General features: G+C 36.9%; 61 protein-coding genes and 14 tRNA genes (1 of these 75 only partly in view). 33 read left to right on the top strand and 42 right to left on the bottom strand.

Annotated features, from left to right (window positions below; genetic code table 11):
- The 3 genes from WC906_00810 to dnaA form a co-directional block, all read right to left on the bottom strand.
- On the bottom strand, positions 1-272 hold the 5' portion of the coding sequence (locus WC906_00810; GenBank protein MFA5776965.1) for a DciA family protein. The gene continues 10 nt to the left of window position 1, outside the view; 272 of the gene's 282 nt are visible here — the first part of the coding sequence; the start codon lies at positions 270-272; the stop codon falls past the left edge of the window.
- Positions 273-300: 28 nt separating this feature from the next.
- Positions 301-1,455 (bottom strand): DNA polymerase III subunit beta, encoded by a 1,155-nt coding sequence (gene dnaN, locus WC906_00805; GenBank protein ID MFA5776964.1) that lies wholly within the window; start codon positions 1,453-1,455, stop codon positions 301-303.
- Between the two features lie 266 nt (positions 1,456-1,721).
- On the bottom strand, positions 1,722-3,110 hold the full coding sequence (dnaA, locus tag WC906_00800; protein ID MFA5776963.1) for a chromosomal replication initiator protein DnaA: 1,389 nt from the start codon (positions 3,108-3,110) through the stop codon (positions 1,722-1,724).
- 200 nt (positions 3,111-3,310) lie between these two features.
- Between dnaA and WC906_00795 the strand changes: the two genes are divergently transcribed.
- From WC906_00795 to WC906_00775, 5 genes are all read left to right on the top strand, one after another.
- Positions 3,311-3,826 carry a DUF4446 family protein gene (locus WC906_00795; GenBank protein MFA5776962.1) on the top strand — a complete coding sequence of 172 codons (516 nt, stop codon included), beginning with the start codon at positions 3,311-3,313 and terminating at the stop codon, positions 3,824-3,826.
- Positions 3,827-3,835: 9 nt separating this feature from the next.
- On the top strand, positions 3,836-5,596 hold the full coding sequence (gene infB, locus WC906_00790; GenBank protein ID MFA5776961.1) for a translation initiation factor IF-2: 1,761 nt from the start codon (positions 3,836-3,838) through the stop codon (positions 5,594-5,596).
- Positions 5,597-5,669: 73 nt separating this feature from the next.
- Complete coding sequence (rbfA, locus tag WC906_00785; GenBank protein ID MFA5776960.1) at positions 5,670-6,008, top strand: 30S ribosome-binding factor RbfA; 339 nt, start codon at positions 5,670-5,672, stop codon at positions 6,006-6,008.
- A 27-nt stretch (positions 6,009-6,035) separates the two neighbouring features.
- The gene (locus WC906_00780) at positions 6,036-6,995 is read left to right on the top strand and encodes a bifunctional oligoribonuclease/PAP phosphatase NrnA (GenBank protein ID MFA5776959.1); all 960 of its coding nucleotides are present in this window, start codon (positions 6,036-6,038) and stop codon (positions 6,993-6,995) included.
- Between the two features lie 189 nt (positions 6,996-7,184).
- The gene (locus WC906_00775; protein MFA5776958.1) at positions 7,185-8,006 is read left to right on the top strand and encodes a deoxyribonuclease IV; all 822 of its coding nucleotides are present in this window, start codon (positions 7,185-7,187) and stop codon (positions 8,004-8,006) included.
- Here WC906_00775 and WC906_00770 read toward each other — a convergent pair.
- The 4 genes from WC906_00770 to WC906_00755 form a co-directional block, all read right to left on the bottom strand.
- Positions 7,995-8,570: a hypothetical protein gene (locus tag WC906_00770; GenBank protein ID MFA5776957.1), complete on the bottom strand. Its 576-nt coding sequence runs from the start codon at positions 8,568-8,570 to the stop codon at positions 7,995-7,997. The two genes, WC906_00775 and WC906_00770, sit on opposite strands and share 12 nt — an antisense overlap.
- A complete protein-coding gene (locus tag WC906_00765; GenBank protein MFA5776956.1) occupies positions 8,545-9,237 on the bottom strand; it encodes a nucleotidyl transferase AbiEii/AbiGii toxin family protein in 693 nt (230 codons plus the stop codon). The genes WC906_00770 and WC906_00765 overlap by 26 nt, the downstream gene beginning before the upstream one ends.
- A 216-nt stretch (positions 9,238-9,453) precedes the next feature.
- The gene (locus WC906_00760; protein ID MFA5776955.1) at positions 9,454-9,786 is read right to left on the bottom strand and encodes a hypothetical protein; all 333 of its coding nucleotides are present in this window, start codon (positions 9,784-9,786) and stop codon (positions 9,454-9,456) included.
- Positions 9,787-10,273: 487 nt separating this feature from the next.
- On the bottom strand, positions 10,274-10,594 hold the full coding sequence (locus WC906_00755; GenBank protein ID MFA5776954.1) for a hypothetical protein: 321 nt from the start codon (positions 10,592-10,594) through the stop codon (positions 10,274-10,276).
- A 282-nt stretch (positions 10,595-10,876) separates the two neighbouring features.
- On the opposite strand from WC906_00755, the gene WC906_00750 reads away from it, so the two are divergent.
- From WC906_00750 to WC906_00740, 3 genes are all read left to right on the top strand, one after another.
- Positions 10,877-11,623 (top strand): helix-turn-helix domain-containing protein, encoded by a 747-nt coding sequence (locus WC906_00750; GenBank protein ID MFA5776953.1) that lies wholly within the window; start codon positions 10,877-10,879, stop codon positions 11,621-11,623.
- 42 nt (positions 11,624-11,665) lie between these two features.
- Positions 11,666-12,172 (top strand): YfcE family phosphodiesterase, encoded by a 507-nt coding sequence (locus WC906_00745; GenBank protein ID MFA5776952.1) that lies wholly within the window; start codon positions 11,666-11,668, stop codon positions 12,170-12,172.
- 122 nt (positions 12,173-12,294) lie between these two features.
- Positions 12,295-12,948 carry a uracil-DNA glycosylase gene (locus WC906_00740; GenBank protein MFA5776951.1) on the top strand — a complete coding sequence of 218 codons (654 nt, stop codon included), beginning with the start codon at positions 12,295-12,297 and terminating at the stop codon, positions 12,946-12,948.
- A gap of 30 nt (positions 12,949-12,978) precedes the next feature.
- Here the strand turns inward: WC906_00740 and WC906_00735 are convergent.
- The 10 genes from WC906_00735 to WC906_00690 form a co-directional block, all read right to left on the bottom strand.
- Positions 12,979-13,062, bottom strand: a tRNA-Leu gene (locus tag WC906_00735).
- A gap of 14 nt (positions 13,063-13,076) precedes the next feature.
- Positions 13,077-13,149 (bottom strand) — tRNA-Cys (locus WC906_00730).
- Complete coding sequence (locus tag WC906_00725) at positions 13,132-13,872, bottom strand: LAGLIDADG family homing endonuclease (protein MFA5776950.1); 741 nt, start codon at positions 13,870-13,872, stop codon at positions 13,132-13,134. Before WC906_00725 ends, WC906_00730 begins: the two co-directional genes overlap by 18 nt.
- A 102-nt stretch (positions 13,873-13,974) precedes the next feature.
- Positions 13,975-14,487: a 3D domain-containing protein gene (locus WC906_00720; protein MFA5776949.1), complete on the bottom strand. Its 513-nt coding sequence runs from the start codon at positions 14,485-14,487 to the stop codon at positions 13,975-13,977.
- 222 nt (positions 14,488-14,709) lie between these two features.
- Positions 14,710-16,671: a PBP1A family penicillin-binding protein gene (locus tag WC906_00715; protein MFA5776948.1), complete on the bottom strand. Its 1,962-nt coding sequence runs from the start codon at positions 16,669-16,671 to the stop codon at positions 14,710-14,712.
- 63 nt (positions 16,672-16,734) lie between these two features.
- A tRNA-Gly gene (locus tag WC906_00710) sits at positions 16,735-16,805 on the bottom strand.
- 12 nt (positions 16,806-16,817) lie between these two features.
- Positions 16,818-17,900 (bottom strand): DUF4325 domain-containing protein, encoded by a 1,083-nt coding sequence (locus WC906_00705; GenBank protein ID MFA5776947.1) that lies wholly within the window; start codon positions 17,898-17,900, stop codon positions 16,818-16,820.
- 168 nt (positions 17,901-18,068) lie between these two features.
- Complete coding sequence (locus WC906_00700) at positions 18,069-18,485, bottom strand: hypothetical protein (GenBank protein ID MFA5776946.1); 417 nt, start codon at positions 18,483-18,485, stop codon at positions 18,069-18,071.
- Between the two features lie 152 nt (positions 18,486-18,637).
- On the bottom strand, positions 18,638-19,303 hold the full coding sequence (locus WC906_00695; protein MFA5776945.1) for a hypothetical protein: 666 nt from the start codon (positions 19,301-19,303) through the stop codon (positions 18,638-18,640).
- 136 nt (positions 19,304-19,439) lie between these two features.
- On the bottom strand, positions 19,440-19,805 hold the full coding sequence (locus tag WC906_00690) for a hypothetical protein (protein ID MFA5776944.1): 366 nt from the start codon (positions 19,803-19,805) through the stop codon (positions 19,440-19,442).
- Between the two features lie 298 nt (positions 19,806-20,103).
- On the opposite strand from WC906_00690, the gene WC906_00685 reads away from it, so the two are divergent.
- On the top strand, positions 20,104-20,841 hold the full coding sequence (locus WC906_00685) for a helix-turn-helix domain-containing protein (GenBank protein ID MFA5776943.1): 738 nt from the start codon (positions 20,104-20,106) through the stop codon (positions 20,839-20,841).
- Between the two features lie 109 nt (positions 20,842-20,950).
- Here the strand turns inward: WC906_00685 and WC906_00680 are convergent, their stop codons facing one another.
- From WC906_00680 to WC906_00640, 9 genes are all read right to left on the bottom strand, one after another.
- On the bottom strand, positions 20,951-21,346 hold the full coding sequence (locus tag WC906_00680) for a hypothetical protein (GenBank protein ID MFA5776942.1): 396 nt from the start codon (positions 21,344-21,346) through the stop codon (positions 20,951-20,953).
- 151 nt (positions 21,347-21,497) lie between these two features.
- Positions 21,498-21,569 (bottom strand) — tRNA-Gly (locus WC906_00675).
- Positions 21,570-21,662: 93 nt separating this feature from the next.
- Positions 21,663-21,734 (bottom strand) — tRNA-Ile (locus WC906_00670).
- Positions 21,735-21,744: 10 nt separating this feature from the next.
- Positions 21,745-21,816 (bottom strand) — tRNA-Phe (locus WC906_00665).
- Between the two features lie 23 nt (positions 21,817-21,839).
- Positions 21,840-21,913 (bottom strand) — tRNA-Val (locus WC906_00660).
- Between the two features lie 6 nt (positions 21,914-21,919).
- A tRNA-Leu gene (locus tag WC906_00655) sits at positions 21,920-22,003 on the bottom strand.
- Positions 22,004-22,044: 41 nt separating this feature from the next.
- A complete protein-coding gene (gene rplS, locus WC906_00650) occupies positions 22,045-22,482 on the bottom strand; it encodes a 50S ribosomal protein L19 (protein ID MFA5776941.1) in 438 nt (145 codons plus the stop codon).
- Between the two features lie 227 nt (positions 22,483-22,709).
- Positions 22,710-22,883, bottom strand: coding sequence for a hypothetical protein (locus tag WC906_00645; protein ID MFA5776940.1), 174 nt, complete (start codon positions 22,881-22,883; stop codon positions 22,710-22,712).
- Between the two features lie 122 nt (positions 22,884-23,005).
- The gene (locus WC906_00640) at positions 23,006-24,106 is read right to left on the bottom strand and encodes an O-antigen ligase family protein (protein ID MFA5776939.1); all 1,101 of its coding nucleotides are present in this window, start codon (positions 24,104-24,106) and stop codon (positions 23,006-23,008) included.
- A gap of 527 nt (positions 24,107-24,633) precedes the next feature.
- On the opposite strand from WC906_00640, the gene WC906_00635 reads away from it, so the two are divergent.
- The 5 genes from WC906_00635 to WC906_00615 all read left to right on the top strand — a co-directional run bounded on the left by WC906_00635 (position 24,634) and on the right by WC906_00615 (position 28,228).
- Complete coding sequence (locus WC906_00635) at positions 24,634-25,758, top strand: nitronate monooxygenase (protein ID MFA5776938.1); 1,125 nt, start codon at positions 24,634-24,636, stop codon at positions 25,756-25,758.
- Between the two features lie 95 nt (positions 25,759-25,853).
- Positions 25,854-25,926: transfer RNA gene (locus WC906_00630), tRNA-Ala, on the top strand.
- A 121-nt stretch (positions 25,927-26,047) separates the two neighbouring features.
- A complete protein-coding gene (locus tag WC906_00625; protein MFA5776937.1) occupies positions 26,048-26,674 on the top strand; it encodes a hypothetical protein in 627 nt (208 codons plus the stop codon).
- A gap of 9 nt (positions 26,675-26,683) precedes the next feature.
- Positions 26,684-26,760 (top strand) — tRNA-Arg (locus WC906_00620).
- A gap of 7 nt (positions 26,761-26,767) precedes the next feature.
- The gene (locus WC906_00615) at positions 26,768-28,228 is read left to right on the top strand and encodes an HDIG domain-containing metalloprotein (protein ID MFA5776936.1); all 1,461 of its coding nucleotides are present in this window, start codon (positions 26,768-26,770) and stop codon (positions 28,226-28,228) included.
- Between the two features lie 37 nt (positions 28,229-28,265).
- On the opposite strand, the gene WC906_00610 is transcribed toward WC906_00615, so the two are convergent.
- The 3 genes from WC906_00610 to WC906_00600 form a co-directional block, all read right to left on the bottom strand.
- A complete protein-coding gene (locus tag WC906_00610; protein ID MFA5776935.1) occupies positions 28,266-28,511 on the bottom strand; it encodes a hypothetical protein in 246 nt (81 codons plus the stop codon).
- A 112-nt stretch (positions 28,512-28,623) separates the two neighbouring features.
- On the bottom strand, positions 28,624-28,860 hold the full coding sequence (locus WC906_00605; protein MFA5776934.1) for a hypothetical protein: 237 nt from the start codon (positions 28,858-28,860) through the stop codon (positions 28,624-28,626).
- Positions 28,861-29,036: 176 nt separating this feature from the next.
- Positions 29,037-29,684 carry a hypothetical protein gene (locus WC906_00600; protein ID MFA5776933.1) on the bottom strand — a complete coding sequence of 216 codons (648 nt, stop codon included), beginning with the start codon at positions 29,682-29,684 and terminating at the stop codon, positions 29,037-29,039.
- Positions 29,685-29,962: 278 nt separating this feature from the next.
- Here WC906_00600 and WC906_00595 point away from each other — a divergent pair, with 278 nt between their 5' ends.
- The 12 genes from WC906_00595 to WC906_00540 all read left to right on the top strand — a co-directional run bounded on the left by WC906_00595 (position 29,963) and on the right by WC906_00540 (position 39,358).
- Complete coding sequence (locus WC906_00595) at positions 29,963-30,733, top strand: helix-turn-helix domain-containing protein (protein MFA5776932.1); 771 nt, start codon at positions 29,963-29,965, stop codon at positions 30,731-30,733.
- Positions 30,734-30,769: 36 nt separating this feature from the next.
- Positions 30,770-30,843 (top strand) — tRNA-Val (locus WC906_00590).
- A gap of 344 nt (positions 30,844-31,187) precedes the next feature.
- Positions 31,188-31,802, top strand: a complete 615-nt coding sequence (locus tag WC906_00585; protein MFA5776931.1) for a hypothetical protein — start codon at positions 31,188-31,190, stop codon at positions 31,800-31,802.
- 75 nt (positions 31,803-31,877) lie between these two features.
- Positions 31,878-32,171 carry a hypothetical protein gene (locus WC906_00580; GenBank protein ID MFA5776930.1) on the top strand — a complete coding sequence of 98 codons (294 nt, stop codon included), beginning with the start codon at positions 31,878-31,880 and terminating at the stop codon, positions 32,169-32,171.
- 5 nt (positions 32,172-32,176) lie between these two features.
- Positions 32,177-32,260 (top strand) — tRNA-Leu (locus tag WC906_00575).
- A 10-nt stretch (positions 32,261-32,270) separates the two neighbouring features.
- Positions 32,271-33,197 (top strand): RluA family pseudouridine synthase, encoded by a 927-nt coding sequence (locus WC906_00570; protein ID MFA5776929.1) that lies wholly within the window; start codon positions 32,271-32,273, stop codon positions 33,195-33,197.
- 286 nt (positions 33,198-33,483) lie between these two features.
- Positions 33,484-34,794 carry a S1 RNA-binding domain-containing protein gene (locus WC906_00565; protein MFA5776928.1) on the top strand — a complete coding sequence of 437 codons (1,311 nt, stop codon included), beginning with the start codon at positions 33,484-33,486 and terminating at the stop codon, positions 34,792-34,794.
- 82 nt (positions 34,795-34,876) lie between these two features.
- Positions 34,877-35,449, top strand: a complete 573-nt coding sequence (locus tag WC906_00560) for a cytidylate kinase family protein (GenBank protein MFA5776927.1) — start codon at positions 34,877-34,879, stop codon at positions 35,447-35,449.
- Positions 35,430-36,389 (top strand): tRNA lysidine(34) synthetase TilS, encoded by a 960-nt coding sequence (gene tilS, locus WC906_00555; protein MFA5776926.1) that lies wholly within the window; start codon positions 35,430-35,432, stop codon positions 36,387-36,389. The genes WC906_00560 and tilS overlap by 20 nt, the downstream gene beginning before the upstream one ends.
- Before the next feature lie 18 nt (positions 36,390-36,407).
- A complete protein-coding gene (gene ftsH, locus WC906_00550; protein MFA5776925.1) occupies positions 36,408-38,225 on the top strand; it encodes an ATP-dependent zinc metalloprotease FtsH in 1,818 nt (605 codons plus the stop codon).
- Between the two features lie 53 nt (positions 38,226-38,278).
- Positions 38,279-39,244: a hypothetical protein gene (locus WC906_00545; protein ID MFA5776924.1), complete on the top strand. Its 966-nt coding sequence runs from the start codon at positions 38,279-38,281 to the stop codon at positions 39,242-39,244.
- A gap of 40 nt (positions 39,245-39,284) precedes the next feature.
- Positions 39,285-39,358: transfer RNA gene (locus tag WC906_00540), tRNA-Val, on the top strand.
- Positions 39,359-39,528: 170 nt separating this feature from the next.
- Here WC906_00540 and WC906_00535 read toward each other — a convergent pair.
- Genes WC906_00535 through WC906_00520 form a run of 4 tightly spaced genes read right to left on the bottom strand, consistent with a single transcriptional unit; the run spans position 39,529 to position 42,656 of the window.
- Positions 39,529-40,545: a hypothetical protein gene (locus WC906_00535; GenBank protein MFA5776923.1), complete on the bottom strand. Its 1,017-nt coding sequence runs from the start codon at positions 40,543-40,545 to the stop codon at positions 39,529-39,531.
- A 43-nt stretch (positions 40,546-40,588) separates the two neighbouring features.
- The gene (locus WC906_00530) at positions 40,589-41,569 is read right to left on the bottom strand and encodes a hypothetical protein (protein ID MFA5776922.1); all 981 of its coding nucleotides are present in this window, start codon (positions 41,567-41,569) and stop codon (positions 40,589-40,591) included.
- 58 nt (positions 41,570-41,627) lie between these two features.
- The gene (locus WC906_00525) at positions 41,628-41,897 is read right to left on the bottom strand and encodes a hypothetical protein (GenBank protein MFA5776921.1); all 270 of its coding nucleotides are present in this window, start codon (positions 41,895-41,897) and stop codon (positions 41,628-41,630) included.
- Positions 41,898-41,906: 9 nt separating this feature from the next.
- The gene (locus WC906_00520; GenBank protein MFA5776920.1) at positions 41,907-42,656 is read right to left on the bottom strand and encodes a peptidoglycan recognition family protein; all 750 of its coding nucleotides are present in this window, start codon (positions 42,654-42,656) and stop codon (positions 41,907-41,909) included.
- Positions 42,657-42,749: 93 nt separating this feature from the next.
- On the opposite strand from WC906_00520, the gene WC906_00515 reads away from it, so the two are divergent.
- From WC906_00515 to WC906_00505, 3 genes are read left to right on the top strand one after another with little or no spacing between them, the layout of a single operon-like run.
- Positions 42,750-43,142, top strand: coding sequence for a hypothetical protein (locus WC906_00515; protein MFA5776919.1), 393 nt, complete (start codon positions 42,750-42,752; stop codon positions 43,140-43,142).
- A complete protein-coding gene (locus tag WC906_00510) occupies positions 43,142-43,651 on the top strand; it encodes a hypothetical protein (protein ID MFA5776918.1) in 510 nt (169 codons plus the stop codon). The genes WC906_00515 and WC906_00510 overlap by 1 nt, the downstream gene beginning before the upstream one ends.
- A 14-nt stretch (positions 43,652-43,665) precedes the next feature.
- Entirely contained in the window at positions 43,666-44,205 is a 540-nt protein-coding gene (locus WC906_00505; protein MFA5776917.1) for a hypothetical protein, read from the top strand.
- 2 nt (positions 44,206-44,207) lie between these two features.
- On the opposite strand, the gene WC906_00500 is transcribed toward WC906_00505, so the two are convergent.
- From WC906_00500 to WC906_00460, 9 genes are all read right to left on the bottom strand, one after another.
- Positions 44,208-45,392 (bottom strand): hypothetical protein, encoded by a 1,185-nt coding sequence (locus tag WC906_00500; protein MFA5776916.1) that lies wholly within the window; start codon positions 45,390-45,392, stop codon positions 44,208-44,210.
- A gap of 99 nt (positions 45,393-45,491) precedes the next feature.
- A tRNA-Gly gene (locus tag WC906_00495) sits at positions 45,492-45,563 on the bottom strand.
- Positions 45,564-45,697: 134 nt separating this feature from the next.
- A complete protein-coding gene (locus WC906_00490; protein ID MFA5776915.1) occupies positions 45,698-46,066 on the bottom strand; it encodes a desulfoferrodoxin in 369 nt (122 codons plus the stop codon).
- Between the two features lie 16 nt (positions 46,067-46,082).
- Entirely contained in the window at positions 46,083-46,643 is a 561-nt protein-coding gene (locus tag WC906_00485) for a rubrerythrin family protein (protein MFA5776914.1), read from the bottom strand.
- 48 nt (positions 46,644-46,691) lie between these two features.
- Positions 46,692-47,228, bottom strand: a complete 537-nt coding sequence (locus WC906_00480; protein MFA5776913.1) for a DNA-3-methyladenine glycosylase — start codon at positions 47,226-47,228, stop codon at positions 46,692-46,694.
- Positions 47,225-48,400: a glycosyltransferase gene (locus tag WC906_00475; GenBank protein ID MFA5776912.1), complete on the bottom strand. Its 1,176-nt coding sequence runs from the start codon at positions 48,398-48,400 to the stop codon at positions 47,225-47,227. Before WC906_00475 ends, WC906_00480 begins: the two co-directional genes overlap by 4 nt.
- Positions 48,400-49,233, bottom strand: coding sequence for an alpha/beta fold hydrolase (locus WC906_00470; GenBank protein MFA5776911.1), 834 nt, complete (start codon positions 49,231-49,233; stop codon positions 48,400-48,402). Before WC906_00470 ends, WC906_00475 begins: the two co-directional genes overlap by 1 nt.
- A 77-nt stretch (positions 49,234-49,310) precedes the next feature.
- Positions 49,311-49,844, bottom strand: a complete 534-nt coding sequence (locus WC906_00465; protein MFA5776910.1) for a DedA family protein — start codon at positions 49,842-49,844, stop codon at positions 49,311-49,313.
- A gap of 143 nt (positions 49,845-49,987) precedes the next feature.
- Complete coding sequence (locus WC906_00460) at positions 49,988-51,214, bottom strand: LysM peptidoglycan-binding domain-containing protein (protein MFA5776909.1); 1,227 nt, start codon at positions 51,212-51,214, stop codon at positions 49,988-49,990.
- Positions 51,215-51,362: 148 nt separating this feature from the next.
- On the opposite strand from WC906_00460, the gene xerA reads away from it, so the two are divergent.
- The 4 genes from xerA (at position 51,363) to pnp (ending at position 56,064) form a co-directional block, all read left to right on the top strand.
- Positions 51,363-52,283: a site-specific tyrosine recombinase/integron integrase gene (gene xerA / locus WC906_00455; protein MFA5776908.1), complete on the top strand. Its 921-nt coding sequence runs from the start codon at positions 51,363-51,365 to the stop codon at positions 52,281-52,283.
- Positions 52,284-52,339: 56 nt separating this feature from the next.
- Entirely contained in the window at positions 52,340-52,534 is a 195-nt protein-coding gene (locus WC906_00450; protein ID MFA5776907.1) for a hypothetical protein, read from the top strand.
- Between the two features lie 173 nt (positions 52,535-52,707).
- Positions 52,708-53,760: an integrase core domain-containing protein gene (locus WC906_00445; GenBank protein MFA5776906.1), complete on the top strand. Its 1,053-nt coding sequence runs from the start codon at positions 52,708-52,710 to the stop codon at positions 53,758-53,760.
- Positions 53,761-53,955: 195 nt separating this feature from the next.
- Complete coding sequence (pnp, locus tag WC906_00440; GenBank protein MFA5776905.1) at positions 53,956-56,064, top strand: polyribonucleotide nucleotidyltransferase; 2,109 nt, start codon at positions 53,956-53,958, stop codon at positions 56,062-56,064.
- Positions 56,065-56,193: the final 129 nt, after the last annotated feature.

Raw genomic sequence — 56,193 nt, 5'->3', positions numbered from 1 at the left:
TTAATGTCCACAATTTCTTCATTTCCAATTTCTTGATTTAATTTTCGGACAATCTCTTTTTTATTAAGCAGAAGCTCGTTACTAAAAATTGAGCTTTCGGATTTTATATATAATTTTCCATTTTTATAATAACCGGCTTTGAGATTTTTGGCGCCTTGGTTTCCGTATTCCTGTTTGATGATTCTTTCAAAAAGATAAAAAATGTCCTTGTCTTCTAGTTTTAAACTAGGTTTTTTTTCTTTTTGAGATATCAAAAAACTTATCTTCTTCATAATTCATAATTCTTAATTCATGCTTCTGCTAGTTTTTTATCGGCATAACGACATATGTAGATTTTTCGTCAATTTCAACCTTGCCTTCTTTTTCATTCGCCATCCGGAGAACTACCGGTGAAGAGCCGCTGTTGGCCAGAAATGCCACCTGGGGGGTGTTAATGGCATTAATTCCATCCAGGATGTAGCGGGGATTAAAAACAATGTCTTGGTCCAATCCATCGATTTTAGCTTTGACTTCGGTCTTATTTTCTCCCTTTTCTTCTGACTGGGCCAAAACAGAAATTTTCCCTTCTTTTTGGTTCAACTTAAAACTAACTTCTCCCGACTTGCTATTGGTAAAAAAACTGCCAATCTTGACCGCCCGAAGAGCCTCTTCTTTACTTATGATCGCCTGGGTGGAAAATTCCTTGGGGATGATCTGTTTATATTCCGGGTATTTTCCGTTTATCAGGCGGGAGACTATCCGCACATTGTCGATCTGAAAAAATATCTGATTTTCTTCCACTGCTACCTCCACCTCCTGATCCTCTTGGCTGATTACCCGCAAAACCTCAAGAAGTGTTCCACTGGGAATGATTATGGAATTAGTTTTTGACAAAAACGCGGTAAATTCATCTTCTTTTTTCACCTTGATGGCACACTTAACTTCAAATAGTCGAAAGCTGTCTGTGGCCGCCAAAGCAACTTCCCTGTCTCCCAAAATGACATTAACCCCACTAAGTTCCGGACGCGTCCCATCCAAAGAGACACAGGATAATATCTTAGGAAGGTTTTCTTTTAATTCATTTCCAGAAAAAGAAAAAAGAAAACTCCCTTTAAATTCGGGGATTATAGGAAAATCTTGGGCGCTAAGTCCTTTTATGCTCGCTTTAGAATTGCCACTTTTTATGCGCAAAACCTGATCATCCGTCTCAATGGTGATGTTTTCTCCTTGAGGAAGATTGTTTACAAAATTACTGATAATTTTGGCAGGGATGGTTATTTTTCCTTCTTTTTCTATTTTTGCTCCTACTTTCAAAAATACTCCAATTTCCAAATTAGTAGCAGAAAACTTAAGCATTCCTTTTTCTGTTTCCAAAAGGATATTTTCTAAAATGGGCAAAGTAGATTGTTTTCCAATAACCCTCTCTGTGTTATATATAGCCTTTTTAAAATTTTCCTGAGTGCAAGTGATTTTCATATAAGTATATTTAAATTAATTAGTAATATATTTATATATTTATTACTATTATTATATAACTTGTGGATAAATAAATATTTGCTTTGTTTTAGGATAATTTAAGGTAAATTAATTGTGGATATGTTGGTAGTTTGGATTGGGTGTGTGCTGTTGATAAGTATCGTCTAAGGTTTTTGTTAATTTTTTGCACGAGTTATTAACAGGCTTAATCTGTGGATAACTAGAGTAATACAAGGGATGATGCAGTGTTATTAACAGGCTGTCCACTAATCTAGTTGATATAGACGCTCCTTAAGAGTAAACACAGCCTCCTTTATTCTTTCATTAACATCCAACTCCCTGTTGATTTTTTCGAAGGCATGCAATGCGGTGGTGTGATCTCTGCCTCCAAATTTTTCACCAATTCCAGGGTAGGAAATATTTAATTCGCTTCTCATTAGGTACATAGCCACCTGTCTAGCCAGAGCCACTTCTTGTTTTCGTCCTTTGTTCAGAAGATCTTCCTGTGAAACATTGTAAAAATCTGAAACCAAATCAATAACGTTTTGGTGATTTATGCCTTGTTTTTTTCCGCTAGAAATGGTTGTTTCGAGTGTTTTTTTGACAAAATCTAAAGTTGGTTCTTTGCCGCCCAATTCAGATAAAGCAATAATTCTATTCAGAGCTCCTTCAAGTTCTCGGATGTTGTTTTTTATGTTCTCTGCGATAAATCTTGAGACCTCTTCGGTTAAGGGAAGCCCTTTTTCAGCTGATTTTTCTTTTAATATGGCCATTCTTGTTTCTAGATCAGGCCTTCCAATGTCAGCAATCATTCCTCCTTCAAAACGAGAGCGAAGTCGATCTTCAATAGTAGCAATTGATTTAGGAGGCCGATCGCTACTTAAGACGAGCTGCTTGTTGAGTTGATAGAGTGCGTTGAATATGTGAAAAAACTCATTTTGAGTTTTTTCTTTGCCGGAGAGAAACTGAATATCGTCAATGATTAAAAGATCAACTTGTTGAAAAGTAGCCTTAAATTCGCTTACTCTCCCATTTTTTATGGATTCAATGAGGTCAGTAGCAAACTTTTCTAGGGTTATGTAAACTACATTTTTTTGAGGGTTATTTTTTAGTACCTCGTTTCCAATTGATTGGAGGAGGTGGGTTTTGCCAAGCCCAACATTTCCATAGATAAAAAGCGGATTATAGACTTTTCCAAGATTTTGGGAGACAGCCCAGCAGGCTGCTCTGGCTAGTTCATTATTTTCTCCTATGATGAAATTTTCAAAAAGATAACGTGAATTTAAGTTGGAAGATTTGGCGCCAAAAGGCTTAAATTGAATATTTTTAGGAATAGCGCTGGAAACTTGATATTGCTCAGGATTTTTAATAGCGTCAACATTTTTTGGCTTATCCTGGCTAATGTTAGAAGGACTATAAATCAAACAACTGATTTCAAAAACTTCTTTGTGAAAATTCTGAAGAGCTTTTATTATATAGCTCCTATACTTATTTTCCAGCCATTCTTTGGAAAATCCATTCGGAACACCAATAACTATCTTTCCACGCTCACTCGAAAGGATAGAAGTGTTTTTAAACCAGGTGATAAAATTAGCCTTTGAAATAGATAACTCTATTTCTCCCAGGGCTGCCTGCCAAAGCTCTTCATTTGTCATATAGTTTTTTAGATTACCTCCGTTAAAAGAAGCTTAGTCGTGTGTTGAAAATTATAGCATAGGCAACGCTTTTTGTCAGAGGAATAATGGTTTACAATCTGTTTATAAGATGTGCGCATTAATTTTTCTTTTGATAAAAAGCCTCTTTCTTTACATAACAACGAATAAGTGCTAACTTAAAGTAGCAATTCGTTTTGTCTATGAACACATTTTTTTTATTAGTCGAAAATAGCCTGTCTTGGGTGGTTATCCTTTTAGCAGTTTTTGTGATAGTTTTGATTGTGATTGTTTTTTATGTTTTAGCAAAAACAAGAGGGCTAGAGAGAAAAAGTGCGATTTTGTTTGAAGGAAAGGATGGAAAAAGTCTGGAAGAGTTAATGCTAAAAAACTCGACCGATATAAAATCTTTGGATATTGAAATCCAAGAGCTTTATAATATTTCCAATAAAATACACCAGCTTTCCTTTTCCAGCATCCACAAGGTGGGAATAATCAGATTTAATCCATTTGGTGATATTGGAGGAGATCAAAGTTTTTCAGTAGCCCTTCTGGATGGAAAAAATACAGGAGTAGTTATATCATCTCTTCACACCAAAGAAGGAACCAGGGTTTATTCAAAGCCGATTGCTAAGGGAGAAGAAGAAAAATATCCCTTAACCGAAGAAGAGAAGAAGGTGGTTAAAATCGCGATGCAGAAAAAACCTAGCAAAGTTTAGTTTAAAAAAATGGATAACGAAAATCAAAAATTAGCCAGAATACCAGCCTCTGTTACAGTGAAAAGGCTAGCAGAGATTTTGAATTTGCCAATTTCAAAAATTATTACCGAGCTGATGGGAAACAATATTTTGGCGACCATAAATGAAGAAATTGATTTCGAAACCGCCAGTATTATTGCTCAAGATCTAGGATTTTCCACGAAAGAAGACGCTCTTTGTTCTGAAAAAGAAATAATAACACTGGAAAAATTAGTCGAAATAATCAAAAAAGAGAAAGAATCAGACAAAATCCTTGAATCGCGCTCGCCCATCGTTACTATTTTGGGTCATGTTGATCATGGAAAAACCACTCTTTTGGATACGATTCGGAAAACAAGCGTGGCGGCCAAGGAAGCAGGTGGAATAACCCAGCATATTAGCGCCTATCAGGTAAAAAAGAAAGGGGAATGGATTACCTTTGTTGACACTCCTGGGCATGAGGCTTTTTCGGCTATGCGCGAGCGAGGAGTCAGCATCGCCGATGTCGCTGTTTTGGTGGTAGCGGCTGATGATGGAGTGCGTCCTCAGACCAAGGAGGTAATATCCTATCTTAAAGAAAAGAAAATGCCGGTAATTGTAGCGATTAATAAAGTTGATAAGCCAGAGGCCAACATAATAAAGGTAAAGCAAGAGCTGGCTGATAATGGAATTGTTATTGAGGAATGGGGCGGAGATGTCATTGCGGTTGAAGTAAGTGCTAAACAAGGATTGGGGATAGACAATCTTTTAGAGAATATTTTGTTAGTGACAGAAGTGGAGGATTTTAAAGCTGATTTTAAAAGAGATGGACTGGCGATAATTTTGGAAGCACATCTTGACTCGAAGAAAGGTCCGGTAGCGACGGCATTAGTAAAAACCGGAACCTTGAAGGTGGGACAAGATGTGGTGGCTGGCGTGGTGACAGGGAGAATTCGAAGAATGGAAGATTTTACCGGAAGAAGTGTTAATGTTGCTGAGCCTTCTATGCCAGTTACAATAATGGGGCTGGGAAGTGTGGCGAAAACGAATGATATCTTGCAGATTGTCAGTAAAAAATCTTTTTCTGAGATGAAATCGCAAGCTAGCGGAAGCAATGCGCTAAAAACCAAGATTGACCAAAGCTCTCTCGAAGGCGGCGTAAAAAGGTTGAAGGTGATCTTAAAAACCGATGTTCAAGGATCACTTGAGGCTATTGAGCAGATTCTTTCAACTATTAAATCAGAAGACGTAGCCGTCCAATATATTGGAACCGGAGTGGGAAATATTACCGAATCGGATGTAAAAATCGCAGAAAGCGCCGGAGCCATTATTTTTGGCTTCAATGTGGTTGTTACTCCGGTAGCCAAGCGTCTTTCTGAAGGAGCGGGAGTTTCAATGAAAGTCTATAATATTATTTATGAATTAGTGGAAGAAGTGAAGAAAATGCTTTCAGATATGCTTCCGGTAGAAATTGAGAGAACAGACCTCGGAATCTTAAAGGTGCTGGCAATTTTTAAAACTGGAAAAAGAGATATGATTGTAGGAGGAAGAGTGAGCGAGGGGAAAATGATTAAAGGAGAAAATATTGAAGTAAAAAGAGAAGGAGAAATAATTGGAAAAGGAAAAATGGCCAATTTACAACAGAACAAACAAAATACCCAGGAAGTAAATCAAGGAAACGAATGCGGGCTTACCTTTGAAGGAGGCGTAAAAATAAAAGAGGGAGACAATCTGATTTGTTATCGGGAAGAAGAAAAGAAGCGCAAGCTTTAACGCTAATTGTTGCGAATACTATCAAATACATTCGAATTCATTCGTTCATCATTAGCGACTATTTGCGAAACGTATGCCTTATCGTATTTCAAAGATAAACGAGCTGATAAAACAGCAAATATCGGATATTATAACTCGGGAACTCAATTTGAAGCCGGGAGTTTTTTTAACTGTGGCGAAAGTTGACACCAGCCGGGATCTTCGCTATACTCGTATATTCATCAGCATTTTCCCTGAGCGGGAGATTAATTATGCCCTAGAAACCTTAAAGAAAGAAACTTATCTTATCCAGGGAAAACTCAACAAAAAACTCTTTATTAAAATTATTCCCAAAATAGAATTCATTGTCGACACTACTGAATCAAAGGCTGATGAGGTGGAAAAATTGCTGAATGATATTAACAGAGATTGATATTTGTTGAAGCTTCCGAACTTGTCTATGAAATCTTTTGTAAAAGAATTCACAACCTTAAACTATATAATAAACAAATCCAATAACGTGCTTCTTTTTGCCCACACTAATCCTGATGGAGATACCATCGGGGCTAACTTGGCTCTAAGAGAATACATTGCATCGCTTGGAAAAAAAGTGGACATTGCTTGCTTTGATCCATTTCCGAATTATCTTAATGAAATTTTTCATGCAGAATTTGTTTTTCCTGATAAATTAGACATGTCATCTTATGATGCAGTTATTGCTTGTGACAGTGTTGAAAGAGGATTCGACAGGATATTTGAAAAGATTTCATTGAATCAGGCAACAGTTCTCATCGATCATCATCCCGACATCCATCTTCAAGGAGATGCTAATATTATGGATTCGTCTTGTTCCTCGGTCTGTGAAATGATTTATCGTTTTTTTGTTTTTTGCAATTTAAAAATTACTAAAGAAATAGCTACTTGCTTGATGGCGGGAATCTTGGGTGATACTGGGAGCTTCCAGCACTCTAACACCTCGACTTATGTTATGAATATTGCTTCCGATTTGATGAAAAAAGGAGCGCCCATTTCCAAGATAGTTGATATTGTTTTTGCCAATAAAAAAATATCAACCCTAAAGCTTTGGGGCAGGGCTTTCGAAAAGGCTAAAATTAATCCTAGAAACGGTATGATTGCTACCGTTTTGACTGAAGATGACATTAAAGATTGCGAAGCGTCCACGGAAGATATTGCTCAAGTGGCATCTATTCTTAATACTGTTCCGGGAACTAAATTTTCATTGATTCTTTCTCAACGAGAAGGCGATAATATTAAAGGCAGTCTAAGGTCGGAAGAATATAAAGGGGTTGATGTTTCTGAGATCGCTCACCAATTCGGTGGCGGCGGGCACAAACTGGCCTCTGGCTTTGAGGTCAAAGGAAAAATTGTCGAGACGGAAGAAGGATGGGAAATTGTATAGGAATTTTCAATTCACAATTTTCAATTTTCAAACAATTTCCAATAAATTAATTTTTCAATTTACAAAATTTTGTCATTGATATTTGTTTGAAAATTATAAATTGAAAATTAGAAATTTGAGTAGCTTGCTTTAACACCAAAGACATTTAATGTTAAAATAATCTTATAATATTGACCAAACTTTCATTGTATGAACATTGGTTGTCATGTTTCAATTGCCGGAGGAATCCAAAATGCTCCAGAAAGAGCAGCTAAGCTTGGCTGTGAAGTGATGCAGATTTTCACCCGTTCTCCGCAAGGAGGAAAAACTCCGGAAATCACAGAAGAAACAATCCAATCATTCAAAATTCAGAATTCAAAATTCAAAATTCTTGAAATATATATTCACGCTCCATATTACATAAACTTTGCTTCGGCTAATAATCGAATACGATACGGATCAGTTAGGGCTATTCGCGAAGAACTGGAACGCGGAAGTTTGCTTGACGCCAAATACGTGATGACACATCTGGGATCCGCTAAAGAATTGGGAGAAAAAGAATCGATTCAAAAAGTGGTGCATATGCTTCAAAAAACCTTGGAAGGATATAAAGGAAAAACCAAACTTCTTTTGGAAAATAGCGCGGGAACCGGAGATATTATTGGAGATAATTTAGGAGAACTTGGCGAGGTGATCAAGAAAATAAACGACAAAAATATTGCCGGAATCTGCCTCGATACCCAGCACAGTTTTGCTTCCGGATATGATTGGCGGGATTTTGAAAAAACGCTTGAAAGAATCGACGAAGAAATCGGAGCGGAAAACATAAAGCTGATACATGCCAATGATTCCAAATCGGATTGCGGATCAAACATTGACCGCCACGAACATATCGGCCAAGGAAAAATCGGTCTCGATGCTTTTAAAAATATCGTTGCCCTTGCTAAATCTCAAAACATCGATATGCTTTGCGAAACCGAATTTCCAGGAAATAAAAATGATATTGAAATACTGAAAAAGTTAAGAAACTAATACGGTTTCAACAAGTTTTTTTAATTTCTTTGAATTAAATTTTTTCAAATAAAGTCCAATTCTTTTTTTATCAAGAAGTTTCAAGTTCATTTCGGATGCATCTAATTTGGCATAACCGTTAATTGATAAATAAGCCAAGTCCAAAAAAGCTTTTTCCGGATCAGCAATCATGACGTTATCCCTCTTTTCATATCCCCAAAACAACTCCGGTCTAATGTGGTGATAGATAAAAATATAATCAGAAACGTTTATCGTTCTGCTTCTTTTTGCGGTTGCCAATGTCAAATTAATGGGTTGCTGGCTGAGAATTTTGTGGTAGGCCAGCGCCCATTCAAAAGAAAGGTAACTCTGAGAATATAATTCTAATGCCAATTTATTCCATTCAACGTTGGACAGGTTAGTCGCATAAATTCCTCTCGACAATCGCAAAAGCGCTCCGTTTTTAACCAAGCGATTCAAGGACACCTTTAGGCCATTTTCCTCCATAGGTGCTATTTTTCTCAAATCAGAAAAAGAGAAATAACTCTTAGAGATGAGTTTAATTTTTTCCAGTAATTTTTTCATATAGTTGGCTGACTATCGGATAATATTTTTTGGGTAAGAAAACTTGCAGTTCATTCTTGAACTCTCTTGCTGAATAGGGCGGAACTTTTTTGGGTAAAACGAAGTTTTCTCGAAGAACTTGGGAAATATACCAAAGATCAAAAATATCCCGAGCTTTTCTTCTTTGCATCAAAGCCATTTCTTTGAAGGTTTTTAATTCTTGAAGCGCAGGAACCAAGACCAATGGCTCATTGATGCTAATAGGACTTTTTATGAGCATCAGGTCTGTTTTGAATTTTGTTTTTCTTTCCGGCTTATGGATTTCTATTTTGACAGAAAAGCTGTGCTTCAATTTTTCATCATAAATATTAAACAGTGCAAATATTGTTTGGCGTTTTTCTTTGGTGTCAGTCAGTTTCCAGCCTGAATGGTTTTTCTCAATTTTTTCCATCAGTTTTTTAAATTCGGAAAACCTAATATTTTTAATAGTCAGAAAATCAAGATCTTCAGAAAAACGAGGAGAATTATAGGCCAAGCGGAGCGCCGTTCCTCCATAGAAAACAACATTTGAACTTAGCTTGCTTTCGGAAAAATCTTTCAGAAATTCCATCTCAGCTTCTTCGCGCAGAATCTGGTCGGCCGAAATCCCCAGTTTTTTGATATATTCTTTTAATTCCAGATTGTTCATAATTTTAATGATGCATAATAATTAACACTTTTGTTAACTTTATTGTATCATTAAAAAAGAGAGTTGTCAAGTGAAAGTGAAAACGTAATGTCATTCTGCGTCGCCTCGACGAAGAATCCCGAACATATATTCACAAAACTTTTAAATTAACTTTCTTCAAATAAAAAAGCGGTTGAAAGATTCTTCAACCGCTGTTTTTTTCGCCCCCCTTTTGGTTCATGGGACTATGTTGATGTTATCGAGAAGATAAATCAACATATTTAGTCCATCGAGTATCTTGTCGATCCTTTTCTTTGCCTTTGGATTGGTACGGGTATGAAATAATTTGTTTTGCAGCACATCAACGTAGCCACTGACATCTTTGCATACATAGATCGGATTGTTTCTGTTTTCTTCCAGTTCAGCCTTAAAACTTTTCAGGTTGCTTGCCACTCTTTCGTGAATCTGGGCGAAGCCGTAGGCCTTTCCCGCTTTCTCTCTTTCTTCCCATTTTTTCACTACCTTCTCGCATTTTTCAATTGCGTCCGAAACTGAAACTTGGAATTTCATTTCGCTTCTCCTTTTTCATTTTTTAAACTGCTTCGGGAATTTTCCCTTATTAAAACCATAAAAAATATGATTTTGATAAGAGAGGCAAGAGGATAAGATTCTATCGCTCTTGCCTAATGAATTTACTAAAGTATAGCGGATGACGTGGTTGCCCCACTTCCATTTTACTGGAAGCCGCCTCTATAGGGAGAGACGTCCCAAAGTGCCACCCATAAGATACAAAAACGTATCTTACCATGCCCTTGACTATCCAGTTAGTATTTGGGGATTCATTATCTCCCGGCTACTCCTGCTTTTTTGGGGACAGAGTAACCACGCTTCCCGTGCCGCGCCTACGAATTTAGGCTGTCAAACATTGCGCGTTCGTTCCACGGCATACGCTTCACCTCCTTTTGAAGAACTTTTTCTCTCAGAGATTTCAAAAATATTTTTTAAAATCTCAATTGAGAGGCAAGAGGATAAGATTCTATCGCTCTTGCCGTGAAACCTATCTGATCACCTTCTTGGAGACTTTTTTTACAACATCAGCATGCTTCGTGATTTTGCTAATTGGCACGGTTTTGATGCAAACCTGGTATCTGTTAATGCGTCCAGAATGCCATTCCCCCGTTTCGAGACGAATTTCAATAATGTCGTTTTGAAAAATGGCGGATTCGATTTTAATGTATTCGTCTTCTAAACCACAAACGCCAGTTTGTAAAAGAAGCATTTTATTGTCCCACTCTTCCTCCTTCGCCAGCCAAGCGTAAAATTTACGATTGACGTTCTCATACAATCCGTACTCAAAATAAATGATATAGTTTTCCAAGCCCTGGATTCGCTTGAACATGTACATTGCTTTTATCTCCTTTTCCCTGCCTTTCTGCCTAATTGACAAATAAGGACTTATTGGGAGGTGATTTCTCAAGGAACATTGTTGCGAGTCCAATCCATTGGATTTTCATCGTAACAGCCCATTATACATTCAAAAGAGCAAAACGTCAACGATAACCGTCAATTAAAATAGTAAAATAGCGTATTAAAGCCAAAATAAGGTTAATAATTATATTAAAAGTTGACGAAAAGTGTCGACATGTGCTAAAATAGGGCTATGGAGATAAAGCAAGTTTTGGAACAATTTGGTCTCGAAGGACGAAAGGCGGATGTCTATCTTGCCGCTTTGGAGTTAGGCGGAACCACAGTCTTGGAGATTGCCAAAAAAGCCGGCATTAAAAGAACCACCACCTACGATATTTTGCTTGATTTAAAGGAAAAAGGACTGATTTCGGAGACGGTCAAAGGTAAAAAAACCCTTTATCTCGGCGAAGACCCGGAAAAGATTCAAAAAGACCTGAAAATAAAGGAAGAAATGTTTGCCGAAATTCTACCCCAGCTCAAATCTATTCATAATACGGCTGGAAATAAGCCAAAAATTAGATTTTATGAAGGGAAAGAAGGTTTGAGAGAGGTTTATAATGATACCCTGAAGTATTCCGGAGAAATTCTGGGTTTTGCTTCCGAAGATGTGGTCAAAATTTTAGGCCATGATTGGGCTTGGGATTATATGAAACGAAGAAAACAAAAGCATCTGACGGCCCGATTTATTATGCCTGCAACCGAATTTATGCAAAAGGAAGTGGCTTCCCAAGATCAGGAACAATTGCGATCCTCCAAGGTAGTTGATCCGAAAAAGTATCCATTTTCCATAGAAATTAATATCTACGGATTTTCTAAGGTGGCTCTAATGTCTTCGAAAGAAGAAACCGGTTTGATTATTGAAAGTTCGGAAATCTATAAGACAATGAAATTGATTTTTGAACTTATTTGGGACAACTTACCGGAAATTAAGAAAATTTAAAAATTTGTATATTTGCAATAAATTTGTTAATTTGTAGTATCTATGAAAATAGCAATCATATCCGACATTCATGACAATATTCCCAATCTCAAAAAAGTTTTGGATTATTGCGCTTTAAATAAAATCGAAAAGATTATTTGTTGCGGAGATTTGGCTTCCTTGGAAACTCTGGAATATCTGAATGATAATTTTGAAGGTGAAATCTATTTTACTTTCGGAAATATGGATAATGATTATCTCCAAAATTACTTTTTCAAAAATAATGAATTCAAGCAAACGAAAATATTTAAAAAAGAAGGAGAAATAGAAATTGATAAAAAGAAAATCGCCTTTGTTCATTTTCCCAGAATCGCTAAGGGCCTTTGTCGAAGCGGAAGATATGATTTTGTTTTTTATGGGCACACTCACAAGCCCTGGGAGGAAATAATTGGCGAGTGTAAGATGCTGAATCCAGGCAATGTGGCTAATCAAATTTATCCGCCGACATTTGCAGTTTGGAACACGAGCAATGATAAGTTCGAGCTATTAAGAATAGACCAGTTGAAATAATTTTCAATAATCAATGATCAATTTACAATAAATTTACAATGACTCAATTTCCAATGTTGAAAATTAATTAATTGGAAATTGAAAATTCATTGAAAACAAGTAAATTGAAAATTGTAAATTTGATGAGTGAAAGTAAAAGGGAAAAATTAGAGAAATTAAACAAGGAAATGATAGCTTGCTGCAAATGTGTTCTACGTGGAACTTGTAAGCAAGTGGTTCCGGGAGATGGAAGCGCGGAAGCGGAAATTATGTTCATTGGTGAAGGACCGGGGCAAAAAGAAAATGAACTGGGCATTCCTTTTGTTGGGGCGGCGGGAAAATTCTTAGACGAAATGCTAGAAACGATAAAATTAAAAAGAGAAGAAGTGTATATTGCTAACGTGGTAAAGTGCCGTCCGCCAGCGAACCGCGATCCTCTTCCAGAAGAGAGCGAAGCCTGTTGGCCATGGCTCGAAAAACAGATAGAAATAATTGATCCGAAATTAATCGTAACGCTGGGCAGGCATTCGATGGAAAGATTTTTGCCCAATCAAAAAATTTCTCAGATCCATGGAAAAGCGATGAGAAGAAATATTCCGGGACTTGGAACGAGAGTTTTTTACGCGCTCTATCATCCAGCCGCCGCTTTATATAATGGAAGTATGCGAACGATTCTGATCCAAGATTTCAAGCAAATTCCCAAAGTTCTAAAAGCAGTAAATAAATCGGAAAGCGAAAAGAAAGATAAATTCGCACCGGTCGAGAATAACGAAGATAATCAAGAAACTTTATTCTAAAACAAAAATCCTCAAAAGAGGATTTTTTTGTGCCGCGGGCGAGACTCGAACTCGCACGGTATTACTACCGAGGGATTTTAAGTCCCTTTTGTCTACCAGTTCCAACACCGCGGCATTTTCCAATTATGAGGCCAGGGTGGGAGTTGCACCCACGCATTGCGGTTTTGCAGACCGCTGTGTTAACTACTTCACCACCTGGCCATTACCTAAGTATCGTAATATATTATTCACTTTACTGTCAATTCTTTGGGGTCTTTTATTAAAATAATCTCTAAACCTATCAAATTTTCTTTCAAGAAAATCATTTTTGTTTAAGTTTCTATATAAAAATTTGAATAGCTTCACGCTATCTTCAGTAGAATAGCACAGCATATAAGATTTGCATCCATTGTAGACTTTTATATTTTTTGTTTTTATATTCTCATTTAATTGTTTCGCCAGCTTTTCTAAAAACTCTTTACTTCCACAAGTAAAAACAGTTGAAAGTTTACTAATAACCAATTTTTGTCTCTTTCCCTTACGCATACAAATTCTGACACAGCCATCTCCATCAAAGTACCCTCTTACAAAGTGGTTGAAATATTTTTGAGGTATATTGGGAAATTTTACAGTTAATGATTTATTTGGATAAAGTCCAAGCTTTATTAAATCATTGTATAATGTATGATTTCCTATTCTTAATAAATATCTTTTATGTCCATTGTTGGTCGGAGGATTTATTTTAACTATAGTATGTTTTGATTTGAGCCAGTTTCTTATTTTAAGGATGGTTGACTTATCTATGCTTGAAACTCTAATATACTTTCCTCTCAAATAGCTAGCATCTTCCATGCTTCCATCTGCATAAAAATAACCCAAAATATAAGTCATTTCAGGAGACCACTTTTTGAAAAAATTTTCATTTACCGCATACTTTATTCCCATATGGTTGAGTAGTTATGTTGCATACTGCAATTATAGTTTATAATATTATTTATGTAAAGCATATAAAAACAAAAAGCGCCTCCTGCGAAGCGCTTAATGTTTTTACTCCACAACTTCCGCTAAAAGGTTTCTTCGACCGAAAGCAAAAGCTTCTTTTTTGGTTTCGACATAAATGTCGAAGTGATTTCCCTTGATCGCTCCCCCACGATCTTCACAAATCAGTGTTCCAACGCCTTCAATCTTAATTTTGGCACCGAACGGGTAACTTGGAGGGCAAGCCAATGTTCGCTTTTCTCCAACTTTGATTCCGCTAGCCGTAATGCCATCACTTTTTCCGCATTCATCAGCTGCGGCGGTATAAGCAGAAGCATTAATGGTGAATTTTTCTTTAGGAAGGCTTTTCCACATATTTTCCTGTTTTTCCTTCCATTTGGCAAGAACTTTATCATTTTTAATTTCCTGCTCACTTTTAACTTCTTCTTTTATTGAAATGTTTTTTTGTTCTTCAACTTCTATTTTTGTATTAGTATTTACTGTTTCCTTTGCCTCAGTAACAGGCACAGTCGCCACGTTTACCAACAAAGGCAAAGCCGCAATAATACTAATGATATCCATTGTTTCGGCTTAGATAATTAACTTTTTTCGAGGTACTAAATTGGCGATTTTTGTCTGTCGACTAGGCAGACGCAATTTTCACCAACCTACAATGATATCACCAATCGCTTCATAAGTCAAACATTTTAATAAAAAAAGGCTTAAAAAAGCCAAATAAAAGAAAAAACCCCTTATCTAAGGGGAAAAGAAGCAATTAATTCAGGCTTTATTTAAAGCAAATAATTAGTGTTTTTTCTTTTTGTGCTGATCTTCTTTCTTGTTTGGTTTAACATTTTCAGTGGCAAGAGCCAATTCGGTTTTTCCTTTTATCGTTTGCTGATAAGGCAAAAAAGCCTCATCCGGATATCTGCCAAGCGTTTTATCCATAAAATCCCGCCAAATCGGGGCGGCAGTAAAGATTCCATCAGCTCCCTCTGCCATAGGACTATGATCATTGTTTCCAGCCCAAACTCCAACAGCAATAGACGGAGTATATCCTATGGTCCAAACATCCCTAAATTCTTGAGCAGTACCAGTTTTGGCAGCTACTATTCGATCAGGAATGAATATGGGACTTCTCGGTCCAAAAGTTGGACTGCGAGAGACATTGTCGGTTAAAATAGAATTTATTTTTCTGGCTATCTCAGGATCAATGACGTTAGTTTCTTTTCGTTCAGGAACATATTTGTCGGTTTCTTCGTCTACCTCTAAAATCGCTTGTGGCGGATTTCTTTTTCCGTCATTAGCAAAAACAGAAAAAACTGAAGTTAGGTCGAGAAGTTTTACTTCAGCTCCGCCGATTGCAAAGGCCAGTCCGTAATTTATTTTGTCGTCTAGTGTGGTTATCCCTAATCTTTTGGCCATTTCTATTCCCGAAGGAAGTCCTATCATCGCAAGCGTTTTTACAGCCGGAATATTAAGAGACATGCCCAAGGCTTTTCTCATTGTGAGTGTTCCGTGAAATTTTCCGTCATAATTTTTGGGAATATAATTTCTTCCTGATCCATCTGGTCCGAAATTAGTTGGCGCATCAACAATGGAGGTTTCTGGTTGGTAGCCTTTTTCAAAAGCCGCGGAATAAATTATCGGTTTAAAAGATGATCCGGGCTGTCTGGGCATAATTGAAACATTAACTTGCCCATCAATAGAATCATCAAAATAATTTTTGCTTCCCACCATTGAAAGTATTTCTCCGGTTTTTGGATCAATAGCAACCAGTGCGACATTGGAAGCATTTTTAATTCTGTTTCTTTCTGCCCCGTCGGCAACAGCTTTCTCGGCTTGTTTTTGCATATCGTAATCTAGCGTCGTGTAAACTTTCAATCCTCCGGTTTCCAGAAATTCTTCTTTATATTTTTGTTCCAATTCATCGATAACATAAAAAACGAAATGCGGAGCCTCGATTGGCTGGCTGAAAGAGACAATTTTTTGGGCGGTGTTTTCTGCAAGTGCTTTTTTGGTTTCTGATTCCGAAACCAGTCCCAATTTGTACATTTTTCTTAAGATTGATTTTTGCCTTTCGATCAGTTCGTCTTTGTGGATATTGTACGGAGAATAATGAGTCGGAGCCTTGGGAAGAGCGGCTAGCAGTGCGGCTTCATCCAAAGTCAGATCCTTGGCTTCTTTTTTGAAAAATGTTTCTGAAGCGGATTCTATTCCATAGGAATTGGAGCCGTAAGGAACTTCATTGAGGTAGAAATCAAGAATCTCGTCTTTGCTGTATTTTCGTTCGATTTTAAAAGCCATGATAGTTTCCAGATATTTTCGAAGCAGTGTTTTTTCTCTGGTCAGAAAAACATTTCTGGCCAGTTGCTGGGTGATGGTTGATCCTCCTTGCATAATGTCTTTGTTTTTCAGATTAACTTCAAAGGCTCGGGCGATGGCAAAAAAATCGACCCCCAAATGGGAATAGAAAGATTTGTCTTCGGCGGCAACGGTGGCAATGCGGATGTTATCGGGAATTTGATCGTGGCTTAGAATTTTTCGGTTATATTCTCCGTAGATCTGATAGAGTATATGCTCTCCGGTTCGGTCGTAGATGATTGTTGTTTGGGCGGCGTTTCTTTTGGTGAGCTGTCCGGCGCTGGGAGTCTGGTAGATGTAAATAAAAAAACTGGCAATCAAAATGCCAGCTCCAATCATTCCTATTGCGTATGCTACGCCCCAGAATGTTTCTTTGATTATGAAAAAAATGTTCCCCCGCATAAAATTATTTTTATATTATGTACTACATTTTCATTTTAGTTTATTTTCATTTTTTTGTGTTAGAGCGGGATACCAGAATCGAACTGGCGCCTTAACCTTGGGAAGGTCACGTATTACCACTATACTAATCCCGCTTAAATATGATGTTAAGATTTTAAAAACGCATCCTGGTTTCGAGGATTATTCCCTTCGACTCTATCGACCATAAATTTCACCGCTTCACTCATGTTGATTGCTTGAAGCTTTATGTCGGGATATTTATTATGGAATACTCTGAAAATTTCATCAGCGAAGGCCTGTCCTATCATCGGAACTTTGTCAAAATCAAAAACGATGACTTTAAAATTATTCAATCCGACCAATACTCTTCTTGCCTGAGAACGTGAAATGTGAACCCCGCCCCTTATGAACAACTTGATTTTTATTTCAGTTTTATCAAAACCGAAGTTGCTTTCTTCGTCAATATTTGCAAATTCATCGAAGGTTTCTCTTAAGTGTTTTTCGGATTCGGTCGACAGTTTGAATGTGACCCGAGTTCCTTTTTTTTGTTTCGCTTTTCCTTTGATTTCTTGGAGAAACGTATCCTTGACTTGGTTGTTAACAATCAAGCGGTAGCCATAGCTATCCAGTATGAACTCTTCTCCGGCTCGTGAGGTAAAGAATATTCCTTGTCCGGAATGAGAAGATGGCATGGTTGTGGTTTTTCCTTTTAGCAAATCTTGGATCGCTTCCAATTCGGATTTCAAATTTCTTTTCTTCATTATATTCCTGAAAACGCCAACGCCGAAATCATCAATAATAAATGTTAATAATTTATCCTTGATAGACACGGATACGATTATTTTTTCTGTACTCGAATGTTCAATTGCGTTGTTGAGCATTTCGGAAAACGCATAGGTAAAAATATTTCTAACATTTTCTTTTTGTTGGACAATTGTTGGCAGATCCGATTCTATTCGATTCAGGACTTGGTGTTCTTCAAGGTTTTTATTCTGAAAAGTTTTTGAAATTTTGAATGGCAATATTTCTAGGTGTTTTTTGGCATAATCAGGGAAGGCATAGATTGCCTTGGCGGTGGAGCCGATTTTTATCAATTTTCCTGAAGTTACCAATTCGGCCAAAAGCCGGCTGGCATATTGGCGAGACACGCCAAATTCCTTAGCGATTTCTCTGGTTTTAATGGTGCCTTTTTGCTTGGCTATTTCTATGATTTTTTCTGTTGTAATCATATTGCAAGTTAATTATAGCGGATTTTCTTTCAGTTGTCAACTAGTTGTAAACTGCCATCAAAACAATTGTAAACTCATTGTAAACAAGGACAGCGGAACAAGCTTATTTTTGGACAAAAAAAGAGGCAAGATAGATTCATCTTGCCCTAATAAACCAGTTCCTTTCGTTTACAGGTCTATTTTTTTTAGAAAATCATCGATGTCATCGCATTCTATCATATGGAGTCGGCTGCTAGGAATTCTAATTTCAGCATAATAGCCATTCCGAGGGACTCTCGCTTCAAAGTAGACCATATTTCTCAATTCCCTATTTTTCTCTTGAGGGGCATTTTTGAGAATAGGTACATACACTTGACTTCTCACATTTTCCTCAGAAAGATCCTCCCAAACAAATATTGATTGTATAATAGACGGATGATCTGTTATAGCAATTTCAGACTTACCCCAGTGTGGCAGAATTTCGTAACCTTTTTTTGTTGCTTCCTCCTTTATGTTTATTTCATGCTCCGATCCGATACTGCCTACGTAAACGAAGATTTTTGCCATTCTTGGCTTAGTACCACTTGCTTCATAAAATGCGAACATATTTATCTCCTTTGCGTTTTGGCTCGCCAGCACTGAATTTAAAGAACTTATGGGATTTTTCCCATTCAGAAACTATTTTTGAAAATAATCTTTGAATGAGAGGCAAGAAAGTTAGATTCAACTTCCTTGCCTAATGATTCCCCAGCCCTTTTCTAAAGGTGCTCTTCCAAAATTTGAGCAGCTTCTGACCAATTTTTCACTTCATTCCATCCGAATGGCCCTTGTTTGTAATGAATTTCTCTGACGTATCCATCATGGATGAAGCTAATTTCTTTACTATGATGTCCATTTGCATGTTTTCCTGCATCGGTGCAAACGACAATTGGTTTGCTGCGAAACAAAGCGTGGATGACGACAAGCAGTCCCATAGGCTTTTGGCCATGATTGCTATGCTCCCAGAACATGTCCGTCATAATTCCGTCAGCCTGTTCAATCAGTTTAATCCATTCATAGTTATGAAATGGATCGCATGCAATGGGTTTCCATCCCCTTCGTTTTACTTCTGAACACGCCTTTTCTCGTTCCTCTTCCCTGTCATCAATGATCAAGATCGTTGGTGTGTCTGATTTTTGCGGAGCATTCGTCAATTTATCAATTTTTTCCTTTTGCTCTCGTGCAATCCCTTCCCAATGAGCTCTTTGACCCCATTCAACATTTGCCCTTCTATTCAATTCCGCTTTCTCAGTAGTAAGTTGGTCGATTGCTGATTCAAGACCGGATACTGTAGCTTGTTTGTCCTGAATTGCAGCTTGAAGGTTGAATGCGTATGTTTCAAGCTCCTTAATTCTTTTTTCGTAGCTTTTTCTGAAAAAAAACATTTCATCCTCCTTTGCGTTTTAAGCCCGCCGGCTCTAAGTTTAAAGAACTTATGGGATTTTTCCCATTCAGAGATTACTTAAAATAATCTTTGAATGGGAGGCAAGAAAGTTAGATTCAACTTTCTTGCCATGAAAACTAAGCTATATCGAGTCGAGCGCGATGAACATATTCATGTAGAACAACGGATGCTTTGTCGGCAAGTCTCGTTAGATATGTATCTCCGCTGTCAATCGCCGTGTTTCTTCTAACCCGAGTATTATGAATTGCAGATTTCAGAATACTGATCATTCTTAATTCATATTTCTCAGTATCAAAAGCTTCTTCGGGCTTGATCAGTATTAACTCTGCTTGCTCGCAGTAATCAATAATCTCGTAAGCGGCCGAAGATGGATCCCACCCGTTTCGTTTGATGGGTTCTACATACCATTGAGCTTTGTCTAAACATTCGACTAACTCAGCTTCCGTTCTTGGTCGCGCCACTTCCAATCTTGGTCTGCTCATCTTTATCTCCTTTTTCCCTGCCTTTTTGCTCTTACCGCAACTGCGGGATTATGGGCTTTGAGGTCTTATTGGGATTGTTTTTAAGGTACTTTTGTTAAGCCTCCTTTTTTGTCTATTCAGCTTAACAAACAAGTATATCACAAAATCACTATTTTGTCATTAGTAATGCCAATAGTGTCAATATTTTGAACTTGTGGCTATTTTCAATATGCCTATTTTTGGCTTAAAGATTGACTATTTTGAGGATATATGCTAAAATAAAAGTGTTGTCATTTACGATGACAAATAGGCGAAATATATGGAATATAATCAACTCCAAGACGCCGGACTCAATGAAACTGAAGCCAAAATATACTTGGCGGCCTTGGAATTGGGTCAGACTTCGGTCAGTCGGATTGCCCGCAAATCAGGCATAAAACGCACTACTATCTATCTTTCCTTGGAAAATCTGATGCAGAGAGGGATTATGAGCGCAATTAAGGTGAGCGGAAGAACTGAGTATTACGCTGAAGATCCCAGAAATTTGGAAAGAATTATGGAGGAAAGAAAACAGCGAATTTCCCAATTGGTTCCTGAGCTTTTGGCTTTTACTAATCTCATCGATAAAAAACCGGAAGTCCGTTATTTTGACGGTGAAGAAGGTATTAAGGAGGCAATCAAGGATAATCTGAGATATCCGGGCCAAGAAATTTGCATGATGTATTCAGAAGCGTATTCAAATGATTTTGATGAAAAATTTTTTTCAGACTACTGTGTTCCGGAAAGAATCAAAAATAAGATTCCGGTACGAGCGATTTTGCCGGAAAATGAAGAAATGAGAGAAATGGCAAAGACAAATGAAAAATCATTACGGCAAACCAGATTTATTCCTCAAAATCTTTTCAACATTCAAATCGAGATTGCCATCTATGGAAACAATACGGTTAGTATCATTTCATTTAAAGAAAAGTTCGCTTTAATTATTGTAAGTCCAATTATATATTCCAGTTTGAAAAGCATTTTTGAAACAATGTGGGAAACCAGCGCAAAGGAATGATAAAAATAATTTTCGTTTTTGTCGGAGCTCTTCAATATGTGCAGTTTGAACTGAAATTAAAAAATAAAGGGCAAGAGTCAAAACTCTGACTCTGCCCTGGTGTTATGCCTTACTCTTTTGTGTGAGGCCTTTTTCTTGTGAAGGATATATTGTCTTGCAGCCATTGATCGTTCAGAGATGTTCCTGAAGTTATCTGTGGCTGTCCATGCTTACGAACCGGGTTTTTCTCATTGATGAAATGCACTATTGGCGAATTATCATAGAGAATCGTCAAACAGTTATTATTCATATACAAGTGAATGGCGGGGTAATAATGGTCATCGCAAAAGTGAAAAGCTACATCCTTAACCTCATCTCCGACAAAAACTTGCCCTTTGCCGGTATTGAGATCGAGTCTATTGAACTTTACTCTTTGTCCTGAAGCCAGTTCGATTCCCAAGCGAAGTGTCTCGGTTTTTTTGCAGAAAATTTCTGTTAAAACTGGATCTTTCTTACCTTTTTTCATATCAACCTCCAATTCAAGAGATTTACTCGAGTAAGCCCGAGCTTCTGCAGTTCAGCAGAATATTATTTATAGCTTAATATTTTATTATTGTCAATGTTAGCAATGTTTAATAGCAAAAAACAGCTTGATAAAGCTGCTTTTTTAAAAATTGAGCGGGTAGGGGGAATCGAACCCCCATTTCGTCCTTGGCAAGGACGTGTAAAAGCCATTATACGATACCCGCAAATCAGAATTTTCAATTACTAATTTTCAGTTTTCAAACAAAATAAAATTAGATAATTTTTAACTTTGATTTTTCAACTTTTGATTTAATTTGTGGGACCAGTAGGATTCGAACCTACGACCAAGCGGTTATGAGCCGCCTGCTCTACCGCTGAGCTATGGTCCCATTGAAATTGTGCCGGACCCCAGAATTGAACTGGGGACGCAAGGATTTTCAGTCCTTCGCTCTACCACTGAGCTAGTCCGGCACTCTATTATTATATCATCAAAGTGGACGATGTAGGATTCGAACCTACGACCTTCTCGGTGTAAACGAGACGCTCTAACCAACTGAGCCAATCGTCCAAAAAGTGCGAACGAGAGGACTTGAACCTCCACGGGATTGCTCCCACTACCACCTCAAGGTAGCGCGTATACCAGTTCCGCCACGTCCGCTTCCCGTCTGCTAAGTGGCAGACGTTTTATATGCAATAAGATTATTTACTTTCAATTTCTTCTACTTCTTTCACTACCTCTTCTTTAGGATCTTCTTTCTTTGGCTCCTCATCTATTTTAGCAAATTCTGAAAGATTTTTGTACTTGAGTTTCAGGGATTTGGTAGATTTTTCTCGGATATAATAAAGTTTAGCTCGTCTTACTTTGGCTCTTTTTACTAAAACTATTTTACTGATGCCAGGAGAAAAGATAGGAAGAATAAGCTCAGTGCCTACTCCATGGGAAACTTTTCTCACTGTCATTGTTGGCGAAGAACTTTGTTTGCCTTTGATAGCAATAATTATCCCTTCAAAAACTTGGGAAGTTTCTTTCTCGCCTTCTTTTATTTTCCTAGTTATTTTCACAATATCTCCGCTTCGAAGATCTGGAATTTTTCTCTCTCTTTGAGTCGAGTTGAATTCTGTAATTTTCTTTTTCATAAAAAAATGCCCTGCAAAACCACAAACAACAAAACAATGCTTATAGGCAGGTTAAACTATAAATTAAAAAGCTTTTTTAGCATACAGATAAAAGCTCATTTAGTCAATATTTTTTGAGTTTAAATATGGGTTTTAAGCCCATACTATTATTAACATATAAAAATATTTTGTCAAATAAATAAAAAAACAAACGCTATTCCTATGAAAGCGTTTGTTCTGTTAAAAAACTATCTTATTTCTATCCAACGGTTTGATTTAATCCCAAAGTTTAATATCTTCTCTTCTAGTTTTTTGATTTCATTTTCAGCCAAATCGGCATCTCTCCAATTTCCGCTCGAAAACTGATTAGCCTGAAATGCAATAAAATATTTCAGCTTTTCAAGCAATTCCCGCTTAGACATATATTTAGAGATAACTTATTAAATTATTTTTTTAACTCTAAATTATATGCCTATTTTTAGTAGTTGTCAATAGGAAATTTTTTTAATTTCATACCAAACAATAAATTATATCATTTGTCAAGTTATTTGGCTTTATCTTGTGGATAAGTATTAAATTTTTTACTTGTCCACATCTTGCCCCCAGATAGTAAGCCCAAAACGAACCAAAGCATTATCTGTCCTTGCTGAATATCCCAAAAATAATGATCAAAAAGCATTATAAATAAAAATCCAAAAAATATAGCGCTAAGATAATTATTTGTTAAAAATGTTCCACGTGGAACATTTCTGATCATTTTCCGAACAAACCAAACGAATAAACAAAGACCAATAATTCCCAATTCATTTAAGATAAGCAAAAATACATTATGAACCGGCTGGAATTGCCACTCCTGGATATTTTCAATAGTTTCTAAATTTAAAACAAACTGTCCAGATCCAACTCCAAAAACAGGATTTTCAAAAAATGTTCCACGTGAAACATTTAAATAAAATATTCTATCATCGATACTTTTTCCCGCTATTGAATGCCAATCTGGCTTAACCAAGAAAATTAGCAAAATAATTATTCCCCCAATTAAAGCAAAATATTTAAAATTTTTCTCGCTTATCCTGCGCAATGTTCCACGTGGAACATTTCTGATCAAAACATACGCCAAAGCAATAGTTACTCCAATCCAAGCAGATTTTGAAAAAGTTAAAAATAAAGCTAGCAATTGAATGCCCAAAATAAAATAATCTAGCCAAATGTTCCACGTGGAACATATATTATTTTTCTGAAGTTCTAGGTTTGTCCCATTAAATGTTCCACGTGGAACATTTTGACTGGGATTAATCATATTCTCTTCATTTTTGCTATTTTTAAGATTTTTTAATAAATTAAATGGCTTTAAAAAAGCAAGAGTTAGGGTTATTGATAAAACTAGAAACCCACCTAGAATATTGGGATGAGGAAATAAACCGTAAGCTCTAATGTATTTTTCTCCACCAAACACAACCTTGGCTACTCCTGAAATATCTGGAGAAAGGATGCTTTCCTTAAGCCAAGTTAATCCGATCGATTTTTGAATAACAAATTGCCAGATTCCAACAATAGACTGAATTACTCCTGTGAATATAATAATACTGGCAGAGTTACTGAAGATGTTCCACGTGGAACATCTTTCGTTATTTTCACTTTCCACGTGGAACATTCTAAAAATAACCCACAAATAAAGTAAGTAAAATTCAAGTAGTTTTAATGATCTGAAAAAAGCCACTTGCCAGTTGATTGACCAGAAAACGCTAGCGAAGGAAAGAATTATCAGTATCAGCGGAATTATAACAATTTTTTGCTTTAAATAAGCCTTATAACCAATAATAGTGCTTGACTTATTTATTATTTTATTGTGTAGTATATCAAGCCCCCTGCTCAATAGCACCAACAAAAGAAAAATATCAGACAAATACAAATAAACTCCCGTATATTCATTGAATTGACCCCTGATTGAATAAAAAAACAAAACCTTCCTAACTGAAAGCGTAAACGTAATTAGAAATCCATAAAAAAACCACACTTCTAACTTATTCAAATGATTAACTAATTTCTGCATAATATAATTATACATCATTCTTTAATTCTCCAACATTACTTATAAGATGCTTTCGTGATATAATTTTGTTATTGCTGTTCAGCTCTTATACAACAAAATAAAAAGAAAAGGGGTGTGAAATGAAAAAAGAAAAAGAACAAAAAGATTCATCGTTACCATCCCTTATAATAAAGGGAAAGCGTATAACGATACCAATCATTCAGGGTGGAATGGGCGTAGGAGTATCTCTTTATCCACTCGCTTTGGCAGTCGCTCGTGAGGGGGGTCTCGGGATTGTTTCGAGCGCCGGTATAGACAGGGTCGTATCCAAGAGACTCAACAAGAAAATGTCAACTTACGAGGCAGTGCGCGAGGAGTTGGAGCTGGCAAAAGCCGGAGGAGGCGTTACCGGTATCAACATTATGGTGGCGTTGATGCGCGACTATGAGGACTCCGTTAAGGGTGCTATAGATGCCGGAATAGACGTGATTATCTCCGGTGCAGGGTTGCCAATGACCCTTCCGACCATTAAATCCCCCGGAGACACAGCGCTTATTCCCATCGTCTCTTCGGCCAGGGCCCTTGAACTCATCTGTCGCAAGTGGGAGAGGAGCGGGTATAGGCCGGACGCGGTTGTCCTTGAAGGCCCGCTGGCCGGCGGTCACCTCGGGTTCAAGTTCGATGAACTTGTTTTGGACTCAAATAAACTCGAAAACCTCCTTCCTCCCGTTAAGGAAACAGCTCAAAAATATGGGGATCTTCCGGTTATCGTAGCCGGCGGTATCTTCACGCGAGAGGATATCCTGCGTTTCCTTCGTTTGGGAGCGGATGGAGTACAGATGGGCACTCGTTTTCTGGCTACGGAAGAGAGCAGTGCAACTCCAGAATACAAACAGACTGTCGTGAATGCAGGCAAGGAAGACATAATTGTTGTCCGTCGCCCGGGTTCGCCCTGCGGTTTGCCCTTTCGCGTTATTCGTCAGGCGCCCGGATTCATCTCAGCTGAGAGAAACGCAAGAAAGCCGCGATGCGACAAGGGGTATGTTCTTCTTAGAGGTAGAGACGGCAACTGGCTTACCTGTCCGGCCAATTCAGATTCTGGCGATTACTTCTGTATTTGCAATGGTCTTCTTTCTTCGGCCGGATACAATTCAGATAAAGAAGAACCGCTCTATACCGTTGGAACAAATGGCTATAGGGTAGACAAAATATTGCCTGTAAAAACTCTTATGAAAGAGTTGATTACAGGAATCGTTGAAGATTGAAATTGGCCTGCTTGGGAAATCCTAAGCAGGCCTTGTTTTTTTATTGACCAATCGCCAAAAGTTGTTATGATTAGTTATGTAAATTTAAAAAATCTGGGCCGTTAGCTCAATTGGTAGAGCGTTGCTATGGCATAGCAGAGGTAACCGGTTCGATCCCGGTACGGTCCACAAGATAACTTTAGTTTTTCAATTTATTCTTTTTTTGTTGGATTTATAGACGTTGATTAGTAAATGCTTTTTATTGTAAAAGAGCACTTGCTATTTCTATTAGGTACTATATAATAGAAATATGCGAATACATTCATCAGAAAAAATAAAAAAGCTAAAAGAGCTAAGAAAGATTGGATATAGCATACCTGAACTTGTAAAAAAATTATCCATACCAAAAACTACCGTATGGCACCATATTCATAATGTCAAAGTGCTGCCTGCATATGTTTCAGTATTAAATTCAAAAAGAGGAGGAAGTGCGAAACGAAAACAACAGAATATAGAACTTGCAAAAGAAAAGGCTATCAATTTGCTAAAAAATCCAGAGAGAGAATTATATATAGCGATAGCGATGCTTTATTGGAGCGAAGGCAGTAAAAAAGTATGCGAGTTTATTAATTCTGATGGAAAAATGATTCAGGTTTATTTAAAAATTTTAAGAGACTATCTCAATATATCAAATGATTCTATTGGAATAACTATTAGATATTTTTCTGGAATGGATAGAGACAAGTGTTTAAAATACTGGTCTAAAAATACAAAAATTTCAAAAAGAAAATTTATTATACGCTTTAATGATGGCGGAACAGGAGGAAGAACTAAATATGGAATGTGCCGAGTGACTATAAAACGCGGTCACAATATTCTGAAATTAATGCATTCCTTAATAGATAAAATTTCTGAACAAATATTAGAAACTGAATAATTTTAATTTGCTCTCGTAGCTCAGTGGATAGAGCGCCGCCGTCCTAAGGCGGGCCGTCGTAGGTTCGATTCCTGCCGAGAGCACCAAAGAAATATGTTATCAAAAATTCCAAAATCAGTTTTGGAGATATTGCAAAAACTTCAAGAAAATAGCTTTGAAGCGTACATTGTCGGTGGATGCGTGCGCGATTTACTGATGGACCGCCAGCCGAAAGATTGGGACATCACCACTAATGCCAAGCCGGAAGAAATAATGGAAGTTTTTCCGGATAGTTTTTACGAAAACAAATTCTTTACGGTCGGAATAAAAACCGAGGATGAAAATATTCCAATAGTCGAAGCGACTACTTTCCGCATCGAACAAAAATATTCCGACAAGCGCCATCCGGATGAGGTTAAGTTTGCAAAAACTTTAGCCGAGGATCTGGGACGGAGAGATTTTACCCTTAATGCTTTGGCTGTCGAAGTCAAAGGTCAAAGGTCAAAAGTCAAAAGTGATTTTGAAATAATTGATCTGTTTGATGGACAGAAAGATTTAGAAAATAAAAATATCCGAGCCGTAAGGAATCCCAATGAAAGATTTAATGAAGACGCATTGCGCATGATGAGAGCTATCCGATTCGCCTGCGAATTAAATTTTGAAATCGAAAAGAAAACACTGGAAGCGGTAAAGAAGAATGCTAAAAATTTACAATATGTCGCCGAAGAAAGAATTAAAGATGAACTTCAAAAAATTATTTTATCCGACCAGCCATCTGAAGGAATTGAGATGCTCCACGAAACAGGACTTTTAAATTTCATCATTCCCGAATTGGAAAAGGGATACGGCGTAAAACAAAATCGCCATCATATTTATACTATCTATAAACACAATCTGTTGTCTTTGAAATTTTGTCCTTCCAAAAAATTAGAGGTGCGTTTGGCTGCGCTTCTGCATGACATCGCCAAACCCCAGACCAAAAGAGGGGAAGGAGAAAATGCGACATTTTACAATCACGATCATGTCGGAAAAAAAGTGGCGGAAAAAATATTAAAGCGCCTCCGATTTTCTAATGATGTTGTTGAAAAAACAATCCTGCTCATCGACAACCACATGTTCTATTACAACCCGGATGAAGTAGGGGAAAGTTCCGTGAGACGCCTTATCAAGAAAGTTGGCCTGGAAAATATCAAGGATCTCATTGACCTTCGCATTTCTGATAGATTGGGATCTGGGGTTCCGAAAGCCAAGCCATACAAACTTCGTCACCTTGAATATATTATCGACAAAGTTTCGAGCGATGCTATTTCCGTAAAGATGCTGAAAATAAACGGCAATGATCTGATGAAAGTTTTGAAAATAAAACCGGGACCGAAGATCGGAACCATTCTGGATGTTCTTCTTTCCGAAGTGATTGAGGATGCCAAAAAAAATACCAAAAAATATCTTTCCCAAAGAGCTTTGGAACTGGACAAAGTTGACTTGGAAAAACTCCGTAAAATGGCCAAAGAAAAAATTGAAGAAAAGAAAGAAGAAGATGATGAGGAAATCAAAAAGAAACACTGGGTGAAATAAATATTTCTTTACAAAAGAAAAAAGGCAGTGGTTAGATTCAACCGCTACCTTTTGTTTGCCTATGCCTCCTTATTTTTTCGATTGTGTAAAGCAAAGCGCCGATTGCAATCGCCAAGCAGATAATTGTCCACTCGACAATTATTACAAGTGGAATCACCGCTAGCAGGCCTACATCCAAGATTTCCAGACACCATTTCATAGGAATTTTCCAGATCCAGTAAACACCGATCATCATCAGCACAAATACACAACCCACTCTTGAATAGAACATTGTTTCTTTCATAGCAACCCTCCCTTTGATTTTTGTTTTTTCCCTCTAAAAAACTTCTATTCCTAAAAATCTTTTAGAGAGAGGCAAGAAAGTTAGATTCAACTTTCTTGCCTTTTGCTGTTCCTTATCCATCTTGATAAAAGAATATCTCTTTTATCAATTCTGGGAACAAAAGCGGACGAGGATCTGAATCGAAAATTTCATCGTAGATAGGAATGAGCTTATTCATTTCCTCTACCAGATCCTCTGCTGCCCCCTGATTAGCGAGAACTCTCATCATTCCAAGAATAACGAGTGCTCCTTGAGGATGAGCGCAAACACGCTGAAACGAACTTAATTGTTCTCTATCTATCATCTTCATTTTATCTCCTTATCCGATGCTCTGTAGTCCGCGTTGGGTGTCTGCATCGGTTAATTCTAGGCTTTTTATTTTAAATAACTTTTTCCCCATTCAAAATCACAATTGTTTATGATTTTGATAAGAGAGACAAGAAAGTTAGATTCAACTTTCTTGCCCAAAGTTCACCTCCTTGAGTTTTAATTGTCTTCATCCATTAGCCGCGCAAGAAGCTGTTTCCAATCCTTTACGCGATCTTCGGTTTGCATTCTGTTTGAGCAAACAACTTTCACGTCTCCCATCTGGAAGCCGTAAAGACTATCGAATGCGAAGACAAATGGATCATCGTGATGCTTTCCTTGTGTAAGGATTCCCACTTTCCTTACTCCAGCCTGTAGCGCTCTCAATGCAACAATTGGTCCGTATGGCATTTCACCCTGCCTTCTGGCCAATTCACGACCACTCGCTGACATACATTCGTCCCCGCCTTTTGCAAACATCACATCTGTCAAAACTACGTCGAATGGGGCATGCGTGGCCTTTTTCTCTGCCGCCGCATAGGCTTTCTCAACATCTTTCGGCGCCTCCCAATAATAAGTCGTTTTTCCTTCTGGAGAAGAAAGATACCACATGCCGCCCCCATCCTCGTATTCAACTTTTTCAGCAGCCTTCCATTCATTTGGAAGAATCTCCGCAAGAAATTGACCAAGCTCATCCAAATCAACTGTAGCTTGAATTAGTTCATGCGCTTGATCGTATCCAGAAATGATTGTAAGCTCATGTTCTCCTAACTGATTCTTCGCTGCCTCGATATTTTCTCTTCTGTCCTCAACAACTAAAATCTTCATGATTATCTCCTTTTCCGATGCTCTGTAGTCCCTTTGGGTGTCTGCATCAGTTTAATTCATTGGCATATATTCGTTTGGGATTCTTCGCCGAGGCGGCTCAGAATGACAGTAAAATTTAGAGGTGATTTTTTAAGGTTCTTGTTAGGCTTTTCAGCTTAACAAGCAAGTATACAATAAATTGTCAAATAGAGTGGAATAGCATTTAAAATTAATTGCCAATATTGACAATTTTTGCTTTATTTAATATACTAAAAATGTCGAAATATTTTCCACAACTAATGATAAAAGAACTGCTAAAACAACTTAATTTCTCAGAGAAAGAAACCGGTATCTATCTGGCTTTGCTTGAACTTGGATCGGCCAAAGCCAAGGAAATATCACGAAAAACAGGCCTAAACAGGACCACGATATATAATATTTGTGACGAATTACTTCAAAAAGGTTTAATTAGCAAATACAAAAAAGGAGCGTCAACCTATTTCAACGCTCTTGAACCCAAACATCTTTTAACTTATCTCGATCGGGAAAAAGAAGAAAAGGTTAAAGAAGTGGAAAAACAGAAGCAAAAGGTGTCTGAATTATTGCCTCAGCTTGTTTCTCTTCAGAATATTTATTCCACTAAGCCAAAAGTCCAATTTTTTGAAGGCGAGAAGGGGATGCGCGAAGCCTATGAAGACACTTTAGAGTCCAAAGAAATAATTTTAGCTTATGCCAATGTCGAAACAATGCATGAGGGTTTGCCAAATTTTTTTCCGGAATATTATAAAAGAAGAGCCGAAAAGAAAATATTTATCCGCGCTATTGTTCCAAAAAATAAATTATCCATCGAAAGATCAACATACAATCAAGAAGAAATGAGGGACACGAGATTTTTGCCAGAAGAAGCTACTTTTTCTCCAGAAGTAAATATTTACAACAATAAAATTTTAATTGCTTCTTGGAAAGAAAAAATGGCAATCATCATTGAATCGAAAGAATTAGCCGATTTGCAAAAATTGACTTTTAATTTGCTCTGGAACACATTGCCGAGAAATTCAGAGAATATTTGAAATTTTGTGGAAAAGCGTATAGAATTGTAATTTAGAGGACGACTAGCTCAGCTGGTTAGAGCGCTTCGTTCACATCGAAGAGGTCACAAGTTCGAATCTTGTGTCGTCCACATGGAAAATAAATGGATAATGGAAATAATAAAAAGATCGAGCGGATATAAAAAAATTGTTTGTCCTTATTTGAAAAACAACAAATGTATTATTTACAAAGAACGCTTTAATTGCTGCAGGAAATTTCCTGTGAAAAATGGCTATTGTGCAAAATCAAACTGCCAGCTACTTAAGAAAAACATAAAAAATAATACTAAAAAATCCAGCCTTGTGTGCTCTGAATGCAAAAAGATATGCTGCAAATCGATACTTGTTCCAGATAATATAGAAATAACAAAGAAATTTATTGAAAAGTGGATGAACATAGACTGCGATACGTGCAAAAAATTATTTAAATAATTTTATGGCATCGCAAATTGCGCACGTTGTGTACGCTAAAAAATTTTTTGAAAAATACGATCTCCTCGCAGACGAGAAGGACGAGTTTATTTTGGGAACAACCTTTCCCGATATTAGAAGAGTTGATGGAAATATAAAAAGAAAAGACACACATCTTCATTTTTATCCGGTTGATTTGAATTTTGAAAATTTAACCGCATTCGAAGCCGGATGGAAATTTCATTTATATTGCGATATGCGAAGAGAGGAAATTTTGAATAAGTATGATTTTTATTCTTTGAAGTACACTGAAGAATTTTGCAATCAGCCGGCCAAGATGCTGGAAGATGAGTTGGTTTATGAAGAATATGGCAATTGGGAAAAATTAAACGATTATTTCAACGATGTTCCGATTATTTCAACCGGAATAGATATTTTGCAAGAAACATTTGAATTGTGGTATTCAATTTTGGCCAGTTATATCAAAAGAAAGCCAGATGATGATTCAATCGGAGTTTTTTTGTCAAAGCAAGTTGGAATAGGAAATAATCAAAAAGAGATAATTAGAACAGTGGACAAATTGCGAAAAAATGATAAAGTAGTTGAGCTGCTTAAAAAAGTTTCTGAGGAAATAATTTAGTCACGGGACATAGTATACCGGTAGTACACACGATTCGGGTTCGTGTAGACTGAGTTCGATTCTCAGTGTCCCGACATGAAAATAGTTTTCGAAAAAATTAAAGAAAGTCCGGTAAGCGTTTTCAGGCGAGCGGGATATATTTTTCAAAAAAACGAAGGCAACGAAATGAGCTTTGTTTTACCAATGGCCAGAAGCGGTTATCCCAGATTTCATATCTATTGCCATTTGGAAGACGCTAATCTTATAGCAAATTTGCATTTGGATCAGAAGAAGAATACTTACGGAGATGAAACTCGCCATCATGGAGAGTATGATAATAGCGGTCCGGTTGAGCAAGAAGCGAATAGATTGAGAAGTATTATAAAATAAGAAATGCCCAGGTGGCGGAATTGGTATACGCGCTAGCCTTAGGAGCTAGTTCTCGCAAGGGATTGGAGGTTCGAGTCCTCTCCTGGGCACAAAAATCTTATGAAGATAATTAAAGTTGCCGAAAATAATATTGGAGTCCGAATTGATAAGTTCCTGGCGCAGGAATTTTTTTCGCTGAGCCGAGGTGAAATAATCAGAAATATTAAAGAAGGAAAAATTTTAGTAAATAAAGAGATCATAAAACCTAGCTACAAGCTCAAAGAAAATGATGAAATCGAATCCAATGTTTCTTTTAAAAGAGAGGAAGTAATCCCGAATGATGGAATAAAACTAAACATTATTTATAGCGATGACAATATAATCGTTATCAACAAGCAAGCCGGAATCCAAGTTCATCCCGACAGCAATGAAAGAAAAAACACTTTGGCCAATGCTTTGGTTTCAAAATTTCCGGAAATCAAAGATGTGCACGATGAATCGCTGGGAGCATATCTTCGTCCGGGAATTGTTCATCGACTCGATAAGGATACTTCCGGAGTTATGATTATTGCCAGAAATCAAAAAACTTTCGATGAGCTTAAGGAAATGTTTCAGGAAAGAAAGATTCACAAAAAATATGTCGCTATTGTTTATGGACAACTTAAAGATAAAAAGGGAATTATAACTAAAGCCATTGCCAGATCGGAAAGTTATAAAAAACAATCCATTGCCGGAGCCAAGACAAAAACCAAGGTTCGAGGCGCAGTAACGGAATACAAGCAGCTCAAAAGATTTAACAGCTATTCTTTGGTGGAAGCTCGTCCTTTGACCGGAAGAATGCATCAAATCAGAATTCACCTTTTTTCTATCGGGCATCCAGTTGTGGGAGACAAATTATATAAGTTAAAGTCAATAAAAGCTAATATTTTGGCAAAAAGACAGCTTCTTCATGCTGAAGAAACTGACTTTACTCTTTTCGGGAAAAAATTCAGGTTTTCAGCTCCGCTTCCGGAAGATTTTAACGTTTTTCTCAAAAACATTGACTAAATGAGCATAGAATGGTAAGCTGATTCTAAGGTTAATTATTAGGAAAATTGAATAAAAAGGATGGTTTTAATCCTTGGGTTCGTTTCTTGGTAGTTTCCTATTTTTAGGGAATTTTTTTGTTACTACGAATTACAAATCAATTACAAATATACAAATTTGTAACTTAAAGAACGTGAGCAAATTTTTATAAAATTGTAATTTGTAGGTGCTGTATATTTAATTATTAAAAAATGCAAATTGGTACAGATTATTTGTAGATTTGTAGAAAATTTGTATATTTGTAGTGATGGCGAATATTTTAGACAAATTGGCTGAAGAAGTCGATAAAATAAAAGAAGACAAGGATGCAAAAGGTTCAAAAAAGAAAAGCGGTACAAAGATATCTTCAATGGAAGAACTTCTGGATGCAAATCCGATCCAAGTTCCTAATATTGGAGATGTTTTGGAAGGAAAAGTAATTGAAGTTTATTCCAATTACATCTTGCTTGACTTGGATCCTCTCGGAACCGGAATTGTTCTGGGAAAAGAAGTCAAAGATGGGTTAGGCGTCAATAAAATAAAAAAAGGAGATAAAGTAAGCGCGACTCTTGTTGATATTGAAAATGAAGATGGATATATTGAATTATCAATCAGAGAAGCATCCTATGGAAAATCATGGGATGATTTGGAATCCAAAAAGGATACGCAAGATGTTGTGGCAACCAAGGTATCGGATGCTAATAGAGGAGGGCTTTTGGTTGAACTTAACGGAATTAATGGATTTTTGCCTGTTTCTCAGCTTTCCAGTGAACATTATCCAAGAGTTGAAGATGGAGACAAAAATAAGATTTTGGAACTTCTCAAAAGATTGGTAGGAAAAGAAATTAATGTAAAGATAATTGATGCCGACAGAGATGCTGAAAAGCTGATTGTCAGCGAAAAAGCGGCGATGAGTGAAAAAGAAAGAAAAGTTGTTTCTCAGCTTCAAATCGGTGATGTGGTTGAGGGAGAAATTAGCGGAGTAGTTGATTTTGGCGCTTTTGTTAAATTTTTGCCGCCTGCCAAAAAAGATTCTCAAAACGAAACTGACAAGCTAGAGGGTCTGGTGCATATTTCAGAGTTAGCTTGGCAGCTTATTGATAATCCGAGAGAAGTAGCGAAAACCGGAGACAGGGTAGAGGCTCAAATTATTGGAATTGATGATACCAGGATCTCTCTTTCTATGAAGGCTCTCAAAAAAGATCCTTGGGGTGAAATTGAAAAGAAATACAAAGTGGGAGACACCGTTGAAGGCAAGGTTGATAAAATCAATCCTTTCGGAGCATTTGTGTATCTGGACAAAGACATTCACGGACTAGCTCATGTAAGTGAATTTCGAGAAGTTTATCCGGAAAGAAAAATGGAGGAAGTTCTTACGGCTGGAGAGAAATATGAATGGAAAATTCTTTCCATTGAGCCAAAGGGACATCGCATGGGACTAATGCTGATTAAAGAAGAAAAAAAGAAAAAGGCAGAAAAGAAAGAAAAAAAAGAAGACAAAAAGGAAGACAAGAAAGAAAAAAAGGATAAAAAAGGAGGAAAATCTGTCAAAAAAGAAGCTAAAAAGGAAGAGAAATAAGATCGAATAGGTAACCTTTCAAGAATGGACATCGCGTCCATTTTTGATTATAATCAAAAGATAATTAAAATACAAAAATTTTATGATTGTTTCTTTTAATGGGGATCATGGATCCGGAAAAAGCACCATTGCTCAAATGGTAGCCAAGAAACTAGACTACCCTAGATATTATATGGGTCAGATATTTCGAGATATAGCGAAAGAGAAAAATATTACGCTGGAAGAATTGCATGCAGGAATAACTGACGATGTGACTATTGACAAATTGGTAGATGATTATTTGGTAGATCTGTCGAATAAAGAAAAAGATTTCATAGTTGAAAGCAGGACGGCGTGGTACTTTATTCCAAAATCAATCAAAGTTTATTTTAGAGTTGATAGCAAAAAATCTGCCGAGAGAGTTTTTCTGGAACTTCAAAAAGAGAATAACAGAAATGAAGGGGCTGAACTTGATTCAATAAAAAAAGTTGAAGAGAGTCTTAATAAGCGAAAAAAAATGGATGATGAAAGATATTTAAAATTTTATGGAATAAACATTCGAGATGATAGAAACTACGATTTAGTTATTGATACCACTAATCTTACTATCCAAGAAGTGTTTAAAAAAGTCATGGATTTCATAAAATTAAAAATGGATGATGACGAATCTAATTAAAACAATTCAAAATACTGCCAGCTTGAATAATCTTTGGGGAAGAACTTCGAAGATTGTTGTTGGTGTTTCCGGCGGACCGGATAGCGTCTGTCTTTTGGATATTTTGGCTGGCATAAAAGAAAAATCTGAAATAGAATTGCATATTGTCCACGTAAATTATGCTCTTCGAGGAAAAGATTCGGATAAGGATGAAAAAATAGTTGAAAATTTAGCAGATAACTATGCGTTTGGGCTAAGTGTATTAAAAATAGGGGGTTTTAAAAAAAATAATATTAGTGAAGAGATTCTAAGAAATATCCGCTATGATTTTTTTGAAAAAATCAGAAAAGAATTGAATTATGATCTAGTTGCCGTAGCCCACAATCAAGATGACCAAGTGGAAACTTTTTTAATTCATCTTATCCGGGGAGCAGGACTTCAGGGACTAGCCGGAATGAAATATAAAAATAATAAAATTATTCGTCCGCTTCTCGGAATTTCAAGAAAAGAAATTTCAGAATATTTAAAAAACGAAAGATTAAAATATAGGACAGATAAAACAAACAAGGAGGATATATTTCTCAGGAATAAGGTTAGAAACAAATTGATTCCAATCCTTGAGAAGAATTTTAATCCCAACATAAAGAAAACAATTTTTGATTCCACGCTAAATATTTTCGAAGACATGTCTTTAATTTCGGAATTATCGGGAAAACAGCTTAACAAGCTCGAGGTTCTAAGAGCCAGTTGGATTTTAAAACTTCATCCAGCTTTGCAAAAAAGAATGATTTTAAAAAAAATTGAGTTCGTAAAGGGAGACTTGAAAAATATTGAATCATCACACGTTGAGGAAATATTAAAGATTATTAAAAGTACTAAAAGCAAGAATCAAAGGTTCTCCTTTCAAGGGTTGAAACTAACCAGGAAAGGTGATAGATTGAATTTGGCGAAGATAAATTAATATTTTAAAATAACCAAAATGGAAAAGCTTATAAAAAACGTATCAATAATCATTCTTGTCTTTCTGATAATATCAGGAATATTTATTTTATATAATGCTCCTGCTCAAAAACCTCAGGATATCGGGCTAAGTGAATTGGTATCCGAGATTAATGACGGAAAAGTAAAGCAAATAACCGTATCTAGCAATGATCTTCAGGTAGAACTTCAAGATGAAACGAAACAAAAAGCTACTAAGGAATCAGAAAGTTCGCTGACCGAATCTCTTAAAAATTATTCAGTAAATACGGACAAATTGCAGGAAGTTGATGTTCAAATAAAGGGAGAATCATCCGCTAGTTTTTGGCTAACATCCATCCTTCCTTTTCTGTTGCCGTTTATTTTGATCGGAGCTTTTATTTGGTTTATGATGAGGCAGGCGCAGAGAGGAAATTCACAGGCTCTTTCATTTGGGCTTAGTAAAGCCAGAATGATTGACCCAAAAGACAAAAGAAAACGAGTTACCTTTGCAGATGTGGCGGGAGCCAAAGAAGCTAAGGAGGAACTTAAAGAAATCGTGGAATTTTTAAAGCATCCCAAAAAATTTCTGGCGATTGGAGCCAAAATTCCTAAGGGAGTTTTGCTTCTAGGATCTCCGGGAACAGGAAAAACACTTATGGCCAAAGCAGTGGCCGGAGAAGCGGGAGTGCCATTTTTTAATATTAGCGGTTCTGAATTTGTGGAAATGTTTGTTGGAGTGGGAGCCAGCCGGGTTCGGGATTTGTTTAAACAAGCAAAAAAAAGTGCTCCAGCTATTGTCTTTATCGATGAAATTGATGCTGTTGGAAGGCATCGTGGAGCAGGATTAGGCGGAGGACATGATGAAAGAGAACAGACGCTTAACCAAATTTTGGTGGAAATGGACGGATTCGAAAGCGAGACCAATGTAATTGTTATTGCGGCGACCAATAGACCGGATGTTCTTGATCCGGCATTGCTTAGGCCGGGAAGGTTTGATCGAAGAGTGGTGCTTGACCTTCCGGATATAAATGAAAGAGAAGCTATTTTAAAAATTCATGTTAAGGGAAAACCGCTTAGTGAAAATATAGCGCTGAGAACTATAGCAGAAAGAACGTCGGGTTTTTCTGGAGCAGATCTGGCTAATCTAGTAAATGAAGCGGCTATTCTTTCTGCCAGAAGGGGAAAGAAAATTATAGAGATGTCTGAACTTGCTGAATCTATCGAAAAAGTAATTTTAGGTCCGGAACGAAGGAGCAGGGTAATTAATCAAAAAGAAAAAGAAGTTATTGCTTATCACGAAGCCGGGCATGCTTTGCTGGCTAGTTTTCTTTCTAACGCTGATCCGGTCCAGAAAGTTTCTATTATTTCTCGAGGACAAGCTGGAGGATATACAATGGCGGTTCCGACAGAAGACAGAAGGCTTCATTCTAAGTCATACTTCATTGATGAACTTGGAGTTTTGCTCGGTGGATATGTAAGCGAGAAATTGAAGTTTGATGACATTACCACAGGAGCTTCTAATGACCTGGAAAGAGCAACTCAGATGGCCAGAGAAATGATTACTAGGTATGGAATGAGCGAATTGGGTCCCAGAACATTTGGAAAAAAGGAAGAGCTTATATTTCTAGGCAAAGAAATAAATGAAGAAAAAAATTATTCAGAGAATACCGCCCAATCAATAGACAGAGAGATTTCTAGATTTATTAATGAGGCGTATAAAACCGCGGAAAAAATAATCAAAGAAAAATCCGGAATGCTCAAAAGCATTGCGGATACTCTTCTTGAAAAAGAAACCATCGAAAAAGAAGAATTCGATCAGTTAATCCACCCGCGTTAATTTATTTGTCGAAGCTTTGCAGGCCAAAAAACTTCGGCGGACAAGTTGGAAAAATGAAAGAAGTAAACTACCTGGAAATAATTAAAAAATCCTGGAAAATTACCTGGGAAAACAAATATCTCTGGTGGTTCGGATTGCTTCTGTTTTTAGGCGGAGGAACAAGGTTTAATTTTCCAGGAAACAGCGAATGGAGCAAAAAGGCAGGAGAAAATGAAGAACAATTTAGAAACTTTTTAAATCAGCACTGGCAACTAGTCGCAGGGTTTATTGTATTTGTTGTAATGATGTGTTTAGCTCTTATTATTTTAAAGTTAATAGCCAAAGCTGGATTGATTAAAGCTCTAGACAAAGTAGAAAAAAAATTAAGCGTAAATTTCAAGGAAGGATTCAGAGAAGGAAAAAAATATTTTTGGAAAATTCTGGCTATCGGATTAATTTTAGGATTTTTTATTTTCGTGCTTCTTGTTGTTTTGGCTATTCCTATTACACTTCTATTTTCTGCCAGAGCTTTCGTTTTGGGAGCATTTTCTGCATTCTTTGCGCTTGCTATCTTTATTCCCTTAGTGGTTTTAGCCAGCTTCATCGGAAAATACTCAATTTATTATGTTGTTCTTTCTAATTTAGGGATTAAAGCTTCAATTGAAAATGGATATCAGATTTTCAGAAAAAATATAATTCCAAGTATTGTTATGGCTTTATTTTTTATTCCGATAAATATTGCCTTGTTTATTTTAATAGTAACTGCGCTTTTATCCATTGGAACAGTTTTTTTATTAGTTGGAATTGTTCTGTATTTTACATTGGCAAAAATAGGAGTTGTTATAGCTGTTTCTTTGGGCATTTTTGTATTTATTGTTATTTTATTTTTAGCAAATTCAATTTTTCAAGTTTTCTGTCAAACAACCTGGTTTTTGTTTTTTAGGGAAATAGCGACTGTTAAGGAGGAGGAAAAAATAAAAGAAGTTGCTCCAGAAAAATCGACTATCAAAAAAATATTACCCGAGCCGGAAGAAGCATAAGAATCTTTAGCTCGGCTCAGTTCCCCGCCATCAATATTTTGGGTGTATAGCTCAGTTGGTTAGAGCGTTACGTTGACATCGTAAAGGTCTCCCGTTCGAGTCGGGATACACCCACCTAAATAGTGGGGGATAAATTAGAGTGTTTTGTTGGCATTAAAGGGATTTGTTCTGCGGTGAGGCCTTGTCTCGTCTAGCGTCTTCCGTTCGAGTCTGCACAGATTCGCAAAAACAAAAACGGTTTCGCCAAGGCGAAGCCGTTTTTTGTTGTCTAAGAAACTTTTGTTTTAGTATTTCGATTGGTATTTTTCTCCCGGGTTAAGGTTTTTAATCTGTTGAGAATAGTTGTTGACATTGTTGTTTATTTCTTTTTGAACATATTGCTGTGCCTGGCCTATTCCTTGTTGAATGGTTTTTGTGGCTAGTCTGGTAACAAGAGAGGTTATTATCTCAGGGGCGCTTTTGGCAGCAGCGAGTACTTTATTAGGTAAATCTTCGACTTGAGCTTGGATGGCAGCTATGGTTGATCCCGGAGTTATTACAAGACCTCCTGATGTCGTCGCGTTAAATCCTTGATAGGCAACTGATTTGGTTTTTGCGATTTCTTGCTGAGAGGATATTTGAGATAGATATATGCTCGTAGAAATATTATTAAAACCGAATTTATTGCAAGTGTCTTTGCCGATTACTCCGCTAAATACTTTCCAATCTTTTCCGCTAAACATTCCGGAAGCGTTGGTAATATCGCAAACGGGAATAGTCGCGTTTACAGTAAGATTTTTTGCTTCTTCCTCAAGAGAGCCTAGATAGTTTCCTCTAAGACTGTCTGAAGTAAAATTTCCTGCAACGACGCCCTCTTTTAGTATGCTTGCTCCAGCTACTTTACTGCCGGTAAAATTGTTTCCCATTGCAAGTTCGCTTCCGAATCCTGAATAGTTAGAGCTACTCCCTCTTCCTCTGATTACGCTGGAAAAAAAATCATTCATATACAATTCAGCTTTGTCTAGAGGCTCGCTAATGATAAAATCATCCCAATTAACGATGAATCTCGGTCCCTTTTCCCCAGTAATTTGAGACATAGCGTTGTTAACCGTTTGATTTACAGTTTGGATTGCTGCTTGCTTAAGGGCTCCCATCGTTGCTCCTAAAATCTGTTGTTGCATTGTTTCTAGCATTACCGTCATTTGCGCATTTAAAGCCCAATCAGCCGGCCAAAATGCATGGCAAAAATGCGGAGCAAGGCTAATTCCAAGAAATAAAACGATGCTAATAATTTTTTTTGAAAGAAATGCCCGGGTTGACATAATTGCGCTTTTTATTTCTGATGTTATAGGTTATTTGTTTGGTTTAATTTATTCCTAAAGAAGTTATTTTGCTGGAAGCTTCACTGACGTACGATTCTGTTAGGTATAATAGATTACTTACTTTTGATATAGACAAAATCATAGCAACTGGATCATCGTTTTGTTTAGCGGTTTCATCTTTAAGCGAAATAGCATAATTTGCCATTTGCAATCCTTTAATATGAAAATCAAGCATTGATTCAGGAACTTCAATATCTTTCATCTGCTCTAGCGTAGAAGTTCCTTTTTCAGCAAGATCGGTGAAATACTCAGGAACAGCATTGGTATCATTGGAAAATTGGGTCATGCTATTGAGTATGTCGTTGAATATTTTTTGAATGTCATCCTGAGTTTGAAGTGATTGAGGAGAATTTGTGGTTACTATGTATCCGATGGCAGTTAAATATTGGAGCGCATCATCTTTTTCCTTGGCAGTCCTATCTGCTTCAGAAAGCTTGGAATAATTCTGCTCTTTTATTTTTATTGTGCTTTTGTCGATCTCGGGCAAGTCATTGAAGGTGAGTTTTTTTTCGGTAGTTTGTTGAACAATGCTGTCCAGATCCTCAATTTTAATATTAGTGTTGTTTTCTGCACTTTGGTTTAAAAGGGCTGTGGCTTTTATCCCTAATTCTTCAGTTAGATTTTCTTCGTTTGTAATTGAATCGTTTGCTGGGGTTACTACTCCCGCAACTTGTCCCGAACCAATTTTTTCGGTAATAATCTTGTCATTAGGGCCAGGCTTTAAGGGATTATAGCCGCTTCTAATTTCTACTCCGTCGGAATAGCCGTCACCGTCAGTATCCGCTTTATGGGGATCTGTTCCATAGGATTTTTCTTCCTCATTTGTCAGACCATCCTGATCGGAATCCAAAAATATATTTTTATCAGTAGAAGAGTTCTCCTGGGCCAAAGCAAAAACGGCAAAACTGAAAACGATGAGTCCTGTAAAAATCAAAAGAGTTATTTTTATTTTTTTTATTTTCATTCAGCTGAATAGCTCATTGACGAATCTATCTAAATTATATCACAAATACAAGCAGTGTCTACTTTAGGTTTAACGCAAAATCGCAAGTTTTCTTAAAGCTCTTTATAATTCGGCTGGAAGTATATGAATTTGGGATAGCACTCCTTATCGAAATTTTTTTTATCTGATCTTTTCGAATCTTATTTTTTTTAAGAAGAGAATCTATATTTTTTAGTAACATTTTTGATAAATTATTAATGTCGTTTATATCAAGAGCATCAATAATTTTTCTATTTTCTTTTAGTTCAATGGTTGTCTTTTTGTTTTCTAAAATAATTCTTAAATTCATAGTTTTTAGCTATTTAACTGAATCAATCTTGTTCCAATTAAAATTCCAAGGGTCGGTTTTTCTTCCCGGAGCAATCTGATTATGTCCAAGAATACTGGTTATTTTGTGGTTTTTCTTAATTTGGCCAATTAGGCTCATCAGGGATGAGTATTGTGCATTGGAGGGGTTATCATTTTCTGTTGTCATTATTTCTATTCCCAAAGAGAAATTGTTGACATTGGTTCTGCCATCCGGCATTTTGCTTTCACCGGCATGGTAAGCGATATTTTGATCCGATACTAGTTGGTATATATTTCCGCTTCTATCGATGAGATAATGAGGAGAGACTCCATATGACTTGTACTCTTCGATAAGCTTAGCTAAGCCATAAACATCACCACCGAGCGCATTGTAGGAAGAGTGGATGATTATTGTATCAATATTTCTGTTTTTAGAAAGAGAATAGCCCCAGCTTACCAGCTGTTGTTTTATTTCAAAGCTGTTTTTCGGCTCTGCTATTTTTTCCAAATTGGATGTTTCATCTTCTTTCAAATCAGTTTTGTTTGAAAGATCTGCATTTTCAGCATCTTTAACGATATTTTTATCTTTGGCACCAGTATCCTCAGTCTCGTTATTTTTAACATCTGGCGCAGTTTCGTTGTTTTCTGCTTGTTTTTCCGCTAAGATTTCCTTTTTTATCGAAGGTGAAAAATATATCATTAAAGCCAAAAAAGATCCAAAAAGTACAATGAAAAAGCATAGTTTATAGAATTTACTCATATTGTAAGATTAGCAAAAAAGCGGGCATCAAGCAATATTGCTAAAAGAAGGAAAAAAGTTTAAAATTGATTAGTAATTATTGAATGAATAAAGATGAATAAAAAAATATTTATTGTTATGCTGGTGATTATCGCCATCGGAGGGATAGCATTCTTTGCTTTTAAAAATAAAAACGACAATTCCCAAAAAATCGATACTGGAGAAAAAAATGCTAATATAATTTTATTTTACTGGAAGGGTTGTCCTCATTGCGAGAATGTGGATAAGTTCATTCAGGAAAATAAGGTTAAAGAAAAAATACAGTTTGATGAACTAGAAATTTTTTATGAGAAAAATAATGCAAAATTAATGGAAGAAAAAGCTGGAGAATGCGGGATCGATACAAAGGAATTAGGAGTTCCGTTTTTATGGAACAGCGGGAAGTGTTTTAGTGGGGATGCGGATATAATTAATTTCTTAAAAAGCCAATTGGGCGAACAGCAATAATGAAAAAATTGTTAATTTCAATTGCTAGTCTAATTTTTTCCTTCGCGATGTTTTCCAATAGCGCTAAGGCAATTTGCCCGGTTTGCACTATAGCAGTGGGGGCGGGAGTGGGACTTTCCAGATGGTTGGGAATAGATGATACTGTAACCGGAATTTGGGTAGGAGCTTTGATTGTTTCCAGTATAATGTGGACAATTATTTGGATGAATAAAAGAGACCTTAGATTTAAAGGAAGAAAAATATTAATTACAACAGGATATTACTTGATAATAATAGCTCCTTTGTATTGGAAGGGAATAGTTGGACATTACTTCAACAAAATATGGGGCATCGACAAGCTTGTTTTTGGAATTATTCTAGGAAGCATCGTGTTTTTAGCAAGCGTTCTGTGGTATCAAAAACTGAAAAAGGAAAATAACGGCAAAGCCTACTTTCCTTTTCAAAAAGTAGTAATGCCAGTTGGATTTTTAGCTATTTTTAGTGTTATTCTCTATTTTGTAACTAACTAAATAAATTTAATAATATGTCAGAAAACAAGAATCCTTTTAAAAATTTGAATGAACTTATTCAAAGAGTCGACCAAATGAAAAAGCAAGATAAGCTAGATTTATCAAGCGATCAAGATCTATCAATCGCTGTTATGAATTTAGTGAGTATCGAAGAGCATTTTTTCTTTACCGGAGCCAAAACCGGAAAGGTTGAGTATTTTGATTTATTGCAAGAGGTACGCAAGATGAGAGGCGAATTACTTCGAAAAATAGTAAAAAATCCCGAAGGTGAAGAATGGTGCATTTCCAAACACTTGTTGGCTGCTTCAATGCGACTTATGGAAGTAGGGACCAAACAACAAGGCATAGGCCGGAAAGAGGATGCTCAAAGTTTATTTCAAAAGGCTTTTGATTTGTATTCACTATTTTGGGGAATAAACATGAAAGTAATAGATACCGAAGGAATTAAAAAAATCGATGACGATGCTCTGAATAAACACGACGAAGAGAAAAAAGGCTTTATGGGGAAATTAGGATTGCTAGTAAAAAAAGCGATTGATTGCTGTATTGAATAAGATTATTGTTTTATAATTGAGTTAATCGCATCCTCGTCTTTACAGGAATAATTATTATCAGGAGAATAGAATCTTTTTTTTGGGCCATAACATCCGCCATTTTCTTTATCCAGCACTCCGAAAAATGGCATCAGAAATCCCATATTTTTAGAAGAAAAATAGGAATACAGATTTTTTAGCGTTTCGGCTCTTTTTTCTCGGTCCATCCGGGAAAAAATATCAAGGTCATCGCTTTTAATTCCGCTCCAATCAAGATGGAGAAGAACATTTTTTGCGTTTTTTGAATATGTTTCGTTCCAAAGAAGAGCCCAGCATCCTCCCCAACGGTCAAGGCATGGTCCTTGAGGCAGATTTCCGTCGCTATCAATTCCTGTTCCTCCTTCAATATAATCGAAAAGAGAAATTAATTTTTGGTTGGTTATTTTTCCGGTTTGGGCTCCAATAACAATATTGGTTTTTTTCTTTTTGGCGTATGATCGCATTTCCTTAATGACATCAGCTATCTTGTCCCCGCCGCCTCCTTGCTGGAAATAAATTTGTCCGAATGTAAAACTCTGAATCCCCGAATCAATAGCGCGATGGGTTATATATTTAAGATAGGCTCTGTATTCTCCGCTTCCAAAGTCGGCCTTGCAGGAATGTTCTCCCCAAATATTTTCACTGCCTGCTTGGCACATTTTCTTAAAATCAAAATTACGATTTTCATCCGGATAGAAATAATTAGCGTTTTCCTTCAAAGCTTCCGCAATAAATATTCCATAAACAACATCTTTCTTGGAAATGCGATTCATAACGTATTCTATGGTTTCGAAATCTGGAGGCGCCATCCAAGTTTCCACGGCGCGGTGCAGATAGTAGCAATTGGATCGGTTGATGAGGGAAATATATTGTTCGCGGTCAGGATTATATTCCGAAAGCAGTCCATCAGCCACGCATCCCTGTTTTTTCAGTCGCTCCATAGATACCGGCTTTGGCACAGGTCTTTCAATTTTTTCAAAAGCCATTGGTTTCTTCACTGGTTTTTTTGTTGTTGCTAACCGCGGAGTCTCATATGTTTCATAAAAAGTGTTAATTACAAAGATGGATGTAAAGAAAGAAGCTAGAATTAAAGCTAAAACAAGCCAGAGGGTTGGAATTTTTTGGTTTAAGATAGAATTATTTTTTTCTTCCGAATGGAAATTGTACATAAGAATCATTAGAATAGCATAAAATTTGAATTTTTCCCAGCTAATACTGATACGATTAGGCAACAAAAAAGTTTCATTGGATTGAAACTTTTTTATCTGAGCGGGTAGGGAGAATCGAACTCCCCTCCTCAGTTTGGAAAACTGATATAATAACCACTATACGATACCCGCCTGCGCTTCGCTTCGGCGGGCAAGCCCGCTTGTCTAGAAGCTATTTCAAACACATTGTTTATTATATATAAAATATATATTTTGTCCAGAGAAAAAGCCCTTAGCGGGCTTTTTCAAGGAAGTTATTTATTTTTCTAGTTTTTCCAAAGTCCATGGACGTTGCAATAGCATCTGGCGATAATCTGATCCGGGCTGACATTAAATTCTGCTTCTGGCTTTTCTCCCGGATGGAGAAATTTTTTCTCCACTTTCCCGTCAAAATTTATTTCAATCCATTCGATATAATGCGCCTCTTCCATCGGATGTTCAATCGATCCAACCTTAACTTTAATTCCATTTTCTGTTTTTTCAATAATCGGAACATGTTTTTCCATCCCTTCAACTTCTTTTGTTTTCTCTTCTAGGAGATCCATTGGTTTTCCACAACAGACAAGTTCTCCTCCTCCAACGTGCAGAAGTTCAACGATGTTTCCACAAATATTGCATTTATATATCTTGTTCATATAATTTAATTAATTGTTAATAATTTTCCGCCAGCAGTTCATAATAAGCTTGCGGATGCTTGCAAGTAGGACATTTAACCGGAGCCTCGATTCCTTCATAAACGTATCCGCAATTACGGCATTTCCATTTCATTGGTGTATCTTTTTTGAATACTTTTCCGTTTTCCACATTTTCCAGAAGCTTCAAATATCTTTTTTCGTGCTGGGCTTCCACTTCGGCTACTTCTCGGAAAAAGTCGGCGGCTTCAATTTCTCCTTCTTCTCGAGCTTCTTTTTCAAAATTCGGATACATGGTTCCCCATTCATATTTTTCTCCTTCGGCGGCGTGCTTTAAATTCGCTTTAGTGTCTCCCAATCCTCCCATAATGGAAGCTGGCACTTCAACGGTTATTTCTCCCAGTAGCTTAAAAATTCTTTTGGCATGCTCTTTTTCATTATCAGCCGTTTCTTGAAAAATAGCTGAGATTTGTTCAAATCCTTCCTTTTTGGCGACGGAAGCAAAATAAGTATATTTATTTCTAGCTTGCGATTCTCCCACAAACGCCTTGGCGAGGTTTTCCTGTGTTTTTTTCTCCATAGTTTTTTGATTAGTTGTTATATTAATTATTACCTCAAATAAAATTATTTATTTCTCTTTGACACGGAATCTCCAAGGATATTCTTTGCAATGTTTAGCATAGTCAATTCCAATTCGTCTGCCCGCCACAATATTTTTCTTTGAAAAATTTTGGGCAGGTTTTTCTATCCAAAGCCTTTCTTTTTTAGTAATATTCCAATTATTTAATTTTCTATCAATTTTTAAAAATTTGCAAAGTTTTCCCGGACCATCGGTTTTTTTGTAATCCAAGCCATCAATTTTTATTGATCTAATTAAAATTGCGGTGGGAAAGCCTTTCTTTTCCGTGACGATATTTAAACAATGATACATCCCATAGATCATATAGACGTAAGCGTGGCCTGATTCGCCATACATAGTTTCTGTTCGGGGAGTCCGTCCTTTTGAGGCATGACAAGCCAAGTCATCCTCACCAATATAGGCTTCCGTTTCGGTAATTATTCCTTTTATAATCTTATTTCCAATTTTTCTCACCAAAAAACAGCCTAGTAAATTCTGAGCTGTCTCCAAAGTGCTTTTTTGATAGAATTTTTTATTTAGTATCATTTTTTCACTAAAGACTCGTAAACCTTTAACATTTTTTCGGCGCAAATTTTGTCGGTGAAATTTTCTTTGGCGATTTTGCTAGACTCAGCGGAAAATTTATTTCTCAATTCTTTATCATCAATTAATTTTTGAACAGCACTTGCAAATTCGCCTTTATTTTCTGAAGTTAAGAATCCGTTAACATTATTTTGTACCAAATCACAAACTCCGGGAGCATTAACAGCAACAATTGGAAGACCGCAGTACATTGCTTCAGAAATAATCATTCCTTGAGTTTCCGATTTTGATGCGTAGACAAAAATATCTCCGGCGGCATAATAATTTTTTAGTTCTTCTTTTGGAACTATGCTTTCAAAATTAATTTTGTTTTTCAAATCATTTTCTCTGGTCATTTTTTTTAATTTTGGAAGCAAATATCCATCTCCGCAAATCAGAAATCTAACTCTTTTGGCGGACAGTCCGCTTGAGAGCGGACTGTCCGCTTTCAGCACTTTTTTTATCGCTTGAAAAAGAAACTCAATGTTTTTTTCCTGAGAAATTCTGGAAACTAAAATTAACAAAATATCATCATCTTTGATATTAAACTTATTTCTAATTTTATTTCTATCTGCATTCTGGTATAATTCTTCTTCAATGCCGGTTGGAATGGCTTTAATATTTTTATTTGTGACCCCCCATTTTTGGATTATTTTTTTTACTGAATCAGTCGGAGTTATTATAAAATCTGCGCAGGTAGCATATTTAACTGCGGTATTTATTATATATTTTGAAGCTATTTTATTGGGTATCAGCGGCACAAAGTGAGCATATTGATCATATAAAGTGTGCCAGGTAAAAACCAAAGGAATGTTTTTAATTCCAGTCCATTTTTTAGCGGCCGAACCCAGGAGATTGGGATGCTGAGAATGAATAATGTCAAGCTCTAGGTTATCAATAATTCTATCTATCTTTCGAGAATAGGGAATTGCCAGCGGAAATTTAATTTTGTATTGAATGTCCAATGATGGATAGCGAAACACGTTTGAATTTTTATCTTTGTAATCTTTGCAATTCGGCGCAAAAATGTAAACAGTATGCCCTGATTTTTCAAATTGCTTCCGGAAGCTTTCAATGGATCCTGTTACTCCATAAGGATTAGGAAGATAATTATTCGTGAAGATTGCTATGTTCATCAATTTTCATTAAAAAATTCCAATATTTCTTCAAAAACACTTTCGTTTTTGATATCGGAGATAAAAGTATGGTAAGCTCTTTTGATATATTTCTTCCTTTTTGTTTTTGAACTGATTGAGTTGTAAATTTTTTTCAAGCTATTTTTGGAAACGACATGATCGCTAAGAGACTGAATTAAAAAAGCAGGTTGGTTAATGAAAGAAATATTTTTTCTTGTTTCCTGAACCAATTTTAATGTTTCTAGCGCGCTTCCTACGGAATAGGATTGATACGATATCAGACGAGTGATTGTATTTGCTGCGCCAAAAGTCGGGGGATAATATTTTTTATGGTAGCTTCTTATTTTTCTCATTAATCTCGAAAGGGGAATTAGTATTTTTTCAAAGCGTATTTTGTAAGGCGTTGCCATGAGCAACAAGCCTGAAATTTCAGGATATTTTTTGGCCAGCATTATCGTAAGGCATGATCCAATCGATGTCCCTCCGACATAAATATTGTTGCAATTTGATTTCAGTTTGTTATAAGCAATTTCAACATCTTCCATCCAGTCTTCCCATTTTACATTTTCCAAGTCTTTCGGGACTGTTCCGTGTCCGCGAAGAAGAGGGGCAGAGACAGTATAACCAAACTCGTTCAAGTATTTTCCCAGGCGCCTTAGCTCATAGGAAGTAGTCGTCCATCCGTGAATAAGCAGAACCCCTTTGCCATTGGTTCCTTCAAAATAGAAAGGCTGGTTAAGGAATTCCTTCTCTTTTTTGTATAAAACCTTAGGATCTTCGAGGAGTATGCTATTGGCTTTGGATATGATTTTGCTAGCTCTTTTGGTGTTCATAATTATAAAAGTATCATATTTTTAGACAAAAAAACAGGGCTTGCAACCTGAATTTTATTGTTTGATTAAAAATAAGATTATTTGCAATTGTTCAGCAATATTTTTTTAGATCGATAGCTCTTGTATGTTTGGACTGATGCAATTGAAATTATTGCCAATGTGATTGCTATCCAGCCGGCCCATTCGATGTAATGTCGGAGTTCTGCCCACATATATCCGTAAAAATACCCCAAAGCTACCAAAAGTCCGCTCCAGGCTAATCCGCCCCAAAATGAATATTTCACAAATTTTTTGAAATCCATTTTTACAATTCCGGCAGCGGTAAAAGTTGCCCAGCAAAGTCCGGTAGTCGCTTTCACGGTAAAAATCGTTTTTCCTCCATGATTTTTAAAATAGTTCTCCATCTTTAAAACTAGTTTTTCTGTGATTCCCATGTATTTTCCAAATCTTCTCACGAAGGTCATTCCGAACTTGTATCCTAGCCCGTAAAGAATTATATCCCCAAAAATATCTCCTAGAACTGAAAAAATAAAAACAATGAAGACATTAAAAGCTCCTAATTTAGCAAGCATGGCGGCAATTATAGTTATAATTGGACCTTCAATAATCATTAAAGGAAGCATGATCCAATAACCATAATGTGAAAGAAATTGAAAAATTTGTTGCCCAGTTAGATCCACCATAGTTTGATTATATAATATTCAAAATATTTAACAAATTAACAAAAAGCTGTCCAATAAAGGAAAGTTTTTTGTTAGTAGATGAATCCTTTTATTATTCTGCTAGATGTTGGAATGGTTCGTCTGCTGGTTTTTGCCCATCCTTTGTAATTCATCTCAGAAACAGTAAATGATCCTCCGCTAACTTTTTCTACTATAGCAACATGACCCCACCAAGATTCTGAAGAAACCATAATAGATCCGACTCGCGGAGTTTTTCCAGTTTGATATCCGGCAGACTTAGCATGGTATAACCAAGTACCGGCATTTCCTCCCCAAGGAACATATCTTTTTTGAGCAACATACCAAGTGCAATAACCATAGGGGAAAATGTGGCCTGTTCCCGCTCTGCCGCTAAGAGTTTTGAACCCTGAAACAGCCGGAGCTCCTCCAGTGGATGTTGCATACTGCCTCCTTTCTATTCCAGTTTCAGCAGGCGTTCCCGGGGTAGTTTGCGGAATTTCTTTCTGCCCGTCCGGAATTACTATTTCTTCCCCTTCGGTTAATTGTCCGTCTGCTGGCAAACTATTAAAACTTATTATTCTGTCTTTATCGGCTTTATATTTACTGGCGACTGATTCTATCGTATCCCCCTTTTTAATAGTATAGGAAAGTCCTGCTATCGGGAGAATGAATATTTTATCTCCTGGCATTATGGAATCAACATTATCTAAATCATTTGCCCAAAGAATAGTGTTGATTGTGATATTGTTTGCAGTTGCTATGCCACTTACAGTATCTCCCGATTTTACTTCATAAATTTTAACTCCGCCATTTTCTTCTGGGTCCTTAAGCGGACTCCCAAAATTTGCTGTCAGAGCCTGTCCCCCAACTAAAGATAGGTTTTCATTATCTGATTCTTCTTTAATATCCGGATTAACTGAAGTTGGAACTTTTGCCAGAGGAACAAAAGCTAAATTATTTTTTCTGTTTTCCTGGCTGCTTATCCTTGGGTTTTCTTTATTGTCGATGTTAAAGTAACCGGATAAAAATCCATTGGAGTTGCTACTTTTTGCAAGGTTTGTAGAAGTAACCAAAAGAGAGCTAGAAACTACCACCATAAGCGCAGAGTAGTTTCTTAGAATGTGAAGAATTCTAATGGTGCGATGCCTCTTGATGAAATCGGCCACTCTTTTTTGATAAAAGTGAACCTTTGATTGAATTCTGTCTATATCAAATTTTTTGGGATTTTTTGAAAAGAGATTAGAACTGAAGTTACTAATAGCTTTGTTCCTTCCAGATGATTTTAGAGCTAAGAACAAACTAAAAAACAATACGAGGCATTGTTCTATTGGCTAAAATCCTAATTTTTACTATTATAAGTATATACATGAGATTGATTGGCTGTCAAAGTGTTTTGCCTGTTTGTGGCTTAAATAAAGGAAAAAATTAAAAAATAAAACGAAAAAAATGAATATAAGCCAGCTTTTAACGGACTTTTTGGAATATTTGGAAATTGAGCGCAATCGTTCCCAAAAGACGATTGAAAACTACCATCATTATCTGGAACGCTTCTTCAAGTGGTCGGAAATCAAGAATCCGGAGGATATTACACCGGACAACGTGAGAAAATTCAGAATATATCTCAATAGATATCAGGATGAGAAAGGTCAAGAACTCAAGAGAGTGACTCAAAATTACCATATGATTGCCCTTCGGATCTTTCTTAAGTATCTTTCCAAAAGGGATGTACCGGTAATGTCGGCGGAGAAAATAGAGATTGGAAAAAATCCGGCGACGATGATTGAATTTCTTGAGCCCTCAGAGTTGGAACGATTATTGAATGCGGCTAGCGGGGAAGACAAAAAATCATTGAGAGATAGAGCTGTCTTGGAGTTGCTATTTTCAGCCGGACTTCGTGTTTCGGAACTAGTGAGTATTAATCGAGATCAAATAAACCTTAAAAATCAGGAATTTAGTGTCAGGGGGAAAGGATCAAAAGTGAGAATTGTTTTTGTTTCTGACACAGCCAAAAAGGCTCTGGAAAAATATTTGGAGAAAAGAACTGATATTGACCCCGCGCTTTTCGTTAGGCTTCCCAAAAAAGGTGCCAAGGAAACAGAAAAAGAAGGAAGTCTTCGAATTACTCAACGAAGCATTCAAAGAATCGTCAAACACTATGCGACCAAAGCGGGAATTGTGAAAGATGTTCATCCGCATACTTTGCGCCACAGTTTTGCCACTGATCTCTTGTCCAATGGTGCTGACATCCGAAGCGTCCAGGCGATGCTTGGCCATTCTTCCATCACCACCACTCAAATTTATACCCACGTGACCAATCAAGGACTCAAAGACATCCACAAAAAGTTCCACGGGAAACGGGAGAAATAAAAAGTAGAAAGTTAAGATAATCAAAAATCCTGACAACGATCAGGAAAGGAGGACTGATGAAAATCAATGGAAAAGAAGTCGAAAAAGCATTTCAAGATGGTGTGCGTGAAGCCTTAAGAAAGCATGCGCTAATGGGAAATCCCGTTTATTACACGCATGAAGATGGATTGGAGATATTCGAAGCTTTGCTTGATCCGGTAACGCTCGAACCCATTTGGGAAAGAGTTGTGTGTATCGAAAAAAAAGAGTAAGAAACCAAGTTTTTTAAAAAGCTCATTGCAATTTTCGGGTAATCCGAAATAATTTGCAAGATAAAGTTTTTATGAGGCGGTCTTTAAGACGCCTTTTTCTTGAAGAAGATGAGATACATATTGGACACCCCTATGATACAATAGGGAGTTAAATTAACCAATATATCTCAATTATGAAAGCCAAACAATTCGGCTACTATTTTGTCAGCCAGCTCAAGTTATCCAAAAACAAATACGAAAGATGGCAGAAGGTGTCCGAGAAGCTGAAATTGAGCAAGAAGGCCTGCCAGCGACTTAAATGGATGATCTTTTACGAAACTGAAGCCAAGCGCAATGCCAAGAAAAACTGCCGGCATTTCGCAATCTCAAGATCGCTCTGGTATTATTGGCGCAAGAGGTTTGATGAAACAAATTTAAGAACATTAGAAGATGAATTTAAGGCACCGAAGAATACTCGAAAAAAGGAATACACCGGTACGCAATACGAGCGCGTGGTTATGCTTCGAAAAAACCGCATTCGTTACGGGAAAATTAAACTACTGAAAATTTATCAAAAGAAATATCCGGATGACAAAAACATCAGCAGCTGGAAAGTTCAATGCATTATTGAAGCTTCCGGTATTTATTACAACGCCAAAAAACAATCTCAAGCCAATAAAAAGAGGCAGAAAGCCCAGAAAAAGAAAAGAATTACCGAACTGAAGAAAAAACCAAAGAGTGGATATTTAGTCTGCTTAGATACCATCGTCCGGCATTACAGCGGACAGAAACGATATATTCTAACTGCCATTGATAAGTATGCCAAGGTTGCTTATGCTAGAATGTATCACAATCATAGCTCACTATCAGCCAAAGATTTCTTGCAAAGATTGTTCTACTTGCTTGACGGTAAGTTTGATAACCTGCAAACTGATAACGGAAGTGAGTTTCTGAAATATTTTGAAGAAGCTTGTACGGAATTAAAAGTTCCTCACTATTTCTCTCGGACTCAAACTCCTAAAGACAATCCGGAATGTGAACGTTTCAATCGGACGCTACAGGAAGAATTCATTGCTCTGGGAAATATGACTGAGGATATCAATATTTTTAACCGTAATCTGACCGAATGGCTGATTGAATACAATTTCAACCGTCCACATCAAACCTTGGATTATCTGACACCCATAGAGTTTACTCAAAAATATGCCAAAGTGTCCAAGATGTACTCTTCTAATACATTCTTTTGACAAAACACTTTTAAAATGCTAGAATCAATTCAGTAAATTAAATAATTATAAAAGCTGTTTTTAGTAGCTAACAGGCACTGTAATCAGTTTAAAGTTCAAAGTTTATAAAGTAGTTGTTTTACAAACTTTATAGACTCGAAACTTTTAACTCGTTGTTGTGTTTATTGGCGTTACTGGAAATAGTGATGCTATCTTATGGAGCAAAAAAAGTGGTCCCTTCAAATTGGAGGGCGGATTCTTGAAGTTGAAACCGGACTTTTGGCGGGACAAGCCAATGGTTCAGTAACTGTCCGCTATGGCGACACGGTGGTTTTAGCGACAGCGGTGATGAGCAAGAATGCCAGCCGGATAAGCGGATATTTTCCGCTGATGGTGGATTACGAAGAGAGATATTATGCTGCCGGAAAAATAAAAGGATCAAGATTTATCAAAAGGGAGGGAAGACCTTCGGACGAAGCGATTTTGACTGGAAGAGTGGTCGACAGAACCATTCGACCTCTTTTCAATGGACGAATGAGAAATGAAGTCCAGGTTGTAATTACCGTTCTTTCTATTGATGGAGAAAATGATACAGATATCATTTCAATGATTGCCGGTTCGGCGGCTCTTCATATTTCCAATATTCCTTGGAACGGTCCGATTGGAGCAGCTAGAGTGGGAAAGATAGGCGACCAATTTTTGCTTAATCCGGTAAATGGAGAAGTAAAAGAAAGCGAATTGGATTTAGTTATCGCTGGAACAAAAGATAAAATTAATATGATTGAAGCTGGAGCCAAGGAAGTTTCTGAAGAAGATATTGTTAAGGCTTTTGAATTCGGGCAGGAAGCGGTTAGGAAAATTGTGGAATTTCTCGAAGATATCAGAAAAGAGGCTGGAAAAGAAAAATCAGAGCCATCCCTTCTGGAGGGAACGCCGGAATTTGAAGGAAAGATAAAGGAATTGCTTGTGGCTGAAAATTTGGAAGATGCGCTTTACGATGTGGACAAAAAAGTTATTGCCGAAAAAGTTGATGCCATAAACAAGAAAGTTTTTGAATATATTGAGCAGAATAATGAAGGAGATACTTCAAAATTAAAAGAAATTGCCGTTCAAGTTTTGGAAGAAGTTTCCGATGAAATTGTTCACAAGAATATAATGGAAAGCGAAAAGAGGCCGGATGGCAGAAAACTCGATGAGATTAGGCATATTGAATGCCGAACCGGAATACTTCCCAGAACGCACGGAACTGGATTGTTTACCAGGGGAGAAACTCAAGCACTTACCATTACAACGCTAGGATCTCCTGGAGATGAACAGGTTATTGATACGATGGAGCTAGATATTAAGAAAAGATATATTCATCATTACAATTTTCCTCCTTTTTCAGTGGGAGAAATCAAACCGATGAGAGGACCAGGGAGAAGAGAAATCGGACACGGAGCTTTGGCCGAAAAAGCTTTGATTCCAGTGCTTCCTTCAAAAGAAGAATTTCCTTACACTATACTTTTAGTTTCTGAGGTGCTTTCTTCTAACGGTTCTTCATCAATGGCTTCGACTTGCGGTTCCACCTTATCACTGATGGATGCCGGCGTGCCGATTAAAAGGCCGGTAAGTGGAATTGCAATGGGAATTATCGTCGCAGCAGACGGAAAATTCAAAGTCTTAACGGATATTCAAGGAGCAGAAGACCATTACGGAGATATGGACTTTAAAGCGGCTGGAACAGAAAAGGGAATTACTGCACTCCAAATGGATGTGAAAGTGGATGGTGTAACGATCGAGATGTTGAAAGCTGTTCTTGAGCAATCAAGCGAAAACAGGAAGGAAATACTGGGCAAAATAACCGCTGCTATTTCCGAACCAAGAAAAGAGATGTCTGAGTATGCTCCGCGAATCATTGTTATAAAAATAAATCCGGACAAGATTAGGAATGTTATTGGGACCGGAGGAAAAATTATCAATGAAATTATTGATGAAACCGGAGTGCAAATTGATATTGAAGATGATGGATCAATTTTTATCACCTCATCTGATGCTCAGTCAGCCAAAAAAGCTCAAGAATGGATCAATAATCTTACTCATGAGGTAAAATCCGGAGAGACTTTTAAAGCTAAAGTGACCAGAATAATGAATTTCGGAGCTTTTGCTGAAATTTTGCCAGGGCAAGAAGGACTTATTCATATTTCAGAGTTGGCAGATCGTCGGGTAGAAAAAGTCGAAGACATTGTCAAAGTTGGAGACATTGTTCCGGTTAAAGTAATAAAAATTGATGAACAAGGAAAAATAAACCTTTCAATAAAAGCAACTTCCGGAATGACAGAGTAAAAATTAACCGCATTGCCGCATTTAGACATTTAATAATCTAACTTTAGTCCCTATGGCTGGGACATATATTTCCTAAGTTTAGTTAATCTACAATTTTTTGATATATTTCAGCTTTTTGTCGATTGTCTT

Source organism: Parcubacteria group bacterium, assembly GCA_041657845.1.
Taxonomy (GTDB): domain Bacteria; phylum Patescibacteriota; class Minisyncoccia; order Moranbacterales; family JAKLHP01; genus JAKLHP01.
The sequence above is the reverse complement of the archived record's forward strand: the minus strand, read 5'-3'. Positions and strand labels throughout refer to the sequence as shown.

Coding starts and splice junctions, on each gene's coding strand:
- WC906_00595 (MFA5776932.1), top strand. CDS start 29,963: ATGATAAAAGAACTGCTAAAACAACTTAATTTCTCAGAGAAAGAAACC.
- dnaN (MFA5776964.1), bottom strand. CDS start 1,455: ATGAAAATCACTTGCACTCAGGAAAATTTTAAAAAGGCTATATATAAC.
- WC906_00715 (MFA5776948.1), bottom strand. CDS start 16,671: ATGCGGGGGAACATTTTTTTCATAATCAAAGAAACATTCTGGGGCGTA.
- WC906_00720 (MFA5776949.1), bottom strand. CDS start 14,487: ATGGATATCATTAGTATTATTGCGGCTTTGCCTTTGTTGGTAAACGTG.
- WC906_00700 (MFA5776946.1), bottom strand. CDS start 18,485: ATGTTCGCATTTTATGAAGCAAGTGGTACTAAGCCAAGAATGGCAAAA.
- WC906_00560 (MFA5776927.1), top strand. CDS start 34,877: ATGATTGTTTCTTTTAATGGGGATCATGGATCCGGAAAAAGCACCATT.
- WC906_00705 (MFA5776947.1), bottom strand. CDS start 17,900: ATGATTACAACAGAAAAAATCATAGAAATAGCCAAGCAAAAAGGCACC.
- WC906_00645 (MFA5776940.1), bottom strand. CDS start 22,883: ATGTCTAAGCGGGAATTGCTTGAAAAGCTGAAATATTTTATTGCATTT.
- WC906_00480 (MFA5776913.1), bottom strand. CDS start 47,228: ATGATACTAAATAAAAAATTCTATCAAAAAAGCACTTTGGAGACAGCT.
- dnaA (MFA5776963.1), bottom strand. CDS start 3,110: ATGACAAATGAAGAGCTTTGGCAGGCAGCCCTGGGAGAAATAGAGTTA.
- WC906_00740 (MFA5776951.1), top strand. CDS start 12,295: ATGAGTGAAAGTAAAAGGGAAAAATTAGAGAAATTAAACAAGGAAATG.
- WC906_00505 (MFA5776917.1), top strand. CDS start 43,666: ATGTCAGAAAACAAGAATCCTTTTAAAAATTTGAATGAACTTATTCAA.
- WC906_00690 (MFA5776944.1), bottom strand. CDS start 19,805: ATGAGCAGACCAAGATTGGAAGTGGCGCGACCAAGAACGGAAGCTGAG.
- WC906_00565 (MFA5776928.1), top strand. CDS start 33,484: ATGGCGAATATTTTAGACAAATTGGCTGAAGAAGTCGATAAAATAAAA.
- WC906_00510 (MFA5776918.1), top strand. CDS start 43,142: ATGAAAAAATTGTTAATTTCAATTGCTAGTCTAATTTTTTCCTTCGCG.
- WC906_00780 (MFA5776959.1), top strand. CDS start 6,036: ATGAAATCTTTTGTAAAAGAATTCACAACCTTAAACTATATAATAAAC.
- rbfA (MFA5776960.1), top strand. CDS start 5,670: ATGCCTTATCGTATTTCAAAGATAAACGAGCTGATAAAACAGCAAATA.
- WC906_00760 (MFA5776955.1), bottom strand. CDS start 9,786: ATGAAATTCCAAGTTTCAGTTTCGGACGCAATTGAAAAATGCGAGAAG.
- WC906_00500 (MFA5776916.1), bottom strand. CDS start 45,392: ATGTACAATTTCCATTCGGAAGAAAAAAATAATTCTATCTTAAACCAA.
- WC906_00770 (MFA5776957.1), bottom strand. CDS start 8,570: ATGAAAAAATTACTGGAAAAAATTAAACTCATCTCTAAGAGTTATTTC.
- WC906_00525 (MFA5776921.1), bottom strand. CDS start 41,897: ATGAATTTAAGAATTATTTTAGAAAACAAAAAGACAACCATTGAACTA.
- WC906_00745 (MFA5776952.1), top strand. CDS start 11,666: ATGAAAATAGCAATCATATCCGACATTCATGACAATATTCCCAATCTC.
- WC906_00515 (MFA5776919.1), top strand. CDS start 42,750: ATGAATAAAAAAATATTTATTGTTATGCTGGTGATTATCGCCATCGGA.
- WC906_00530 (MFA5776922.1), bottom strand. CDS start 41,569: ATGAAAATAAAAAAAATAAAAATAACTCTTTTGATTTTTACAGGACTC.
- WC906_00465 (MFA5776910.1), bottom strand. CDS start 49,844: ATGATTATTGAAGGTCCAATTATAACTATAATTGCCGCCATGCTTGCT.
- ftsH (MFA5776925.1), top strand. CDS start 36,408: ATGGAAAAGCTTATAAAAAACGTATCAATAATCATTCTTGTCTTTCTG.
- WC906_00490 (MFA5776915.1), bottom strand. CDS start 46,066: ATGAACAAGATATATAAATGCAATATTTGTGGAAACATCGTTGAACTT.
- WC906_00615 (MFA5776936.1), top strand. CDS start 26,768: ATGTTATCAAAAATTCCAAAATCAGTTTTGGAGATATTGCAAAAACTT.
- WC906_00625 (MFA5776937.1), top strand. CDS start 26,048: ATGCGAATACATTCATCAGAAAAAATAAAAAAGCTAAAAGAGCTAAGA.
- WC906_00635 (MFA5776938.1), top strand. CDS start 24,634: ATGAAAAAAGAAAAAGAACAAAAAGATTCATCGTTACCATCCCTTATA.
- xerA (MFA5776908.1), top strand. CDS start 51,363: ATGAATATAAGCCAGCTTTTAACGGACTTTTTGGAATATTTGGAAATT.
- WC906_00450 (MFA5776907.1), top strand. CDS start 52,340: ATGAAAATCAATGGAAAAGAAGTCGAAAAAGCATTTCAAGATGGTGTG.
- WC906_00775 (MFA5776958.1), top strand. CDS start 7,185: ATGAACATTGGTTGTCATGTTTCAATTGCCGGAGGAATCCAAAATGCT.
- WC906_00535 (MFA5776923.1), bottom strand. CDS start 40,545: ATGTCAACCCGGGCATTTCTTTCAAAAAAAATTATTAGCATCGTTTTA.
- WC906_00685 (MFA5776943.1), top strand. CDS start 20,104: ATGGAATATAATCAACTCCAAGACGCCGGACTCAATGAAACTGAAGCC.
- WC906_00580 (MFA5776930.1), top strand. CDS start 31,878: ATGAAAATAGTTTTCGAAAAAATTAAAGAAAGTCCGGTAAGCGTTTTC.
- WC906_00570 (MFA5776929.1), top strand. CDS start 32,271: ATGAAGATAATTAAAGTTGCCGAAAATAATATTGGAGTCCGAATTGAT.
- WC906_00765 (MFA5776956.1), bottom strand. CDS start 9,237: ATGAACAATCTGGAATTAAAAGAATATATCAAAAAACTGGGGATTTCG.
- WC906_00605 (MFA5776934.1), bottom strand. CDS start 28,860: ATGAAGATGATAGATAGAGAACAATTAAGTTCGTTTCAGCGTGTTTGC.
- rplS (MFA5776941.1), bottom strand. CDS start 22,482: ATGAAAAAGAAAATTACAGAATTCAACTCGACTCAAAGAGAGAGAAAA.
- WC906_00520 (MFA5776920.1), bottom strand. CDS start 42,656: ATGAGTAAATTCTATAAACTATGCTTTTTCATTGTACTTTTTGGATCT.
- WC906_00795 (MFA5776962.1), top strand. CDS start 3,311: ATGAACACATTTTTTTTATTAGTCGAAAATAGCCTGTCTTGGGTGGTT.
- WC906_00585 (MFA5776931.1), top strand. CDS start 31,188: ATGGCATCGCAAATTGCGCACGTTGTGTACGCTAAAAAATTTTTTGAA.
- WC906_00610 (MFA5776935.1), bottom strand. CDS start 28,511: ATGAAAGAAACAATGTTCTATTCAAGAGTGGGTTGTGTATTTGTGCTG.
- tilS (MFA5776926.1), top strand. CDS start 35,430: ATGATGACGAATCTAATTAAAACAATTCAAAATACTGCCAGCTTGAAT.
- WC906_00680 (MFA5776942.1), bottom strand. CDS start 21,346: ATGAAAAAAGGTAAGAAAGATCCAGTTTTAACAGAAATTTTCTGCAAA.
- pnp (MFA5776905.1), top strand. CDS start 53,956: ATGGAGCAAAAAAAGTGGTCCCTTCAAATTGGAGGGCGGATTCTTGAA.
- infB (MFA5776961.1), top strand. CDS start 3,836: ATGGATAACGAAAATCAAAAATTAGCCAGAATACCAGCCTCTGTTACA.
- WC906_00695 (MFA5776945.1), bottom strand. CDS start 19,303: ATGTTTTTTTTCAGAAAAAGCTACGAAAAAAGAATTAAGGAGCTTGAA.
- WC906_00725 (MFA5776950.1), bottom strand. CDS start 13,872: ATGGGAATAAAGTATGCGGTAAATGAAAATTTTTTCAAAAAGTGGTCT.
- WC906_00470 (MFA5776911.1), bottom strand. CDS start 49,233: ATGAACACCAAAAGAGCTAGCAAAATCATATCCAAAGCCAATAGCATA.
- WC906_00545 (MFA5776924.1), top strand. CDS start 38,279: ATGAAAGAAGTAAACTACCTGGAAATAATTAAAAAATCCTGGAAAATT.
- WC906_00750 (MFA5776953.1), top strand. CDS start 10,877: ATGGAGATAAAGCAAGTTTTGGAACAATTTGGTCTCGAAGGACGAAAG.
- WC906_00600 (MFA5776933.1), bottom strand. CDS start 29,684: ATGAAGATTTTAGTTGTTGAGGACAGAAGAGAAAATATCGAGGCAGCG.
- WC906_00485 (MFA5776914.1), bottom strand. CDS start 46,643: ATGGAGAAAAAAACACAGGAAAACCTCGCCAAGGCGTTTGTGGGAGAA.
- WC906_00475 (MFA5776912.1), bottom strand. CDS start 48,400: ATGAACATAGCAATCTTCACGAATAATTATCTTCCTAATCCTTATGGA.
- WC906_00445 (MFA5776906.1), top strand. CDS start 52,708: ATGAAAGCCAAACAATTCGGCTACTATTTTGTCAGCCAGCTCAAGTTA.